A 45,009-nucleotide genomic window follows, 5' to 3' on the forward strand; every position below is an offset into this window, starting at 1 on the left:
TCGCTGGGCGCCACCTGAACGGCGGCCAGCGATGCCGCCGACGGGGTCGGCAGGGCGGCGGCCGGCGCACCGGTCGTCGACGCCTCGATCGGCCCGGCGCCCGGGTCGGTGTCGATCGCGATGATCGGCGTGCCGACCTCGACCGTGCTCCCCTCCGGGTGGAAGATCGCCTGCACCTGGCCGGCCCACTTCGCCGGGATCTCGACGGCCGCCTTCGCCGTCTCCACCTCGACGATCGGCTGGTTCAGCTCGATGACGTCGCCGACCTTGACGAGCCACGCGAGGATCTCGCCCTCGGTCAGGCCCTCGCCCAGGTCGGGCAGGTTGAACTCCTTGATCCGCGACATGCCGCTCACCACCCGAAGGTGCGGTCGACGGCGTCGAGCACCCGGTCGAGGTCGGGCAGGTACTCCTCCTCCACCCGGGAAGCCGGGTAGGGGGTGTCGAAGCCCGTGACCCGAAGCACCGGGGACTCCAGGGAGTAGAAGCACTCCTCGGTGATCCGGGCCGCGATCTCCGAGCCCAGGCCCAGGTTGCCCGGGGCCTCGTGCACGACCACGCAGCGGCCGGTGCGCCTCACCGACTCGTACGCGGCGGTCAGGTCCAGCGGGGAGAGCGAACGCAGGTCGATGACCTCCAGCTCCCGACCGTCCTCGGCGGCGGCGGTCGCCGCGTCCAGGCAGGTGCGCACCATCGGACCGTACGCCAGCACCGTGGCGTCCGCGCCGGTGCGCACGACCCGGGACGAGTGCAGCGGGTACGCCCCCGACAGCGGGGCGTCCAGCTCGACCGGGCCCTTCTCCCAGTAGCGTCGCTTCGGCTCCAGGAAGACGATCGGGTCGTCCGACGCGATGGCCTGCTGGATCATCGTGTACGCGTCCTGCGGGTTGGCGCAGGACACCACCTTCAGGCCGGCGGTGTGGGCGAAGTAGGCCTCCGGCGACTCCGAGTGGTGCTCGACCGCGCCGATGCCGCCGCCGAACGGGATCCGGATGACCATCGGGATCCGGACCTTGCCCTGCGAGCGGTAGTGCATCTTCGCCACCTGCGACACGATCTGGTCGTACGCGGGGTAGACGAAGCCGTCGAACTGGATCTCGCAGACCGGGCGGAAGCCGCGGATGGCCAGGCCGACCGCGGTGCCGATGATGCCGGACTCGGCCAGCGGCGTGTCGATCACCCGCTGGTCGCCGAAGTCCTTCTGGAGGCCGTCGGTGATCCGGAAGACGCCGCCGAGCTTGCCGACGTCCTCGCCCATGATGACGACCTTCGGGTCGTTCTCCAGGGCCTTGCGCAGACCGGTGTTGAGGGCCTTGCCGAGGGTGAGCGTCTCCGTGGCCATCAGTGGGCGCTCCCCTCGAACGACTCCATGTAATTCGTGAACCGCGCCCGCTGCTCGTCGAGCTCGGGGGACCCGTTGGGGTAGACGTGGTCGAACATCGTCACCGGCTCCGGGTTGGGCATGGCGAGCACCCGCTCGCGCAGGTGCACCGACTCGGTGCGGGCCTGCTCGTCGACGGCCGCGAAGAAGTCCGCGTCGGCGATCTGCTGGTTGGTCAGGAACGCCTTCATCCGGGCGATCGGGTCCTTCGCCTGCCAGGCCTCGACCTCGCTGGCGATCCGGTAGCGGGTCGGGTCGTCGGAGGTGGTGTGCGCGCCCATCCGGTAGGTGTAGGCCTCGATCAGGCTGGGGCCCTGGCCGAGCCGGGCGTTGTCCAGCGCGTGCCGGGTCACCGCGTACGACGCGAGCACGTCGTTGCCGTCCACCCGTACGCCGGGGAAGCCGAAGCCGCCCGCACGCTGGTAGAGCGGCACCCTCGTCTGCCGCTCCAGCGGCTCGGAGATGGCGTACTGGTTGTTCTGGCAGAAGAACACCAGCGGGGCGTTGAAGACGCTGGCCCAGACGAACGCCTCGTTCACGTCGCCCTGGCTGGTGGCGCCGTCGCCGAAGTAGGCGATCACCGCCTCGCCGTCCTCGGTGCCGGTCTTGCCGTCCATGTGGACGCCCATGGCGTACCCGGTCGCGTGCAGGGTCTGCGCCCCGATCACGATCGTGTACATGTTGAACTTGAACTCGTTCGGGTCCCAGCCGCCCTGGTCGACGCCCCGGAACAGGCCGAGCGGCATGATCGGGTCGATGCCCCGGCAGTAGAGGACGCCGTGCTCCCGGTAGGTCGGGAAGGCCATGTCCTGCGTACGCAGCGCGCGTCCGGAGCCCACCTGGGCGGCCTCCTGGCCCAGCAGGCTGGCCCACAGGCCCAGCTCGCCCTGGCGCTGCAACGCGGTGGCCTCGGCGTCGAGCTTGCGGACCAGCACGAGGTCGCGGTAGAGCCCGCGGTACTCCTCGTCGGTGAAGTCGACGCGGTACTCGGTCCCGTCCGGGCCGGTCGCGCTCTCGATCCGCTCACCCTCCGGGGTGAGCAACTGCACCAGCTGCGGGTCGCCGGTCGTGCCCTTCCTGGACCGGGGTGCGGCCCGTCGGCCACGACCGGAGACCCCGGGGTCGCCCTTTGCCATCCGTCTCTCCCTGTCTGTCTGCGTCGGCACCGGGGGGTCACCCGGCCGCGCAACTCGTGCGCCTGCCCGGCTGGTGCCGGACGGGTTCCTGGCGGCCGCGCCTAGCCCCGGTGGGGGTTGCCGCGCGGCGTGAGCCGGATTCTGGCCGAACCCGGTTCGGGAGCGCCGGCGCTCAGCCGCGCCTGCCGCGAGGGTGCGCGGAGGTCGTGGCTGCGTTGCCGTCGTGGTCCATATTCGCATCACACGTGAGCGCGCCCACAGTGCGCCTTCCCCGGGCCGTGGCGACGGCCCGCTTCGTTGCACGAAGCGCCCGGTGTCCGTTGCATCGACGCGCGGCCGATCCGGCGATGGTTCGTCACCGTTCGGCCAGATACGCGTGTCGACACGCTGTGCGGGGTTGGCTGACGCAGCGTCACTGGTCCAGGCTGATTGGCGCGGGATCGCCCGCGTCGGGCGGTTTTGCCGCTTCCGCGTCCGGGCGGTGCCCTGGAACGCTCGGGACGGCCCCCCGTACGACCCCGTCCGCCACCCGGGCCGACGAAAAGGAGTGCGTGGTGTCCGAGCCAGGTCGAGATCCCGCCACTCCGTTCCTCGGCCGGCACCGTGCCGCCGGCGGCTACCGTCGACTGGTCGGCGCGCACCGGGCCCCCGGCCAGGGCGGGCCGTCGCGGGGCTACCTGTTCACGGTGGCGCTGCTCGCCGGCACCGCGTCGATGCCGGTCCTCGCCGCGATCACCTCCGGCTCTGCCACCGTGGGCAGCACGGCTCTGCCGGACAGCAGCACCCCGTTCCTGCCGACCCCCTCGATCGGTCCCGTGGTGATCCCGGTGCCGGCGACGGGTCAGCCGCCGCTCGCCCCGTCCACCCCGTCACCCGCCGTGGCCACCCCGGGCGACTGGCGGAGCGTCGTGCCCTTCCCGCGTACGCCGATCGTCGCCGCGCCGGCCCCGCCGCCGGCCCCCGCCCCGGCGGCGCGTCCGAAGCCCCCGCCGCCGCCCCGGCCCGGCGGCCGACCTGTCCCGCCGCCCCCGGCGAGCCCGTCCCCGCGGCCTTCTCCGAGCCCGTCGCCGAAGCCCTCGTCCAGCCCGAGCCCGAGTCCGAGTCCGGCGCCCACGCCGACCGACGAGCCGACGTCGGTGGAGCCGACGAGCAGCCTCTCGCTGCCGCCGCCCGAGCCCACGGCGAACCCCGCGAACCCCGCGAACCCGTCACCGGACGACCCGACCGCCAGCGCGCCCGCCGACGCCGGTCCGAGCGCCGACGCCAATCCGAGCGTCGACCCCGGTCCGAGCGTCGACGCCGGTCGCAGCGGTGGTCCCGGCCAATTCGTCGGCACCGCTCCGGCCGGCGGTCCCGGCCGGAGCGGGCACCGGGACGGTCCCTCGCGGGTACGGTGACGGTCGACGGCAGGTGAGCCACGCCGGGGTCCCGGCCACGCCGGAGTGCCGGTGCGGACGGGGACGGCACCGGGCGGCGGCCCGGGACGGAGCAGAGGCGGGACGCTGAGCGGATCGGGCGGTTCGGGCACGGGACCCCAGCGGCGTCCGGCCGTCGTGCCACGACCCGGTCCGACCCTCCGGCTCGCCCGGTTCGTGACCGAGCTGACCGCGCCCGCCGTGCTGGTCTCGGCGCTGACGCTGGCGGTCGGCTGGCGCAGCGGCCGGGGCGGCGTACACGGCCTGGCCTGGGGACTGCTGGCCACGCTCTTCGTCAGCGGCATTCCGTTCGCGTACATCCTCGGCGGGGTGCGCCGGGGCCGGCTGACCGACCACCACGTGGGGGTCCGCGAGCAGCGCCGGGTCCCGCTGCTGATCGGGCTCTGCTCGGTCGCCGCCGGGCTGGCCCTGCTCGCGGTGCTCGGCGCACCGCGCCCGGTGCTGGCCCTGGCCACCGCCGGGCTCGTCGGGCTGGTGGTCGCCGTGACGGTGAGCCACTGGTGGAAGATGTCGATCCACTCGGCGGTGGCCGCCGGCAGCCTCGTCGTACTGGTGCTCACGTTCGGGGCCCGGTCGCTGGCGGCGGCGCCGCTGCTCGTACTGGTCGGTTGGTCCCGGGTCCGCCTGCGCGACCACACGGTGCCCCAGGTGGTCGCGGGGCTCGCCCTGGGTGCCCTGGTCGCCGCCCTGGTCTTCGCCCCCCTCCGCTGAGAGCGGGGAGAGGGGGTCAGGCGGGGTCGTCCGTGAGGCGGTGGCGGTTGGCCTCGATCCAGGCGCTGAGGGCGGCCGGGTCGTCGGGGTCGACGCCGTCGGCCATGAGCTGCGCCACGGCGGCCGTGGCGGGGCTGCGGCGTTCGCCCGTGCTGTAGAGGCGCGCGAACTCCGGCACCATCTCCTCGATGGCCGTGTCGATCTGCGCCGCCGCCTGCTCGGGCAGCCCGCGCTTGCGGGCGGCGTACGCGGCCCAGGCGCGCAGCACCCGGGGCAGCAGCGCGGCGTCGTCCATGTCCAGCACCGCGCGCCGGTGCACCCAGTCGAGCAGGAACAGCCCGGCCACGGTGGGGCTCCACCGCATCGGTTCGGCGTCCGGGAAGCTGGCCGCGTGATCCAGCAGCAGGCTGAGACAGAAGTGCAGGGAGGCCAGCTCCGCCCCGTCGATGGCGTCCAGGCCGAACCGGGCCGCCTCGGGCGAGGCCAGGAACCGGCGGACCAGGTCCGTACGCTCGGCGGCGGAGAGCGGCTCGGCGGGCGCGGGGGCCGCCCCGGCCGCCTGGGGCAGCAGCGCCAGCCGGGCGCCGAGCAGGGCGCGGTCGGTGGCGAGCGAGCCCTCCCCGGGCAGCTCGGTCAGGCCGTCGGTGATCGCCAGGTGACGGTTCACCTCGGCGCGCATCCTGACCGGCTCCTCGTCGCGGAACCAGGTCAGCTCGTCCCCGGCGCACATCTGCCGGACCTGGTCGAGGATCCGTTCGGGCGGCCCGCCGACGAAGACGTCCTTGGTGATGCCGATGTTGTGGTCGAGCAGCGTCACCACGGCGTGCGCCGAGCCGCCAGCCTCGTCGTCGTAGGCGAAGGTCGCCAGGTAGGAGGTCTGGTCGCCGTACACGTCGCCGTAGGCCCAGCAGCCGGTCAGGTGCACGCGGCCGAGCTGGGCGGCCCAGGCGGGGGTGGCGGCGCCCGGACGGACCCGGCCGGCACCCTCGGCGTCGGGCACCAGCGCGGCGAAGACGGAACGGATGGTGGTCGCCGCGGCCGAGCGGCGGCGGGAGGTGGCGGCCAGGAAACCGGCCACGAAGTCCCGGACGGCGGCGTCCCGCTCGGTCTCGGCGACCGAGTAGACGCTGCCCAGCAGGGCCGCACCGAGCATCTCCGCGTCGAGGGCGTTGTCCAGCTTGGCCACGTCGCGGGCGGCGTGCAGCACCGCGTCGTACGGGGTCTGAGGCGTTGCCATCCACCGACCCTACGCCGCCGCCCGCCCCGGGACGGTACGAGCGCCCCGAGCGTCCGGCCCGCGTCGTGGCGCCACGCCGCCGACCTGCGGTTGCCGGGGGACGGGTTTCCGGCTCAGCGGCCGGCGGCCTCCTCGAGCGCCGTACGGGCCCCGGCGTAGGAGGCGAGCACCGCCCGCACCGGGGTCAGCACGTGGTCCTCGCCGACTGCCGCCACCGCGGCCGTGAGGCGCCGCTCGGCCCGACGACGGGCCCGTCGGGCCGCCCAGCGGACGATCGGCCTGGTCAGGACGGCCACCAGCAGCCCGGCGAGCAGGCCTCCCAGCAGTAGCAGGGTGGGCAGTGGCACCTCGCCGACCATCGGGTGTTCCAGCGCAGGCAGGCCCAGCGCGCGTAGCCCGTAGCCGAGCGCCAGCCAACCCAGCCCGGCCAGCGCGGCCAGGGTCACCAGCCACTGGAGGGCGCCGACGAACCGCCACCAGAGCGGTCGCCGGTCCATGCCCAGGTCCGTGCCGGCCACCGCGCGGTCCAGCGCGTCCGGCAGGTCGCCGAGGCGGGACCGGGCGGCGGCGGTGACCGCTGCCGGCCAGGAGGCGGGCAGGTCCGCCCCGGCCCGGTCGGCCACCGACCGGATCGCCAGCCCGAGCGCCGAGCGCTGGGCGGCGGTCGGGTCGGGTACGGAGGTCGCGGCGACCAGGCTCTCCGCCGGTTCGTCGCGGCCGGCGGCCGGGCCGGGCAGGTGCAGCCGGCGCAGCGGGTCGGGCCGCAGTCGCCGCCAGCCCCGCACCAGCGGCCAGCCGGTGGTGGCGGCGCCCCGGTGCCGGTACGCCCGCTCGACCGCCTCGGCGACCGCCGGTACCCCGGCCGCGCCGGCCAGTGCCCGGTGCAGCGAGGTGACGGCGGCTTCGTCCGGCCCGCCGGTCGAGGAGGCGCCTCCGACCAGCTCGTCGAGCCCGGACACCACCGCGTCGACGTCACCCTGGAGCCGCCGCAGCGCGGCCTGCCGCTCGGCCACCGTGCGTTCCAGCGCCTCCCGCAGCCCGGCCATGCCCGCCGGTTCGACGGCGGTGGTGGCCAGCAGCGGTACGCCGTCGAGGCCGTCGGAGTCGAGCAGCCGGCGCAGGTCGGCCAGCACCCGGGGCAGCTCGGCCGGGGGCAGTCGGTCGGCCTGGTTGAGCACCACCAGGGTGACGTCGCGGTGCCGGTGGAACTCGCTCAGGTAGCTGGTGTGGATGACGCGGTCGGCGTACTTCTGCGGGTCGACCACCCAGACCACGAGGTCGACCAGGCCGAGCAGCCGGTCCACCTCCAGCCGGTGGGACCGCTGCACCGAGTCGAAGTCGGGCAGGTCGAGCAGGATCAGCCCGTGCAGGGCGGACTCGTCGTCGGCGTCCAGCACGCTCTCCCGGACGAAGCGGTGCCGGGGCAGCACGCCGACCCAGTCGAGCAGCCGGTTGCCGCCGTCGAGCGGCCCCCAGACGCAGGCGTGGGCGACGCCGGTCGTGGGGCGGCGCACCCCGACCGTCGAGAGTTCCATCCGGGCGAGCGCGTTGAACAGGCTGGACTTGCCGCTCCCGGTCGCGCCGGCGAGGGCCACCACGGTGTGGTCGCGGGAGAGCGCCAGCCGGGTGCCGGCCCGCTCGACCAGGGTGTGCGCCGGCACGAGCTGCGCGTCCGGCAGGTGGCCGTCGACGACCGTGAGGAAGCGGCGTACGGCGTCGAGGCGGGCGACGAGCGCGTCGGCGTCCACCCGCTGGTCCCCGCGGAGCGCCTCGCGCATCCGCCCGACGATGTTGGTCATGACGCTCCACCCTCGGTGCCGGGCAGGCCCGCGGCGGCCGCGCCGGCGAGGCCGCTGCGGTTGCGGGCGATCTCCACCCGGTAGGCGGCGCCGCGCAGGGCCTCCGCGGTGTCCGTGGCGGGCCGGGCCTGCGCCGTCCGGTCCAGGTAGCGTTCGGCCTCGTCGTCGAGCAGGGCCCGCACCCGGGCCAGCAGGTCGGCCCGGGCCCTGGCGGCGAGCGTACGCACGGCCTGGTCGCCGAAGATCGCCTGGAGCACGGTCTGCGCGGCGACGGTCGTGCCGGCCCCGGTGGCCACCTCCAGCCCGGTGGGAATGAACGCGGTCGAGGCGAACACCGCGATCATCACGGCCAGCCCGGTGGCGTTGACCGCGTACGCGGCCGTGCGGGCCACGAAGCGGCGGTCGCCGCCCTCGGCGCGGACCAGCTCCAGCACGCCACGCTGCCATTCCCGTACCAGCCGCTCGGCCCGTTCGGGCAGGTCGGCGGCGGGGTGGGCCAGCTCCGGCCCGAGCAGCGCCGCCCCGGCGGGATGCGCTTTCCACCCGGTGTACGCGTTCTCGGCCGCCTCGGCGGCGACTCCCCGCAGCAGGGTCACGAGCTGCGACTCGATCGCGTCCCGCAGCTCGGACGCGGGCGCGGGCCGGCCGGTGACCGCTGCCACCATTCGGTCCCGGAGCCGCCCGATGCGGGCCTCCAGGGTGCGGAAGAACTCGCCGGTGCCGACGAACTCCTGCCAGCGGGCGAGCACCTCGCCGCGGAGCAGCCGGCCGTCCTTCAGCCCCTGCTCGACGGTCCGGTGCGCCCCCCGGTACGCGGCCCGCACCCGCTCGTCCAGTGCGTCGGCGGCGCCGACCTGATCCTCGGCGGCGTCGGCGAGCCCTTCCACCGCCGGGTGCAGTGCGGCCAGCGCGCCGTCCAGGGTCTGCCGGACGACGGCGGCGCGGGCGTCGGCGTCGGCGGCCAACCGGGCGAACCAGGCGGCGAGCGGCGCGGTGACGCGCTCGGGCAGCAGGCCCTGCCCGTCGACCCAGGTCTCCGGCAGCACGAAGAGCGGGGCCGCCCCCAGTTCCTGCGCGGCGAGCATCTCGGACAGGTGGGCGGCGATCTCGTCGGCCGCCTCCGGGGGCACCCGGTCCAACACCATGGCGATGACCGCGCCCCGGGCCCGGGCGCTGCGCAGCAGTTCCCAGGGGACGGCGTCGGCATAGCGGGCGGCGGTGGTGACGAAGAGCCAGAGGTCGGCGGCGGCCAGGAGCTGGCCGGCCAGGGCCCGGTTGGCGTCGACCACCGAGTCGATGTCGGGGGCGTCGAGGAAGGCCAGCCCGGCGGGCAGGGCCGGGGCGGTGACCAGTTGCAGGGTGCGCGAATCCTCGCTGGGCTCGGTGGTGCGGGTCAGGCCGGGCAGCAGCTCGCCCTTGCGGAACCAGCCGGAGTCGGCGGGGTTGCAGACCAGCACCGGGGAGCGGGTGGTCGGGCGGAGCACCCCGGAGGCGCTCACCCGCGCCTGCACCAGGCTGTTGACCAGGGTGGACTTGCCGGCGCCGGTGGACCCGCCGACCACCACGAGCAGTGGCGCGTCGAGCCGGCGCAGCCGGGGCAGCAGGTAGTCGTCGAGCTGGTCGGTGAGGCTTCCGCCGGCCCGCCGGGCGGGCTCGGCGGAGGGCAGCGCGAGCGGGAACCGGGCCGCCCCGATCGCGGCGCGCAGGCCGGCCAGTGCGGCGGGCAGGCTGTCGTCCCCGGTGGTGGCGGGCCGGTCCTCCCCGGCGTCCGTGGGGCCGGTGCGGGCTGCGACGGTGGGCGTGCCGGCCGGGGTGGCGGGATCGCCGTGCGTCGTCACCGCTAAAGCGTGCCCGACCGACGCAACGGAAGACAACCGATCGGCGCGAACCTGGGGTTGCGTGGGGTCGACTCAACCTCGACTTGACGATTTCGCGGGGCGTGGCACTATTGAGTCAAGTTCACTCAACTTGTGGTGGGGTCCCTGCGGGCGACGCCACCGGGCAGCTCGACGGGCGTCGCCCGTCACCTGCCCACGACGTGATGAAGCGAGGAAGCGAAGATGGCACGTGCGGTCGGCATCGACCTTGGCACGACGAACTCCTGCGTCAGCGTTCTGGAGGGCGGTGAGCCCACCGTCATCGCCAACGCCGAGGGCTCGCGGACGACCCCGTCGATCGTCGCGTTCGCCCGCAACGGCGAGGTGCTCGTCGGTGAGGTCGCCAAGCGCCAGGCGGTGACCAACCCGGACCGGACGATCCGCTCGGTCAAGCGCGAGATCGGCACCAACTGGTCCGTCGACATCGACGGCAAGAAGTACACCCCGCAGGAGATCTCGGCCCGCACGCTCATGAAGCTCAAGCGGGACGCCGAGGCGTACCTGGGCGAGCAGATCACCGACGCGGTGATCACCGTCCCGGCCTACTTCAACGACGGCCAGCGCCAGTCCACCAAGGAGGCCGGCGAGATCGCCGGCTTCAACGTGCTGCGGATCGTGAACGAGCCGACCGCTGCGGCCCTGGCGTACGGGCTGGACAAGGGCTCCAAGGAGCAGACCGTCCTGGTCTTCGACCTCGGCGGCGGCACCTTCGACGTGTCGCTGCTGGAGCTGGCCGAGGGTGTCGTGGAGGTCAAGTCGACCAGCGGCGACAACCAGCTCGGTGGCGACGACTGGGACCAGCGGATCATCGACCACCTGGTGAAGACCTTCCGCGGCGAGCACGGCATCGACCTGGGTCAGGACAAGATGGCCCTGCAGCGGCTCCGCGAGGCGGCCGAGAAGGCCAAGATCGAGCTGTCCGCCGCCACCACCACCAACATCAACCTGCCGTACATCACCGCCGGCGCGGCGGGCCCGCTGCACCTCGACGTGACGCTCAGCCGGGCCGAGTTCCAGCGGATGACGCAGGACCTGCTGGACCGCTGCAAGGGCCCGTTCGAGCAGGCCGTGAAGGACGCCGGCATCAAGGTCGCCGACGTCGAGCACGTCATCCTGGTCGGCGGCTCGACCCGGATGCCGGCCGTGACCGACCTGGTCAAGCAGCTCACCGGCAAGGAGCCGAACAAGGGCGTCAACCCGGACGAGGTCGTCGCCGTCGGCGCCGCCCTGCAGGCCGGTGTGCTCAAGGGCGAGGTCAAGGACGTCCTGCTGCTCGACGTGACCCCGCTGAGCCTGGGCATCGAGACCAAGGGCGGCATCTTCACCAAGCTGATCGAGCGCAACACCACCATCCCGACCAAGCGCTCCGAGGTCTTCACCACGGCCGACGACAACCAGCCGTCGGTGCTGATCCAGGTGTTCCAGGGTGAGCGCGAGATCGCGGCGTACAACAAGAAGCTCGGCACCTTCGAGCTGACCGGCCTCCCGCCGGCGCCGCGCGGCGTGCCGCAGATCGAGGTCACCTTCGACATCGACGCCAACGGCATCGTCAACGTCCACGCCAAGGACCTCGGCACCGGCAAGGAACAGAAGATGACGATCACCGGCGGCTCCTCGCTGCCGAAGGACGACATCGAGCGCATGCGCCGCGACGCCGAGGAGCACGCCGAGGACGACAAGCGTCGCCGCGAGGAGGCCGAGACCCGCAACCTGGCCGAGGCGCTCCAGTGGCAGACCGAGAAGTTCCTGGCCGAGAGCGGTGACAAGCTGCCGTCCGAGTCCCGTGACGAGATCAACGAGGCACTCGGCGAGCTGCGCGGCGCGCTCGGCGGCCAGGACCTCGAGAAGATCAAGTCGGCCCACGAGCGGCTTGCGCAGGTCTCCCAGCAGGCCGGCTCGCTGCTCTACAGCCAGCAGGGCGAGCAGCCGGGCGAGGCGGGTCCGGGCGCGGCGGGTGCCGCGGGCGCCGGCGCGACCGGTGGCCCGCAGGCCGGCGGACCGGCCGGTGGCGCGGACGACGTGGTCGACGCGGAGATCGTGGACGACGACAAGGACAAGAAGTGACGGTTCGTCCCCGGACACGGAACCACGGCAGAGGGATGAGGTAGCCCCATGACGGAGAAGCCACGAGCTGCCGACCCGGGCGCGACCGGGTCGGCACCGGGTGGCTCCGCGCCCGCCGAGCAGGCCGGCGACGGGCCGCGGGTCGTCATCCGCAACAACCGCAAGATCAGCGAGACGGCCGAGCCGGCCGCCGCCGACGCCGGGTCGGACGCCCCGGCCGAGGGCCTGGTCGAGGAGTCCGAGGTCGTCGTAGACGAGATCGAGATCGAGGCGGCCGAGGTCGTCGGCCCGCCGGTGGTCGACGCCCCGGCGCAGCCGGTCGACGGCGGCCCGACCGGGCTAGGCGCCGAACTGGAGGCGCTGCGCAAGGACCTCGACGAGCGGACCCGGGACCTCCAGCGGGTGACGGCGGAGTACGCCAACTACCGCAAGCGGGTGGACCGGGACAAGGGGCTGGTCACCGAGCAGGCGACCGGCGCGGTGCTCGCGGCGCTGCTGCCGATCCTCGACGACCTGGACCGGGCCCGCGAACACGGCGACCTGGTCGGGCCGTTCGGCACCGTGGCCGAACAGCTCGTCACGGCGCTCGGGAAGTTCGGGCTCACCCCGTTCGGCGAGCAGGGCGATCCGTTCGACCCGACCCGGCACGAGGCGGTCGCCCACCAGACCTCGGCCGACGTGACCGAGCCCACCTGCGTACAGGTGATGCGTCGGGGCTACCAGGTCGGTGAGCGGCTGCTGCGGCCCGCGATGGTCGCGGTCGCCGACCCGGAGTAGTGCGGAACGACGACCGGGCCGTCCCGCCCGCCCACCGAGGGCGGGCGGGACGGTCGGTCCCCAGCCAGGGAAAGGGGGTGGACCGGTGAGTTCCAAGGACTGGATCGAGAAGGACTTCTACGCCGTGCTGGGCGTGGACAAGGCTGCCTCCGCCGACGACGTCAAGAAGGCGTACCGGAAGCTGGCCCGGGGTTCGCACCCGGACCACAACCCCGGCGACCCGAAGGCCGAGGAGCGTTTCAAGGCAGCCTCCGAGGCGTACGCCGTGCTCGGCGACGACGCCAAGCGGCGGGAGTACGACGAGCTGCGGTCGCTGTTCGGCTCGGGGGCGTTCCGGCGCGGAGCCCGGGGCGCCGGTCAGCCCGGCGGCGTGCCGTTCGACGTCTCCGACCTGTTCGGGGGCGCCGCCGGTGGGGGCGGTGACCGCCGCTTCGGCGGGGCCGGCTTCCAGGACCTGTTCAGTTCGATCTTCTCCGGCGGCGCCGGTGGTCCCGCCGGTCCGGCGGCGGCCCGTGGCCCGACCCGCGGGCGGGACGTCGAGGCCGAGGTGGCCCTCGACTTCGGCGACGCCGTACGCGGGGTGACGCTTCCGCTGACGCTGCGCGCGCCCGGGATCTGCGACACCTGCCACGGCAACGGGGCCAAGCCCGGCACCTCACCGCGCACCTGCCAGGTGTGCCACGGGGCCGGGGTGACCAACCGCGACCAGGGGTCGTTCAGCTTCTCCGAGCCGTGCCGCAACTGCCAGGGTGTGGGCACGGTCGTGGAGGAGAAGTGCCCCGAGTGCCAGGGCACCGGCGGGGTCACCAAGACCCGCACGCTGAACGTCCGCTTCCCGGCCGGCGTGGCGGACGGCCAGAAGATCCGGCTGGCCGGGCGGGGCGAGCCCGGCGTGCGGGGTGGCCCGGCGGGCGACCTCTTCGTGCACGTCAAGGTGCGGCCGGACGAGCTGTTCGGGCGTACCGGCGACGACCTCACGCTGACGGTGCCGATCACCTTCGCGGAGGCCGTGCTCGGCACGGACCTGCGGGTGCCCACCCTCGACGGCGCGGTGACCCTGCGGGTGCCACCGGGCACGCCGAGCGGCCGGACCATGCGGGCCCGCGGCAAGGGGGTGGTCCGCCGGGACGGTCAGGCGGGCGACCTGCTGGTGACGCTCGACGTGGTGGTGCCCGCCCGGTTGTCCGACGAGGCACGTGCGGCGTTGGAGAGCTTCGCCGCGCAGACCCCGCCGGCCGCCCGGGAACATCTCGAGGCGCGGGTACGTCGATTCAGTTGACCCGGTGTCCAGTCGGCGCGGTGGAGTGCACGCGGAGGTGAGCGGGATGTCGAACGAGTTCGTCGGCGCGAGTGACCCTGCCTACGAGGCCAAGGTGCTGATGATCTCGGTGGCGGCGCGGATGGCGGGCATGCACCCGCAGACCCTGCGCCAGTACGACCGGTTGGGTCTCGTCCAGCCGGGACGGGCCGCCGGCGGCGGGCGACGCTACAGCGTCCGCGACGTGGTGCTGCTGCGCGAGGTGCAGCGGCTCAGCCAGGACGACGGCATCAACCTGGCCGGGGTCAAGCGGATCATCGGGCTGGAACGGTTGCTGGAGCAGGCGCAGCAGCGGGTGGCCCGGCTGGAGGCGGAGCTGGACGCCGCGTACCGCCGGATCGCCGAGCTGGAGGCACTGGCCCGCTTCCCGGGCAGCGAGCTGGTCCCGACCAACCGAACCTCCACCGCGCTGGTGGTCTGGCGTCCCCGCCGCCCCGAACGCTGACGACACCGCACCGCGCCCGGCCGCCTCCCGCGGCCGGGCGCGGCCGTCTTTCCCGTTCCGCCCCGGCCGTCCCCCGCACGGGGGACAGCACTCCGAACAGCCGTGGGTCTGCACCGGGCGCGGTTGCCGGTTCGCAGGCGGGGAAGGCGCCGGATCCGCTAACCTGCGAATCAGGTCCAACCCGCTTGATCCGGACTCCAGTGGCAGGGGGAGCCATGACGGAAGCCGCGAGAGAGGTTGCCCGGCAGACGGAGGAACGGCTCCAAGAGGTGGCGAGGAACGTCCGGGAGAGGTTCGACCGGATGACCGAGGGCCGCTTGACGGACAAGGTGACGAACGGCGCGTCCGCGGACCGGACCGACCGCGGCACCGACCAGGGACGCGGCGCGGCGAGGAACCGCGAGCAGGGCGGACCGGAACACTGACCATCCGCCGACGTGCGGGCCGGGACCCACGGGGGGCCCCGGCCCGTTCGCCGTGCGTGGGCCGGGACGCTGTCCATGGCGGGGGCCCCGGCCCGTTCGCCGTGCGTGGGTCGGGACGCCGGGCGGCGTTCAGGCGATGCGGCGGTTCTCCCGGACCAGGCCGCCCTCGCACCAGTCCCGGTAGACGAAGAGCTCCGGGCGGGCCAGCAGCACCCGGCTGTTGTACGCCCAGGTGCGCATCAGGTCGTCGCCGTTGCGTTCGGCCTGCTCCACCAGCTTGCGGAAACGCCGCTTCGGGTGGGCGCGGAAGTTCGTCCGGATGCCGTCGGCGGCGTAGATGTAGAGGCAGTGCAGCGCGAACCGGCGTGCCGGGCAGGACGGGTCCATCGCCAGGTCGAAGAGCACCGCCACCAGCCGGTCGCCGGAGACCAACAGGTCCCAGTCCGGCGGCATCGACGTCAGCGGTACGGAATCCGGCTGGTAGGCCCAGGCGCGCAGCTCGGCGGGGGTCGGGTCGACGGGGTTGGCGAAGCCGTGGAACGTCGACTCCTGCACGCTCACCGGCCAACCTTCCGCTCTCGTCCGCAGGGGGCGTCGGCCACCCGCGAGCTCTGGCTGCTGGGGCGAAACGGTAACCCGCAGCGCTGTCCGGCGGTAGACCCCGTGGGGAGCAATTCGCCGTCCGTCGGCCGAGGGCGGGGCCGACCGTACGGTCGATCCCGCCCCCGGCCGACGTCGGTCATTCCGGTACGGGTGCCGGTCGGGCCCGCTGGGCCGCGCCCCGCTGCCGCAGCCAGCGCTTGAACCACGCGAAGTCGGGCAGCCGCGCCAGCATCGGCCCGGTCACCACGGTGATCAGCACGTACGCCGTCGCGAGCGCCGCCAGTTCCGGCTCGACGCTGCCGGCGGCCACCGCGAGGCCCGCGATGACGATGGAGAACTCACCCCGGGGCACGAGCGCCAGCCCCGCCCGCCACCGACCCGGCTCGGCGATGCCGACCCGACGGGCGGCCAGGTAGCCGGTGAGCGTCTTCGTCCCCATGGTGACGATGGCCAGCGCGAGCGCGGGCAGCAGCACCGGCGGGATGTCCCGAGGGTCGGTGACCAGACCGAAGAAGACGAAGAAGACCGCCGCGAAGAGGTCCCGAAGCGGCGTGAGCAGCTCCGTGGCGTGGTGCGCCACCGGCCCGGAGAGCGCGATGCCGACCAGGAACGCCCCGACCGCCGCCGACACCTGGAGCTTCGCCGCGATGCCGGCCACCAGCAGAGTCATCCCGAGTACGCCGAGCAGCAGCGCCTCCGGGTCCTTCGCCGACATCGCCGTGGAGATCAGGTTGCCGTACCGGATGGCGACCACCAGCACGAGCAGCACGGTGCCGACCGCGACGACGAGCGTGAGGCCACCCTTGAGCAGGCCGCTGCCGGCGAGCACCGCCGTCAGCAGGGGCAGGTAGAACGCCATGGCCAGATCCTCGATCACCAGGATCGAGAGGATCACGGGGGTTTCCCGGTTGCCGAGGCGGCCCAGGTCGGAGAGGACCTTGGCGATCACTCCGGAGGAGGAGATCCAGGTGATGCCGGCGAGCACCAGAGCGCCGACCCAGCCCCACCCGAGCAGCAGCGCGAACGCCGCACCGGGCAGCGCGTTGAGCAGCCCGTCGATCAGGCCGGCGGGGGCGGCGGCGCGCAGGTTGCCGACGAGCTCGTTGGCCGAGTATTCCAGGCCGAGCATCACCAGCAGCAGGATCACGCCGATCTCGGCGCCGACCCCGAAGAACTCCTCACTGGCGTTGAGCGAGACCAGGCCACCGTGCCCGAAGGCGAGCCCGGCGAGCAGGTAGAGAGGGATCGGCGAGAGTCCGATCCGACGGCTCAGCCGGCCGAGGAGGCCGAGCAGGAACAGCAGTGCGCCGACTTCGACGAGCAGGGTCGTGGTCTCGTGCATCCGCGCCTCAGCCGTCCGGGTCGCTGTCGGCGAGGATGGCTGTGACGCCGTCGAGGCCCCGGCGGGTCCCGACCACGACCACCACGTCGCCGCTCGCGAAGCGGAAGGACGGCTCCGGCGAGACCATCACCTCGCCCCCGCGCAGCACCGCCACGATCGAGGCGCCCGTGCGGGTCCGTGCCTTGGTGTCGCCGAGCCTCCGGTTGACGTACTTGGACCCGGCCGGAATGGCGATCTGTTCGGTGAGCAGCCCGGCGGCCTGCTCGCGTAGGCCGGAGAGCTGGCCGAGCATCAGGGACGCGCCGAGGATGTCGGCGAGGGCCTCCGCCTCGTCGTCGGTCAGCGGTATGTCGTGCTGACATGAGTCGGGATCGTCCGGGTCGTACAGGACGAGGTCACGGCGGCCATTGCGGTGGGAGACGACGCCGAGGCGGCGGCCGGATTCCGTCAGCAGATCGTGACGGACCCCGATGCCAGGCAGGGCGGTCTGTTCGACACGTACGCGCACGGCCGTCAGGCTACTCCCCGCCGCCACCTGCGGACCTGGCTGACGGAGGCGTTCCGCTCCGTGACCTGTCAGCGCTTCTCCGCCCCGGCATGCCGCTGCGGAGTTCGGCCGTCGCCGATGATGAGTGTGATCCAGCTCACGTCATCAGGGTTGAGCGGAATAGGCTCAACTCTGGTTGTGTCCTTCTCAGTGGACACGCCGATCCGGGGGAGCCCATGAACACGGAACGTCTCACCACCAAGAGCCGCGAGGCCATCACCGGTGCCGTCGCGCTGGCGAACCAGCGCGGGCACGCCACCGTGGAGCCCTGGCACCTGCTGCTGTCACTGCTGGACACCGAGGGTTCGACCGCCGCCGGCCTGCTGCGCGCCGTCGGGGCCGACCCCGCCGAGCTGCGCCGGGTCGCCCAGCGCTCGGTCGACAACCTGCCCGCCGCGCGGGGCTCCAGCATCGCCGAGCCGACCCTGGCCCGGGAGTTCGTCAACGCCATCGGGGCCGCCGAGCAGATCGCCCGGCCGATCGGCGACGAATACACCTCCACCGAACACCTGCTCGCCGGCCTGGCCCGCGTCGGCGGCGCGGTGTCCGGCGCGCTCAAGTCCGCCGGCGTCACCGAGGAGACGCTGGTCGCCGCCTTCCCGTCGGTGCGCGGCGGGGACCGCCGGGTCACCAGCGCCGACCCCGAGCAGACCTACCAGGCCCTGGCCAAGTACGGCGTGGACCTGACCGCCAGTGCCCGCGACGGCAAGATCGACCCGGTCATCGGCCGGGACTCGGAGATCCGCCGGGTGATCCAGGTGCTGTCCCGGCGGACCAAGAACAACCCGGTGCTCATCGGTGAGCCGGGCGTCGGCAAGACCGCCATCGTGGAGGGCCTGGCCCAGCGGATCGTCGCCGGCGACGTGCCCGAGTCGCTGCGGGACAAGAAGCTCGTCTCGCTCGACCTCGGGGCGATGGTCGCCGGCGCCTCCTACCGGGGCCAGTTCGAGGAGCGGCTGAAGTCCGTCCTGGAGGAGATCAAGAACTCCGACGGCCAGGTCATCACCTTCCTCGACGAGCTGCACACCGTCGTCGGCGCCGGCAAGGGCGAGGGCTCGATGGACGCCGGCAACATGCTCAAGCCGATGCTGGCCCGCGGTGAGCTGCGGATGGTCGGCGCGACCACGCTGGACGAGTACCGCGAGCACATCGAGAAGGACCCGGCCCTGGAGCGCCGCTTCCAGCCGGTGCTGGTCGGCGAGCCGACCATCGAGGACACCATCGGCATCCTGCGCGGCCTGAAGGAACGCTACGAGGTGCACCACGGCGTACGGATCACCGACGCCGCCCTGGTCGCCGCCGCGTCCCTGTCGGACCGCTACATCACGGACCGCTTCCTGCCGGACAAGGCGATCGACCTGGTTGACGAGTCCGCGTCCCGGCTGCGAATGGAGATCGACTCCCGGCCGGTCGAGGTGGACGAGATCGAGCGGGCGGTGCGCCGACTGGAGATCGAGGAGATGGCGCTGGCCAAGGAACCGGACGCCGCCTCCGCCGAGCGGCTGGAGCGGCTGCGCAAGGAACTGGCCGACAAGCGCGAGCAGCTCACCGCGCTGTCGGAGCGCTGGCAGCTGGAGAAGAGCCACATCAGCAAGCTCTCCACCGCGAAGGAGGAGCTGGAGCGGCTCGGCGGCGAGGCCGAGCGGGCCGAGCGCGACGGCGAGCTGGAGCGTGCCGCCGAGCTGCGCTACGGCCGGATCCCCGCCCTCAAGGTCGAGCTGAAGCAGGCTGAGGAGGAGCTGGCCCGGCTCCAGGCCGAGGGCGCGATGCTCAAGGAGGAGGTCGGCGCCGACGACATCGCCGCCGTGGTCGCCTCCTGGACCGGCATCCCCGCCGGCCGGCTGCTGGAGGGCGAGACCGCCAAGCTGCTGCGGATGGAGGATTCGCTCGGCGCCCGGGTGGTCGGTCAGGCCGAGGCGGTCGGCTCGGTCTCCGACGCGGTCCGCCGCGCCCGCGCCGGCGTCGCCGACCCCGACCGCCCGACCGGCAGCTTCCTGTTCCTCGGCCCGACCGGTGTCGGCAAGACCGAGCTGGCCAAGGCGCTCGCCGAGTTCCTCTTCGACGACGAGCGGGCGATGGTCCGCATCGACATGAGCGAGTACGGCGAGAAGCACTCCGTCGCCCGGCTCGTCGGCGCCCCGCCCGGCTACGTCGGCTACGAGGAGGGCGGCCAGCTCACCGAGGCGGTGCGCCGCCGGCCGTACTCGGTGATCCTGCTGGACGAGGTCGAGAAGGCCCACCCGGACGTCTTCGACATCCTGCTCCAGGTGCTCGACGACGGCCGGCTCACGGACGGGCAGGGCCGCACGGTGGACTTCCGCAACGCCATCCTGATCCTCACCTCCAACCTGGGCTCGTCGGTGATCGGCGACCTGACGCTGGCCGAGGAGCAGCGTCGCGAGGGCGTCCTCGCGGTGGTCCGCTCGCACTTCAAGCCGGAGTTCCTCAACCGCCTCGACGACATCGTGGTCTTCGCCGCGCTGCACGGCGACGACCTGCGGGCCATCGTCGACATCCAGCTGACGCGGATGCGGAAGCGGCTCGCCGACCGCCGCCTCGGCCTGGAGATCACCGAGCCCGCCCGGCTCTGGCTCGCCGAGCACGGCTACGACCCGATCTACGGCGCCCGCCCGCTGCGTCGCCTGGTCCAGACGGCGATCGGCGACCAACTCGCCAAGGCGCTCCTGTCGGGTCAGATCCGCGACGGCGACACGGTCAAGGTCGACCTGGCGGACAGCAAGGAGGCCCTGGCGGTATCGGCGGCCTGAGGCCCGCCCCCGTCGATCGAGAGGTTCGCGTCGCGGCAGCGCCACCGTCGACGGCGCGAAACTCTTGATCGACAGGGTGGGTCGGGCTGCGACGGGGAAGGAACAGGGGCATGTTCGGGATCGGGAAGAAGCGGGACCGGGAGATCGAGTCGGCCCTCGACGAGCTGCGGGGGGCCGACACGGTGGCGTTCGGCGGGGTGGGCATCGCCGGCACGCTGCTGCCGGTGACCGAGGCGTACCGGCGGGTGGAGGCGGCGCTCGCCGACGACCCCGAGGGCGTACGCGGGGAACTCGACCGGCTCCTCGCCGAGGCGACCCCGGCCGGCCGCGTCTACGCCGCCACGCTGCTGGAGCGCGCCGACCCGTCGACCGGGCGGGCCGCCTGGACCGCGCTGGGCGACGACCCGGCCGAGTTCGGCACCTTCACCGGCTGCGTCATGGGCCGCACCACCCTGCGCGACTACACCGCCGAGCACCTATCCCGAGGCTGACCCCCCGGCGTCCGGTATCAGCCCCGAGGCCGCATCGGCGTCCGGGAGCTTCGCCGAGGAACACGCCCGGAACAGTCCCGAAGGGTCGCAAGGGGCGGTACGCCAGGTGACCGTGCACTCACTCAGGCGACAACCTGTTTCCCCAGGTGCGCGGGGTTGTTACCGTCTCCGCCGACATACCTGGGGAGGTGGTCGGTGTGAACGGAACGATCGCGTACCTGCTGGCGGCGGTGGGCTGTCTGGCCGGCGTGGCCGGGGTGGTGGTCGCCGCGGTGGCCGTGAGCCGGGCGCGTTCCCGCCCGCAACAACGGGCCAAGGGACCGGGCGACCCGCTGCGGGACCGGGACGCCGACGCGCTGCGCGGCGACCCGCGCCGCCTGAAGCCCGGCGACATCGTCGAGATCCGGGGCACCTCGTACGCGGTGCGCGGCTCGATCCGCCTCGTCGAGGGCGGCTGGAGCTGGGTGGAGCACCTGCTCGACGACGCGGGTGGCGTGCGCCGCTGGCTTTCCGTCGAGGAGGACCCGGAGCTGGAGCTGGTGCTCTGGGGGGCCGAGCAGGGCGCCACCGTCACCCCCGGCGCCCCGACGATCGACTTCGCCGGCCGCCGCTACAACTGGAACGAGTCCGGCCAGGCGCGCTACACCGCCGTCGGCAACACCGGCCTCGACCCGACCGGCTCCATGCGGTACCACGACTACCAGGCGCCCGGCGGCGCCCGGCTCTCCTTCGAGGCGTACGGCGAGGCGGGCTGGGAGGTGGCGCTCGGCGAGCTGCTGCACCGCGGCGACGTGATGATCTACCCGCAGTCCGAGGTGGGCTGATGCTCGTCACCCTCGACGCCCCGTACGTGGACACCAGCGCCGCCGACCTCAGTCTCGCGCTCGACGACGTCGAGCGGCCCGCGCTGCACGTGCTCGACCTCGACCTGCCCGGTGGTGTCCGGCTGCGGCTGCGGCTGCTCGGCGCCTCGCACCAGGTGGTCCTGCGCGCGCCCGGCGCCGCGCTGACCGAGACGGTCGCCTGCCTGCCGGGCCGCCCACCCGAGCTGCCCGGGACGGCGCGGGACGAGGCGAGCGGCTACCACTTCACCGCGACCGTGCTGCGGCCCGCCGGAGCGGGGCTGAGCGAGCAGGTCGCCGCCCTCCGCGCCGACCTGGCCGGGGACCCGTACGCGCTGGTGGGTGTGTTCCCCGGCGACGTGGACGCGGTGACCGCGCTGGCGGTCCGCCCCGATCCGCCGGCCGGCACCCTCGCCTGGCGCACCTGGCACGCGTATCCCCAGACCAACGAACTGGTCCTGACCGAGACGGTGGTGGCGCTGCGATGACGTACCGACGCTGGTTCGTGTTGGGGGTGGCGTTCGCCGTCATCGGCGCCCTGGTCGCCGCCTTCGCCGTCTTCTACGGCAGCTTCTCGCCGCGCGGCTACGTGGAGGACAAGTACACGCGCGCGGCGAGCCGGGACATCGGCCGCAACGCCGTCGCCTACACCTCGCCCCGCTCGCCGAGCCAGGTGGCGAAGGAGGTCACCGACGCGTGGCAGCCGGCCGACCAGTACGTCGACGGCAGCGGCGTCTACCTGCGCTACGACGACGACTCGGTGGTGATCCTGCCGATCGCCGCCGGCTCGGTGATCCTGCTGGAGCGCATGAGCACCGCCTACCCCCGCTACCACTCCACGGTCGGCTCCCACTGGGGCTGGGGCCGTGGCAGCACCGTCCGGGGCGGCGGCCCCGGCAGCGGCAAGTGACGCACCGACCCCCCTCAACCTGGAGCCTCCTGTGCAGACCCTGGTCACCGATCTGCTGGTCACCCTCGCCTACGGGGCGGTCGGCGTCCTGCTGATGGGCATCGGCTACGTCCTGGTGGACCTCGCCACCCCCGGCCGGCTCAACCAGCTGATCTGGACCGAGCGCAACCGCAACGCCGCGCTGTTGCTCGCCTCCAACCTGGCTGGCGTCGGCATCATCGTGGTCGCCGCGATCGCCGCCAGCGACGACGACTTCGTGCTCGGCATCGTCGGCGCGTCCGCGTACGGGATCCTCGGTCTGGTGATCATGGCGGCGGCCTTCGTGCTGCTCGACGTGGCCACGCCGGGCAAGCTCGGCGAGATCCTGGTCGACCAGCAGCCGCACCCGGCGGTCTGGGTCTCCGCCGTCGTGCACCTCGCCACCGGCGCGATCATCGCCGCCGCCATCAGCTGATGGCGGCGACGAGGCCCACCGCGAAGCCCGCCGCCAGCGCGTGGCAGGGCGTCGCGGTCATCGGTGCGTTCGTGATGGTCTGCGGATTCTGCGCCGCCAGCCCGTGGGCCAACGACGACGGCAGCACCGTGGTGCCCCCGCCCACGGCCACCGAGCGGACCGACACCGTGCCGCTGCTCGCCCGGGCGGCGGAGAGCCAGGGCATCTGCTACGGCTGGCAGTTGGAGGAGCGCTACGCCGCGGTCGTCAACGTCGGCTCGAACCTCGGCGACGGCGTCTCCGTCGAGGACGACCCGGCATGCCCCCGCTGGGTGCGGGTCGTCGGAGACATCAGATACACCGCACAGAGCAGCGAGTCCGAGGACCACGCCTACGTCACCGTCGAAGGCTCGGCGGACTTCCGGCCGGCGGACCTGCGCGCCGTCGCGCGGAACCTGGAACGGTTCGGCCTGACCGGCGACGTGTTCCTCGACGACCCGGGCTGGGCGATCACCCGGGCTGCCGTCAGCCTGCCACTGCTCGTCGCCGAGCAGGGCCTCGCCGACCCGGCGCCGGTGGCGACCGCCGAACCGTCGACCCCGCCGACCGCACTGCCCGACGCCGGCAGCGACTTCTGGCGGGACCGCTGGGGCTACGTCCTCGCCGTGGCCGGCCTGCTCCTGGTCACCGGGCTGCTGGTCGCCGCCGGCTGCTGGCAGCGCGGCCGTCAGCGCCGCAGGGAGGCCGAACGGCGGGGGGCCGCGCGGACCAAGGACCTCCGGACCGACCGGCAGGCCGCCGGGCGTACGCCGGAGGGCCGGTGACTGTCGACGCGCCGGCACCCGCGCGGTGGCGGCTGTCCCGGGCGGCGGTGCTCTTCGCGGTCTTCGTCTGCGCCGCCTGCGGCCTGGTCTACGAACTGGCCCTGGTCGCCCTGGGCAGCTACCTGATCGGCGACACGGTCGGGCAGACCTCGATCGTGCTCGGCGTGATGGTGTTCGCGATGGGCGTCGGCGCGCTCGCCGCCAAGCCGTTGCAGCCCCGGTCCGCCGTCGCGTTCGCCGCGATCGAGCTGGCCCTGGCCCTGCTCGGCGGCCTCTGCGTGCTCGGGCTCTACGCGGCCTTCGCGTGGCTGGACCTCTACGGCCCGGCGCTGGTCGCCACCGCCTTCGTGCTCGGCCTGCTGATCGGCGCGGAGATCCCGCTGCTGATGGTGCTGCTGCAACGCATCCGGGAGCAGTCGGCCGGCAGCGCGGTGGCGGACCTGTTCGCCGCCGACTACGTCGGCGCGCTGCTGGGCGGGTTGGCCTTCCCGTTCCTGCTGCTGCCGGTCTTCGGCCTGCTCAAGGGGGCGCTGGTGGTCGGCGCGGTGAACGCCGTCGCCGGGCTCGCGCTGATCTGCACGGTCTTCCGGCGCGAGCTGGGCCGCCGGGCGCGCGTCGCGCTCGGCGCCGGCAGCGTCGTGGTCTTCCTCAGCCTCGGGTACGCGTGGGTGACCGCGCACGACTTCGAGCTGACCGCCCGCCAGCAGCTCTACCGGGATCCGGTGGTGCACGCCGAGCGCAGCCGGTACCAGGAGATCGTGCTCACCCGTTCGGTCGCCGAGACCGGCCGCGCGGGCACCGACCTGCGGCTCTTCCTCAACGGCGACCTCCAGTTCAGCTCGGTCGACGAGTACCGCTACCACGAGGCGCTGGTGCATCCGGTGCTCAACGGCCCGCGCGGCGAGGTGCTGGTGCTCGGCGCCGGGGACGGCCTCGCCGTACGCGAGCTGCTGCGCTACCCGGACGTCCGGCGGATCACCGTGGTGGACCTGGACCCGGCGGTGGTGGCGCTGGCCCGCAGCGAGCCGCAGCTGCGCCGGCTCAACGGCGGCGCGCTCGACGACCCCCGGGTCCGGGTGGTGCACGACGACGCGTTCGCCTGGCTGCGTAACGCCGCCGACCGGTTCGACGCGGTGGTGGCCGACCTGCCCGACCCGGACGAGACGGCCACCGCCAAGCTCTACACGGTCGAGTTCTACGTCCTGGTGCGGGCGGTGCTCGCCGAGGGCGGCCGGCTGGTGGTCCAGTCCGGCTCGCCGTACTTCGCGCCCCGGTCGTACTGGTCGATCGAGGCGTCGCTGCGCGAGGCGGGCTTCGCGACCACGCCGTACCACGTCGACGTGCCGTCCTTCGGCGACTGGGGCTTCCTGTTGGCGGCTCCCGGCCCGACCGCGCCCGCCCTGGCCCTGCCGTCGGACGTGCCCGGGCTGCGCTTCCTCGACGCGGCGACCCTGACCGCCGCCGGCAACTTTCCGGCCGACCGCCGCCGGTTGGCCGTGCCGGCCTCCACCCTGCTCCAGCCTCGGGTGCTGGAGTACGCCCGCGCGGAGTGGCGCGGCTACTGAGGCACCCGCAGCCCACGATCGTCGCCGTCCCGGCGGGTCAATGTCCGTCTGACGTGCCGGAGTGGCCCGACCTGGATACGGTGTGACCGCGATCTAGGGAAGGAGAATCATGGTCGATTCCCACAACACGCCGGCCCGCACCCGGCCGGGTGCGGTGACCGTATCCACGTATCTGCTGTGGCTGTTCGCGCTCATGCAGCTGATCGGTCTCATCATCACGCTCGCCACCGTCGGCACCATCTCGGAGGTGCTCGACGAGGCGTACCGGGGCACCGACGCCAACGGCACGCAGAACCTGGCGGACATCACCAAGATGGTCACCATCGGTGGTGGCATCTTCCTACTGCTGCTGGCGGTCGTGCTGGCCGTGCTCGGGGTGTTCAACAACCGGGGCAGCAACGGGTCGCGGATCACCACCTGGGTGCTCGGCGGCATCCTGGTCTGCTGCACGGGCGGCGGGCTGGTCAGCGGCCTGGGTGGCGGCTTCGGCACCGGTCAGACGACCGGCGACGGGCCGAGCCCGGAGGAGATCCAGCGGCGCCTCGACGAGGCGCTGCCGGGCTGGTTCGGCCCGGTCACCACGCTGCTCAGCGTGATCGGGCTGCTCGCGCTGCTCGGCGCGCTGATCCTGCTGGCACTGCCGAAGGCCAACGAGTTCTTCCGCAAGCCGAAGCAGGTCTGGGAGCCCCCGACCCCGGGCGCGGCCTACCCGCAGACCGGCCAGCCGGGCTACCCGCAGACCGGCCAGCCCGGTTACCCGCCGACGCCCGGCTACCCGCCGACGCCGGGGCAGCCGCAGGCCCCCGATCAGCCGGGCTACCCGCCGGCTCCGGGCAGCCAGCCGGGGTCGAACCCGGGTGGCGAGCCGCCCGGTCCCGACCGTCCCGGCCCGAACCCGCCGGCGAGTTGACCGGTCCGTAACAGCGACGCCGACGGTCCCTCCGAGTAGGTTGCAACCCGACGCCTACCGGAGGGACCCGTCGTGTCGTACCCCGATCGGGCACCGGCCCGCCGCCCGGCCGTGGTCACGGCTGCCGTGACGGTGCTGGCGGTGATGGCGGTCGCCGCCCTCGCGTACGCCGTCGCCGGTGTGGCGGCGCGCGGCGGCACCGTCGACCGGTTCCGGGCCGCCGCCGCGGACACCTCGGCGGGCCCGGGCCAGATCGACCGGATGGTCACCCTGATCGGCGTCTCCACCGTGCTGACGGCGGCGGTGAGCCTGCTCGCGGGGCTGCTCCTCGCCGGTCTCGCCCTCGGCCTGCGGGCCGGCCGGGACGGCGCCCGCACCGCGACCTGGGTGGTGGCGGGGCTGGGGCTGGTCGCCGGGTGCTGCGGGCTGACGCTGCTGGTCGGCCAGCGCGCCACCCCGCTCGCCTCGGGCGAGGACGACCGGGCGACGGCGGAACTCTTCGGCCTCCTCGCCGACGCCTACCCGTCCTGGTGGATCCCGCTGGGCGCGGGGCTTTCCGTCGGCCAGGTGCTCGGTTACCTTGTGGTAGCCGTGCTGCTGGCACTGCCGGCGGCCAGCGCCTGGTTCCGCCGGCGGCCCGCGCCGTCCGTTTCGTACCACCCGTCGGCGTCGCCACCCGTTCAGTTCCCGCACCAGCCGCCCGGGGCGCCGCCCGCGCCCCCACATCCGCCGAGGTGAGGACCGCCCGTGACGCTCGACCAGCCGACCAGCGAGCGGCGGGCCCTGATCACCGGAGCGACCGCCGGCATCGGTGCCGCCTTCGCCCGACGGCTGGCCGCCGACGGCTGGCACCTGGTGCTGGTGGCCCGGGACGCGGCCCGGCTGGCCGCGACGGCCGACGAGCTGACCGGACGGCACGGCCGGGAGGTCGACACGATCGCGGCCGACCTGTCCACAGACGATGGTTGCGCGACGGTGGAGCGGCGGCTGGCCGAGGGCCCGCCGATCGGGTTGCTGGTGAACAACGCCGGAATCAGCCTGAACACCCCGTTCCTGCGGTCGTCCGCCGACGACGAGGCGCGGCTGCTGCGGCTCAACGTGCACGCTGTGATGCGGCTGACCCTCGCGGGCCTGCGTCCGATGACCGAGCGGCGCTCCGGGGCAGTGATAAATGTCTCTTCGGTGGCGGGTTTCGGCGCGGTCATGCCGGGGTCGACATACTCCGCCAGCAAGGCGTGGGTCACCAACTTCAGCGAGTCCGTCGGCCAGTCCGCCCGGCCCTACGGCGTGCGCGTGATGGCGCTCTGCCCCGGCTACACGCGAACCGAGTTCCACGAGCGTGCCGGCATCAACATGTCCAAGACGCCGGAGTGGATGTGGCTGCGGGCCGACGATGTCGTCGACGAAGCCCTGCGTGACCTGCGGAAAGGCAAGCTGGTCAGCGTTCCGGCGTGGAAGTACAAGCTCGCCGTGGCGGGGCTGCGGCACGCGCCCAGGCGGCTGCTGGAGGTGGTGTCGCGGGACACCCGGGGCCGGATCGGTCGCGCCGACGGCTGAGCCGCGGCTCGGCGTCGGCTCGTTGCGTCGGCCCTTGTCGATCGCCCGCTATGTCCGGCTGAACGGTCGCTCAGCGTAGCCGGCCCTGGTCGCCCCGCAGGTCGTTCCCAGGGCTGATCCGGGTGGACCCCACACACGAGGTACAGACTTGAGCAGTACCCTCTTCGGCATGGGGGACCACGACGACCTGCGTAAATTCATCACTGACCTGGCGGTGGTCCACGGCCGGGTGGTGCTCTCCTCGGGGCGCGAGGCCGACTGGTACGTCGATCTACGTCGCGTCACGCTCCATCACCAGGCCGCTCCGTTGGTGGGCCGCGTGATGCGTGACCTGACGGCCGACTGGGAATACGAAGCGGTGGGCGGGCTGACCCTGGGCGCCGACCCGGTGGCGCTGTCGATGGTGCACGCCGCGTCGGAGACCGGTCGACCGGTGGACGCCTTCGTGGTTCGCAAGGCGGGTAAGACGCACGGGCTCCAGCGTCGGATCGAGGGGCCGGACGTGGCCGGCCGGCGGGTGTTGGCGGTTGAGGACACCTCCACCACCGGGGGAAGTGTGTTGACGGCGGTCGAGGCCCTTCGCGAGGTCGGGGCCGAGATCGTGGGTGTGGCGGTTATTGTTGATCGAGGCGCCGGCGACGCGGTGCGAGCCGCCGGATTGCCGTATCGGGCGGCCTATACGTTGGCTGACCTCGGCCTTGTGGCGTAAAAGTCTGCCGATTTGGATCCGCCGATATGCAGGCGGATCGATGCTGCTGGTGGAAGGATGGAATTCGTGGGAACTGCGTTGGCTGAAATGACTATGCCTCAGATCTCGCCGCTTGCCGGCGAGCCGATCGAACGTGCCGATGCCGAGCGTCTCGCGGGGGTCCTCAAGGCCCTCGCCGACCCCGCTCGACTTCGGCTGCTCAGCCTGATCCAGTCGGCGCCCGAGGGCGAGGCGTGCGTGTGCGACCTGACCGCACCCCTCGGCCTCTCGCAGCCGACGGTCAGTCACCACCTGCGTATCCTCACCGAGGCCGGCTTGCTGGAGCGGGAGAAGCGCGGTGTCTGGGCCTACTACCGGCTGGTGCCGACGGCGATCGCCACGATCGCCGATCTGCTCACGCCGCCGCGCAAGCGCGCCACCAAGAAGGCGCGCTGACTCTTCCGATCCGGTCCGCTCGGTGACCGCCCCTGAGGCGGCCACCGAGCGGATGGGTCGCGGCCGGCTCAGCGGACGTGCGGGCTCTCCTCGTACGTCTCCTCGGTGAGATCCCTCGCCGCGCGCCGCAGTCGGCGACGCTCGGCGATGATCATTGCGCTGACCAGCGCCACGCCGAGCAGGAAGAGCGCGACGATCGACACGAGGTTTTCGCCCGGAGCGTGCATCGACCGGTCCTCCGACTGCCACGGCCACAGGGCACGGAGGCTGCCGAGGATGATGCCGGCCATCACCGCCAACGTCATCCGACGGTGCTTCTCCAGCAACCACTGAAGCAGCTTCACGAACAGCGCCAGGCCGACGACCATCCCGGCCCCGAAGACGGCCAGGTAGCCGAAGTCACGGTCGTTCACCGCATTGATCGTCGGCTCGTAGAGGCCGACGGTCAGCAGCAGGAACGATCCGGAGACGCCGGGCAACACCAGGGCGCAGACCGCGACCGCCGCCGCCACCAGGACGACCAGCGGGTTCGGGGTGACCGTCGCCTGCGGCAGACCGGTCAGCACGAAGGCGGCCACGGCGCTGACCACCAGGGCGGCGACCTCCTTGCCCCGCCACGGCTTGCCCACCATCGAGATCGGCACCAGCACCGAGGCGAGCACGAGACCGAGGAACAGCCCACGGGTCTGCTCCGGGTGGTCGTGCAGCAGCGGCTCCAGCAGCTTCGCCGCGATCAGCAGACCGGGCACCATGCCCAGCAGGAGCGGGATCACCACCTCCCAGTGCACCTGCCGGAACTGGTGCGAGGTCCGCGTCCACCCCCTTCCGCGGGGGACGTCCGAGGCCGCGAAGCGGACCGCGTTCACCAGGTGGCCGGCGGATGCGATGACCCGCTCGTACACCCCGGTGACCAGCGCGATCGTGCCGCCGCTGACCCCCGGGACGGCTTCAGCCACACCGATGGCCGCCCCACGGAAGACGTGGCCAATGCGTTCGCCCCATGCCATTGCGAGAATCCGTTCGTCATCACTCGAAGCGCTGCCTGTGTGGCGCTCGCCACGGCCACACAGGCTACCGGTGCCGGGCCCGGGTGCGGCGCACCACGTCGCGCGCCCGGTCGGCGGCGCCGACAGACCGTCAGAGCCGGGGGTCGACCGGCTCTGACTCGCAGGCCAGGATCGCGAAGACCAGCTCGTGCCGGCGCCACAGCGGAGCACCGGCCGCCAGCGCGTCCAGCGCCGCCAGCCCCAGCCCGTGCTCGCGCAGCGCCAGCCCTCGCTTGCGCCCCAACGACCGGCGGCGTAGCGCGGCAAGCTGCTCCGGCTCGTCGTAGCCCGGACCGTAGATGATCCGCAGATACTCCCGACCCCGGCACTTGACACCCGGCTGGAGCAGCGAACCCCGCACACTGCGAGCGGCCGGCCCGGCGTACGGCTTCACCACCATGCCCTCGCCGCCGGCCGCCGTCAGCGCCAGCCACCACTCGGTGGCCGCCGCCTCGGCGGCCGGATCGGCCAGGTCGACCACCTGGCGACGGGTCGGCGTGAAGAACTCCGGATCGGCGGCGCAGAGCCGGTCGGCCAGCGCGAGATGCCAGCCGTGGTCCCGGTCGGCGTAGCTGGCCCCCGCTCCGGCCAGCACCGCGAACGGAGCCAGGGTCACCCCGCGCAGCCCGTCGGTCGGCCCCACGTACGCCCGGTAGGCGTCCGAGTAGGCCAGGATCTCGTCGCGGCGACGGGCCGTCCGGTCGCGTAGCCCGGCCACGGGCAGGCCCCGCCCGGCCGCCGCCTCCAGCGCGGCCAGCGCCGCCGGGAGCGCGGCCCGGCCGGCGGCGCCGACCCCGGCGTACTGCTCGCGGATCAGGCCGCCCGCCTTCGCCGACCAGGGCAGCAGCTCGCAGTCGAGCAGCAGCCAGTCGGTGCCCAGCTCGTCGAAGAGCCCCGCCGCGCCGACCGCCGCGCGCACCCGGTCGAGCAGTTCCGCGTCGAGCGGCGCACCGAAGAACGGGCGGCCGGTGCGGGTGTGCACCACCCCGCCGCCCGGCCCGAACGGCCCGCCGTCGGCCTCCCGGCAGACGAGCACAACCGCCCGCGAACCCATGTGCTTCTCCTCGCAGACCACCCGGTCCACGCCCGCCGCGCGGTAGTCGGCGAACGCCTGCGCCGGGTGCTCCAGGAAGCCGCCCGCCGTGGCCGTCGAGCAGGGCGCCATCGTCGGCGGAAGCCACGCCAGCCAGCGCGGATCGACCGCGAAGCGGCTCATCACCTCCAGCGCGGCGGCGGCGTTCTCCGCCGGCACGGTCAGCGACCCGTACGCGTGCTCGATGTGCCGCCGACCGGTCACGTCGGTCAGCTCCAGCACCTCGTCCGGCCGGGCCGGGGCGGCGGCCAGCGGGCGGACCGGGGCGTACCACTCCCGCTCCGCCGGCACCGAGACCAGCTCCTTCTCCGGGTAGCGCAGCGCGGTCAGCCGGCCGCCGAAGACGCAGCCGGTGTCGACGCAGATCGTGTTGTTCACCCACTCCGGCACGGCGGCCGGCGTGTGCCCGTAGACCACCATCGCCGAGCCCCGGTACTCCCGCGCCCACGGGTAGCGCACCGGCAGCCCGTACTCGTCGGTCTCCCCGGTGGTCTCGCCGTAGAGCGCGAACGAGCGCACCCGGCCCGACGCGCGGCCCTGGTAGGCCTCCTTCAGCCCGGCGTGCGCGACCACCAGCCGGCCGCCGTCGAGCACGAAGTGGCTGACCAGGCCGTCGATGAAGCCCGCCACCTCGGCCACGAAGGCGTCCGGTTCCGCCGCCAGCTGCGCCATCGTCTCGGCCAGCCCGTGGGTGAGCCGCACCTCGCGGCCGCGCAGCCGGCGCAGCAGCTTCTGCTCGTGGTTGCCGGGCACGCAGATCGCGTGCCCGGCGGCGACCATGCCCATCACCAGGCGGAGCACGCCGGGGGAGTCCGGGCCGCGGTCCACCAGGTCGCCGACGAAGACGGCGGTACGCCCCGACGGGTGCGTCGCGTCCACCGGCCGGCCCCGCTCGTCGCGGCGCAGCTCCCAGCCGAGCCGGACGAGCAGCGCCTCCAGCTCGACGCGGCAGCCGTGCACGTCGCCGACGATGTCGAACGGCCCGGTCAGCTCGCGCCGGTCGTTGAACAGCTTCTCGTAGCGGATCTCGGCGGCGTCGATCTCCTCGACGCCGCGCAGCACGTGCACCTTCCGGAAGCCCTCGCGGGCCAACAGCTTGTACGAGCGGCGCAGGTCGCGCTGCATCCGGGCGAGCACCTGCCGGCCGAAGGTACGGTCGGCGCGGCCCTCGGTGCGTTCCCAGGCCAGGGCCTCCGGCACGTCCAGCACGACGGCCACCGGCAGCACGTCGTGCTCGCGGGCCACCCGCACCAGCGCGGCCCGGGCGTGCGGCTGGAGGTTGGTCGCGTCGACGACCGTGAGCCGGCCCCGGCGCAGCCGCGTGGCGGCGACGTGGTGCAGCGCGTCGAAGGCGTCGGCGGAGGCGGACTGGTCGTTCTCGTCGTCGGCCACCATCGCCCGGAACGTGTCCGAGGAGAGCACCTGGCTGGGCGCGAAGTGCCGGCGGGCGAAGGTGGACTTGCCGGAGCCGGAGACGCCGACGAGTGCGACCAGGGCCAGCTCGGGGATGTCGAGGGTGGTCACGGGTTCTCCTTCCGGGTCAGCACGACGAGCTGGGTGGGGGAGCCGACCTCGGGATCGTCGTCGCCGACGCCGCCGATCGCGGCGGTGTAGCCGTACGTGGTGCACACCCGGTCGACCCAGGCGGCGAACTCCGCGCGGGTCCACTCGAAGCGGTGGTCGGCGTGCCGGAACCGCCCGGCGGGCAGCCCCTCGTAGCGGACGTTGTACTCGACGTTCGGCGTGGTCACCACGACGGTGGCCGGACGGGCGTGACCGAGTACGGCGTCCTCCAGCGCCGGCAGCCGGGGCGGGTCGACGTGCTCGATCACCTCCATCAGCACCGCCGCGTCGTACCCGCGCAGCCGGTCGTCCCGGTAGGTCAGCGCCGACTGCAACAGCCGGATCCGGTCCCGCTGCCGCTCCGGCAGCCGGTCCAGCCCCAGCCGCCGGGCCGCGAGCATCAGCGCGTGCGTGGACACGTCGGTACCGACGATCTCGGTGAACCGGCGGTCGCCGACCAGCGCGGCGAGCAGGGCGCCGCCGCCGCAGCCGAGATCCAGCACCCGGCTCGCCCCCGCCCCGGCCAGCGCGCCGAGCACCGCCTCCCGCCGTCGCGCCGCCAGTGACGCCCGGCGGGCGGCGGCCTGCCCGCCCCCGTCCCCGACGCTCGCCTTGTCCCCGTTCGCCTCGTTCCCGGTCGCCTCATTCCCGTTCGCCTCGTCCACCGTCGGCTCGGCGGCGGGCTCGTCGGTCGGCCGCCGCTCGGCGAGCCGGGCCAGGGCCAGGCCGGCCAGCGCCCGCCGGTGCGCCAGGTAGCGGCGGGTGATCACGTCCCGCTCCGGGTGCGCGGCCAGCCAGCCCTCGCCGGCCCGGAGCAGCTTGTCGACCTCGTCCGGGGCGACCCAGTAGTGCTTGGCGTCGTCCAGCACCGGCAGCAGGACGTAGAGGTGGTTGAGCGCATCGGCGACGCGCATCGTGCCGGTCAGCGTCAGGTCGACGTACCGGCTGTCGCCCCACTCCGGGTGCCCCTCGTCGAGCGGGATCGGGGCGGCGGTCACCGCCCAGCCGAGCGGACCGAACATCCGGACCGCCACGTCCTCGCCGCCCCGGCAGCGCAGCACCGGCACCCGCACCTGAAGCGGGATCGGCGTACGGGCCAGCTCGGGGCGCTCGCGGGACTCGCCGCGCAGGGCCGACCGGTACACCTTGGACAGCGCGGAGGAGAGCAGGCTGGACGCGGCGTACGGCCGGTCGTTGACGTACCGCCCGAGGGTGAAGCTGTCCGGGGTCGGGGCCTGCTGCCGGCCGCGGCCCCTGCCCCGCGCGCCGGCCAGCCGCAGCGGGTCGACGTCGAGCAGCAGGGCGGCGGTGCAACGCTGCTCGCCGGCCTCCGGGTAGAACACGTGCGCGGTGCCGACCGGCACGTCGAAGGAGTGGGCGCGGTCGGGGTGCTTGACCAGCAGGTGCCCGAGGTCGGTCGCCGGCCGGTGCGTGGTGGTCAGGGTGAGCAGCACGCGCCCATGGTGTCAGCCGCTTCGATCTTGCGTCGTCCCGTTTTCCGGTGTCCTCGTCGGGTGGGGTTTCCGGGGGAGCCCCGCCCGCTCCGGGCGGTCAGGCTTGATCCCTGCGCGGGCGGGGCTCCCCCGGAAACCCGTCGTGCCTCCGGCTCGTCCGGTGGCCTCGGTCGGGTGGGTGGGGGTCGGCATGGGTGGCTGGGTGGGGCGTGTGCTGTGGGGCTGGTGGGGCCGTGTTGTGGGGGTGGGTGGCTGGTGGGCTGTGCCGTTCGGCCGGGTGGGTCAGTGGGCCTGGAAAAGGCGGTGCCCCGCCGGCCTTGTTGGGCGGCGGGGCACCGGTGGTGCGGGTGGATCAGACGACGAAGCGGGTCCTGCGGCGCTTGGTCACCACGTAGCCACCGACGCCGGCGACGAGCAGCAGCCCGCCGATGCCGGCGATCAGGCCGGTGGACCCACCGGTGATCGGCAGGGTGCCGCCGTCGCCGTCACCGCCTCCGTTGCCGCCTCCGTCGCCGCCTTGGCCGCCGATCGCGTTCACCAGCAGCTTGGCCGTGTCGTTGGCGGGCTTCAGGTCGTCGGAGAAGCCGCCGTCGCACTGGCACGGGATGTTGATGTCGACGGTGCCGGTCGCGTCGGCTACGACCTTGTCGATCCGGAGCTTGAACTCGAAGGTCTCCGCGTCGCCGGCCTTCACGAACGGCGGGGCATAGCAGAAGTAGGTGCGGCCACCTGCCTCGCCCGGATCGCCGTGGTCGTCGCCCTGCACGGGCATGCAATCGTCCGGCGCGCCGACCACGGTGGTGCCCTCCGGTACCGCGACCTCCAGGTAGGTTACGGAGGATCCGCCACGCGAGTAGTCGAGGGTGGCGGGGCCGTTGTTGCGGAACCCGACAGTCGCGGTGACCTGCTCGCCCGCCTTACCCTTCACCGAGTCGCCGATGGCACCGAGGTCGGTGCCGTTCTTGCCGGTGGCGGTGACCTCCATGCCCGACCAGTTGTTCTCCGGGTTGACGTCGACCTGGGACGAGCGGGCCCGGACGTTCGGGGCCGAGAGGCTCAGGGGCTCGCCGTCGCCCGGCTCACCGACCGAGTGACCGTTGGCGGCGAGATACTTGCTGAAGTCCTCGAACTCGGCGACGGTCATCCAGTTGTAGTAGCCGTAGTCCTTGCCCGGGGCGTAGGTGTCCTCGCCCAGCCGGTAGGCCAAGGACCCCGAGTGCGTCGCCCCCGGGGCCACGGTGTCCGAGAACCGGCAGGTACGCAGGCGACCGTCCTCGTAGGTGCAGTTGCTGTGCCGCTTGTCGGCGCGGATGGCGTAGTCGTGGTCGAAGACGGCGACGGCACCCTCGGCGGGGGTCCGGCCGGCGTTGCCGAGCACGATCGGAGCGGCGAAGCTGCCGCCCGGCGCCGCCGAGACCTCCACCTCCGGACCGCCTGCGAGGTCGACACCCGTACCGATGCGGACCTGTGACGTGTGGCTCGCTGACCTCAAACCGTCGGCGCTCACCGTCACCTTCACCTTGCCGGCGTCACCGTCCTTCGCCTTCGCGGTGGGTGCGACGTTGACGTTGAAGGAGCCGGAGCCCCAGTCGTACAGGTCGTACTCGAACGGACTGGTGCAGACCAGGACGCCCGCCTCCGGTGCGGTGCACTCGGAATCGAATTCCGACTCGATCTTCACCTTGCCCGCGAAGTCGCGGTAGTCGAACCGGACCGTCAGACCGAACACGGTGACCGGCTCGGAGGCGAACAGGATGGGCGATTCGAACTTGCCGTCGGAACCGGCCGCGACGGTCAGGTCGTTGAAGTAGACGCCGAGCTCGACGTCGCCGTCCTCGGCGACGGCGGGAGTGGCGGAGGCGGCGACGAGCGCGCCTGCGACGCCCAGCCCGGCCAGCCAGCGCCGAGTGGAGTGCTTGAGCATGTGGGGGGTTCCTCCCGTGGGAATGCCAGGAGTGGCCAGCGGATCTTAAGGACTCCTTAAGATCCGCCGCTGCCCGCTCCGCCTCCAGCGGGTGAACATCGACCAAACGGCTGACCAGGATCGCCGTAACGTCCCGGCCGCCCGGAAGCCCCGGCGTTCCTCACGCCATCGCGGGAGGACCGGTTGGCGTAGTGGGCGGCGCGGCAACCGGACCCGGGGCAACCGCATCCGCTGACGTGCGGGCCGGACGTCACCGGACCGTCCCGGTGACGTCCGGCCCGCGTACGGCTCAGCGGTAGTCGTCCTCGTCCACGGCGACCACCCGGGCCTGCTCCATCGCGTCCCAGTCGCCGACCTCCAGGCCCCGGTGCGGCTCGGTGTCGGCGTCGCCGGGGGCGACCACGGCGGCCTGCTCGACCGCGTCGGCCGGCTCCGCCTCCATGTCGCGCTCCTCGGGGCTGAGGTGGTCGCTGGGTGCGAAGTCCTCTTCGGGCTGACCCATATCAGTCCCTCCCGGGATCTCGGCGGACAGTTCCCCACACACCGTACGGGTTGCGTCTGCCCGCCGCTCGGAAGCCGAGTCGACCGAATCGCCCCACCGGCCGGTGCCCCCGGTGCCAGGATGGGGCCGTGGTCGACAGGGGCGGTACGGAGGCGGTCAGGGACTGGACGGCCACCGGGTCGGTTGTGCCGGTCCGGGTCTTCTACGGGATACTGCCGACGGTGGACAGCGCGGTCCGGCGCACTCCAGGGACAACAGCGGCCGGTGACGGCCGAGAGCGGTAAGTAAGGAGCGTTCGACATGCCCATCGCTTCCCCCGAGACCTACGCGGAGATGCTGGACCGTGCCAAGGCTGGCCGGTACGCGTACCCCGCGATCAACGTGACGTCCTCGCAGACCCTGAACGCGGCGCTCAAGGGCTTCGCCGACGCGGAGAGCGACGGCATCATCCAGGTCTCGACCGGTGGTGCGGAATACCTCTCCGGCCCCTCCGTGAAGGACATGGTCACCGGCGCGGTGGCGTTCGCCGCGTACGCGCACGAGGTGGCCAAGAAGTACCCGGTCAACATCGCCCTGCACACCGACCACTGCCCGCAGGAGAAGCTGGACAAGTTCGTCCGGCCGCTCATGCAGATCTCCAAGGAGCGGGTGGCCGCCGGCCAGGAGCCGCTGTTCCAGTCGCACATGTGGGACGGCTCGGCCGTGCCGGTGGCGGAGAACCTGGAGATCGCCGCCGAGCTGCTCGACCGGGCCGCCGAGGCCAAGATCGTCCTTGAGATCGAGGTCGGCGTGGTCGGCGGCGAGGAGGACGGCGTCGAGAACGCCATCAACGACAAGCTCTACACCACCGTCGAGGACGGCCTGGCCATGGTCGAGGCGCTCGGTCTCGGCGAGAAGGGCCGCTACATGGCGGCGCTGACCTTCGGCAACGTGCACGGCGTCTACAAGCCGGGCAACGTCAAGCTGCGCCCGGAGATCCTCAACCAGATCCAGGAGGCGGTCGGCGCCAAGTACGGCAAGGACAAGCCGCTCAGCCTGGTCTTCCACGGCGGCTCCGGCTCGCTGCTGTCCGAGATCCGCGAGGCGCTGGACTACGGCGTGGTGAAGATGAACATCGACACCGACACCCAGTACACCTTCACCCGGCCCGTCGCGGACCACATGTTCCGCAACTACGACGGCGTGCTCAAGGTGGACGGCGAGGTCGGCAACAAGAAGATGTACGACCCGCGGGTCTGGGGCAAGGCCGCCGAGGCCGGCATGGCCGCCCGGGTCGCGGAGGCCTGCGAGCACCTGCGCTCGACCGGTACCACGCTGGCGAAGTGACGCGCTGACGCGTACCGCCGACGGCCGGCTCCCCGCCCCGGGGGCCGGCCGTCTTCGTGGTTAGGAAGGGCCCCTTGCACATCACGATGCGATAGGAAGGGGCCCTTCCTTACCCGGCGGTGAGCACCCGGACGGCCTCGTGCACGTCGTCGGTGAGGTGCACGGAGGACGACAGGTCGCCGAACGGCGAGGCACCCAGCAGCGGCCGCAGCAGCGACTCCACCGGAAGCTCCTCCGTCCAGTACGCGCGGTCCAGGAAGACGTACGCGCCGCTGGCCCCGTCGGTGCAGTAGTAGGTCTTGGTGGCGGCCTGGAACACCTCCTGCACCGTGCCCGCCCGCCCGGGGGCGAAGACGATCCCGCCACGGGCCAGCCGCAGGATGGTGTCCTCGCGGATGGCGTTGGAGAAGTACTTGGCGATCCGGCCGGCGAACAGGTTGGCCGGTTCGTGCCCGTACAGCCAGGTCGGAATGGCCAGCCCGCCGGCGCGGGCCCAGTCGATGTCGCCGCCGGCCAGCTCCGCCGAGTCGGCGCGGGACACGCTGCCGGGGTCGTCGGCCCCGGGCCGGGGCAACGCCACGGGGCGGCCGTAGAGCTCCCGGACCCGCAGCGCCGCCGCCGTGTAGCGGTCGTGGTCGGTGAAGTCGGGCGCCGTGGCGAGCAGGTCGATCGCGGCGTCCAGTTCCTCGGCCGACCGCAGCGCGAGGTGGGCGCCGAGGTTGGCGGCCTCCATCACCCCGGGGCCGCCGCCGGTCACCACCAGCCGGTCGGCCCGGGCCAGTTCCCAGCCCAGCACGGCAGCCGTCCGGTACGCCGTACTGCCGCGCGGCACCGCGTGCCCGCCCATGATGCCCACCACCGACTGCGGCCCGTGGGCGGCCAGCCAGGCGCGGGTGGCGTCGGCCAGCGCGTTGTCCACGCCGTGGTCGTGCAGCCGCTGGCCGAGCGCCTCCCGGACGTCCGGCAGCGCCCCGCCGTGCGCGCGGAAGTGCTCGTAGACCCGGGTGTCGTACATCCCGGCGAACCCGCCCTCGGCGAAGCCGGCGACCAGTTCCTCCGGCGTGTAGAGGTGGGACGGCTGGGTCGGGTAGGGCAGCCCGGAGAACGGCGGAACCACGTTCGCGCCGCGCCGGACCAGGTCGGCGCCGACCTCGCGGGAGGCGAAGCGGCAACCGACGAAGAGGGTGCCGGCCACCTCGGTGGCGGTGAGGTCGGGAACGGGGTCGAGGTCGAGCCGTAGCCCCTGCACGGTCAGCCCGACCAGGCTGCCGGTGGTCAGCCGCCGGTCGAACTCGGCGCGGGTCTCGATCTCGTCCGTGCAGGTGTGCGGCTCGATGACGTCCGCGGGAGGTGGGGTCGGCACCCTGGCCATCCTGCCCCGCCGGGTCAACCGGCCAAACCTGTCGAGCCGGGGCCGGAGTGACGGGAGCCCGGCGACCGTGGCCGCCGGGCTCCCGCAGTACCCGGTCCTGGGGAGGCTCCGGACCAATAGTTGTAGTCGAGAGCATCGGCCGGGGGCATGGGCCGCAGGCGTGACCAACTCCTCAGCCGTTCAGCCAGGCGGCTCGCCCAACCCCCTCGCGCGTCCCGGTGCGAAGCGGGTTGAATGGGGCGATGCAGAACCTGTTGCCAGAACCACCCGCCACCCTCCTCCCCGCCCACGACGAGGCCGACGCCGCTCTGGCCGCCGCCGAGCGGGCGGGCAGCGACGAGGCCCACGCCGAGGTGGCGGCGCGCTTCCCGACGTACAGCGGCGGCTGGGGTGCGCTGGCCGCGCGGGCGCTCGCCGCCGGCCAGGTCATCCCGGCGTACGCCTACGCGCGCACCGGCTACCACCGGGGCCTGGACCAGCTGCGCCGCAGCGGCTGGAAGGGCTTCGGTCCGGTGCCGTGGTCGCACGAGCCGAACCAGGGCTTCCTGCGCTGCCTCTACGTGCTGTCCCGGGCCGCCGACGAGATCGGCGAGTCGGACGAGGCGGCCCGCTGCGCCCAGTTCCTGCGCGACTGCGACCCGGCCGCGGCAGACGCGCTGGCGAGCAACTGACGGCGGGGCCGACGGCCGGCGCGCTCCCGCCCGGCCGTCGGCTCGTCCGGGCCCCGCGATCCCGGCCCGCTGTGCACCGGGTGACGCCGCCGGGGTGCCTGGGCGGCGTGACCCGGTGCACAGCGGCGTCCTACAACCCCTCCGCGACGGCGGCGGCGATCTTGAGCCAGGCGTCCCGGGTGGCTGCGGAGAGCCCGCCGTACCGGATCGGCTCGCCGGTGTCGATGAGCCGCTCGTACGGCGCGAGCAGCACCGCCCGGGTGCGTGCCGCGAAGTGCTCCTGGATCGCCGGCAGGTCGATCTCCTTGCGTGACGGCGGCATGGAGACCACGGTGACCGCCTGTCGGACCAGCCGCTGCCGGCCGCTCTGCTCCAGGTGGTCCAGCATCCGGGCGGCGGTCTCCGCCGAGTCGTTGCGCGCCGACATGGTGACCACCAGTTGGTCGGTGGCGTCCATCGCGGCCTGCCAGTTCTGGGCCCGGACGTTGTTGCCCGTGTCGACGAAGATCAGCTTGTAGAACCGGCTGACCACTTCGCGGATCTCGGCGAACGCGGCGGCGGTGAGCATCTCGCCGCCGGTGGCCGACTCGTCCGAGGCGAGGACGTCGAACATCCCCTCGCCCTGCGAGCGGACGTACTGCGACAGGTCGCCGACCCGCCCGTGCGCGCCCTGGAACTGGCCCAGGTCCCGCAGCATGTCCCGCACCGTACGGGAGTGGAAGTCCTGCTGGGCACGCATTCCGAGGGTGCCCTGGGTCTCGTTGTTGTCCCAGGCCAGCACGTAGCCGCCGCGCTTCTGGCCGAACGTCATCGCCAGCAGCAGGATGGCGACCGTCTTGCCGGCGCCGCCCTTCGGGTTTACCACGGTCACCTGGCGCAGCCCGCCGAAGTTGCGGCGGACCGTGTCGATGTCGCGCCGCAGTTCCTGCTCGTGCCGCCCGGGCGGCAGCCGCAGCCCCACCCGGTTGGCCACCGCCCGTACGCCCATCGTGGCGACCGGATCGGCGGGCCGGACCTGCCGGCGGCGGGCGAAGTCCTCGGCCGTCGGCGGGTCGGTGATCGACGGATGCCAGTTCGGGTCGGGCTGCGCCAGCGGCACCGGGGTGACTCCTTCCGCTGGCTGGTACGCCTGCTGCGGGGCGGTGCCTGCCGGGGCGGCCTGCTGCCAGGACGGCGGATACCAGCCGGGCGGGTACGGACCGGGCGGCGAGGCGCCGAGCGGCGGCGGAAACGGAACGGTCTGCGGCTGCGGGTAGTGCCCGGCCTGCGGCGGCGGGTAGTGCCCGGCCTGCGGCGGCGGAAACGGAACGGTCTGCGGCGGCGGGTACTGGCCGGCCTGCGGCGGCGGGTGGGGGCCGGGTGGTGCGGCTCGCCGGGGCGCGGCCGGGTCGGCCCCGAAGCCCTGCTGGGGCGCCGTCGGGTCTGACCCGAGGTCCGTGGCGGGACCGGCCGGCCTGTCCTGCCCGGCCGGGTCCTGTCGGCTCTGGCCCCGGGGTGCACCGGCCTGGGCCGGGTCCTGTGGGCTCTGGTCCCGGGGTGCACCGGCCTGGGCCGGGTCCTGGGGCTGAGGCTGGGGTGAACCCTGCGCGACCAGCCCCTGCGGCGGCGGGGCCTGCTCGGCCGGGCCCCGCTGGGTCGGGTACTGCTGGAGGGCCTGCCGGGGCTCGGCGGCCCGGGACGTGGGCGAGGGGCCGGCGGCGCCCGACCCCGGCCCGGGCTCGACGGCTCCAGCGGCGGCAGGTCGCTGCGGCGGCTGCGCCCACGGCGACTCTGCCGGCATCCGCGCCCCGCCGCCGGCGGTCGGACGGCCGTTCGTGGTTCCGCCGCTGGCACTTCCGTTCCGGGGGCCGCTGGCAGCGCCGTTCGTGGTTCCGCCGCTGGCACTTCCGTTCCCGGGGCCGCCGGCACTTCCGTTCGTCGGGCCGCCGTTCGCCGGCGCGCTGCCGGCACTCCCGTCCCCGGGGCCGCCGGTGTCGTTTCCTCCTGTCGCCGTCGCCGTCGCCCCTGCCGTCGCCGTCGCCCCTGCCGTCGCTGTCGCCGGGCCGTCGGCCGTCGCGGCGTCGGCGGTCGGCTGGAGATGGTCGGCCCCGGCCGACCCGCCGAGCCCGGCCGGCGAGGCGTCGGGCGACGGCCGATCACCGGGAGAGGCGTCGGTCACGACGGCCGGCGAGGCTCCGTCCCGCCGCCCGACGGACCCCTGCGCCGGCACGCCCTGACCCATGGCGGCGCGGGCGGTGGCCACCGCCCGCGTGGACGCGACCGGCGTGGGTGCCGCCGGCTGGTCGAGGCTGAAGGGCATGTCGAGATCGACCCGGCCGGTGCCGGTCTGCGTGGTCGGTGGAGCCTGCGCGGCGGGTGTCGGCGGAGCCCAGGCTGAGGCGTCCGGCCCCCACCCCGAGGGCTCGACCGATGGCGTCCCCGGGGTCGCGGCCGGTGGGGGCGCCGGGGTCGCGGCCGGTGGGGGCGCCGGGGTCGCGGCCGGTGGGGGCGCCGGGGTCGCGGCCGGTGGGGGCGCCGGGGTCGCGGCCGGTGGGGGCGCCGGGGTCGCGGCCGGTGCGGGCGCCGGGGTCGCGGCCGGTGGGGGCGCCGGGGTCGCGGCCGGTGGGGGCGCCGGGGTCGCGGCCGGTGGGGGCGCCGGGGTCGCGGCCGGTGGGGGCGCCGAGGTCGCGGCCGGTGCGGGCGACCAGCCGGTGCTCGGGCCCTGCGGCGCAGTCCCGGCGCCGGGGATCGGCACCCCACCGGTCAGGGACGGGTAGTCGGCCGGCGAGGGCGGTTGACCCGGCCGGCCCTCGGGCGGCGCGGGGGACGGGGGCGAGGCGGCCGACGCCCAGGGCGGTGTGTCGGCGTCGATCTGGTCCGGCGGCCAGAGTGGTTCGATGTCCCGCTCCGGCATCGGCTGCTGGCCGGGCGCGTGGACCCGGTCGACATTCTCGTCCACCACGGTTCCTCCCCATTCCTCCTGCCGAGGATAGGCCGAGTGGCCGCGCCTGGTCGGCCGTCGCGGGCGGGTCGCGTCGGTCGCGTCGGGGACGGGCGAGGTCAGCCCGCCCAGACCGCCCAGGCGCCCGGTTCGGTCCACCAGGACCGCTTGCGGCTCAGCTCGCCCTCGGCTCCGTCGTCGAGGAACGGGACCTTCCCCTCGCGGGGCAGCACGGCCACGGCCCGCCCCCGGGCGCGTCGTACCTCCAGCCGCACCCGCTTCCTGCCCAACGCCGAGCGGGTCACCACGGGCACGGCCACCGCGACCTCGACCAGCCCGTCCGTCGGGTCGGGGTCGGCGAGCAGGGCCACGTCGTCGAGGCGGGCGTACCCGCCGGCGTTGCCGATCGCACAGGCCAGCAGCGGGTCGTCGCCGTTCGAGAGCACGGCGTCGTCCACCTCGACCCGACCGCGCCAGTGCAGGGGCCGGCCGCTGTCGTCGGCGGCGCCGAGGAGCGCGCCGTCCAGGGTCACCGAGCCGCCGTCGTTGCGCAGCAGGTCGAGCCGGCGTGGCGTGCCGTCGAGCACGGCGGCGGCCACCGCCGCCGGATCCCGGGGCAGCCCGAGCTGCGCCGCCAGGTCACGGTGCGTCGTGCTCCGTGCCGGATCCAGCGGGAGTACGCCGATCGGCGGCAGGTCCGGCACCGTACGGTTGCCGGGCAGGTCGTCGGGGCGGCGGCTGGGCGGTGGGGCGTACCGCCGGACGAGCCGGCGCACTACGGCGCGCAACTGGGCGTCGCTGGCCGAGGCGACCACGAGCCGGGTCTTGGAGTCCGGGTCCGGCCAGGTGAGGCCGTCGGGGCGGGACGGGCCGTCGAACCGGGCCAGCACCTCGTCGATCTCGGCGTCCGAGCGGGCGGTGACCGTCTCGACGCGGGCGCCCCGGGCGGTGAGCGCGTCCGCGCAGGCCAGCACCGGCACCCGTGGGGTGTCGCAGCGCCCGTCGGCCGTGGCGTCGGCACCGGGGACGCAGGCGTCGGTGGTCGTGCCGCCGCAGCCGCCACTGCCGCAGGCCCCGCCCGACGCGTCGCGCTCCGAGCCGAGGGTGAGCAGCACCACGTCGTACACGAGAAAGGCCTCCTGCCTCCCGACGCGACCCCTGCCGGCCGCGCCGCCACTACTTGTTAGCCTGACACCCCGGGCTCGCCGACCGGTCGCCACCTGGCACCCGAGCCTTCTGGAGGCGAGAAGATGCCAGCGATCGTGCTGCTCGGTGCCCAGTGGGGCGACGAGGGCAAGGGCAAGGTTACCGACCTGCTGGGTGAGCGGGTCGACTACGTCGTGCGCTACTCCGGCGGCAACAACGCCGGCCACACCGTGATCACGCCGGACGGCCAGAAGTACGCGCTGCACCTGATGCCGTCGGGCGCGCTCTCCCCGAGCGCGATGATCGTGATCGGCAACGGCGTCGTGGTCGACCCGAAGGTGCTGCTGGCCGAGATCGACGGGCTCGCCGAGCGCGGGGTCGACGTCAGCCGGCTGCGGATCTCCGGCGACGCGCACCTGATCATGCCGCACCACCGGGCCCTCGACCGGGTGGTCGAGCGCTACCTCGGCAGCTCCCGGATCGGCACCACCGGCCGGGGCATCGGCCCCGCGTACGGGGACAAGGTCGCCCGGATGGGTATCCGGCTGCAGGACCTGCTCGACCCGGGGATCCTGCGCAAGAAGCTCGAACTGGCGCTGCGGGAGAAGAACCAGCTCCTGTTCAAGATCTACAACCGTAAGGCGATCGACGTCGAGGAGACCGTCGAGGAATACCTGCGGTACGCGGAGCGGCTCAAGCCGTACATCGCCGAGACCCGGGTCATGCTCTGGGACGCGCTGGACCGCGGTGAGACGGTCCTGCTGGAGGGTGCCCAGGCCACCATGCTCGACATGGACCACGGCACGTACCCGTTCGTGACCTCGTCGAACCCGACGGCCGGCGGGGCCTGCGTGGGCGCCGGCATCCCGCCGACCGCGATCAGCAAGGTGATCGCGGTCAGCAAGGCGTACACGACGCGCGTCGGGTCCGGGCCGTTCCCGACCGAGCTCTTCGACGACAACGGGCAGCACCTGCGCAAGATCGGCCACGAGTACGGCACCACCACCGGCCGGGAGCGCCGCTGCGGCTGGTTCGACGCCGTCGTCGCCCGGTACGCCTGCCGCCTCAACGGCGTCACGGACCTGGTGGTCACCAAGCTGGACGTGCTCACCGGCCTGCCGAAGGTGCCGATCTGCGTCGGTTACGAGATCAACGGCGAGCGTTTCGACGACATGCCGATGACGCAGACCGACTTCCACCACGCGACTCCGATCTACGAGGAGCTCGACGGCTGGTGGGAGGACATCACCAAGGCGCGGACCGAGGACGAGCTCCCCGAGAACGCGCGCCGCTACGTCGCCCGCATCGAGGAACTCTGCGGCACCCGCGTCAGCGTCGTCGGCGTGGGCCCGGGCCGCGAGGAGAACGTCCTCCGCCACCCCCTCCTCCCTTAACCCCCGCCCCCCCGACCCCCCCCCCCCCCACCCCGCCCCCCCCCCCCCCCCCGCCA

At 73.6% G+C, this 45,009-nt stretch carries 41 protein-coding genes (1 of these 41 cut by a window edge); 24 read left to right on the forward strand and 17 right to left on the reverse strand.

Annotation, left to right across the window (positions count from 1 at the left end; translation table 11 throughout):
* The 3 genes in view from KBX06_RS13685 to pdhA are tightly spaced (at most 5 nt apart) and all read right to left on the reverse strand, a layout consistent with a single transcriptional unit that may run on beyond the window.
* Nucleotides 1–347, reverse strand: the 5' end (the start) of a protein-coding gene (locus KBX06_RS13685) for a dihydrolipoamide acetyltransferase family protein (protein ID WP_210834933.1). 1,111 nt of this gene lie to the left of the window's left edge; only the first 347 of its 1,458 coding nucleotides appear in the window; its start codon is at nt 345–347; the stop codon falls past the left edge of the window.
* 5 nt (nt 348–352) lie between these two features.
* Nucleotides 353–1,342, reverse strand: a complete 990-nt coding sequence (locus KBX06_RS13690; RefSeq protein ID WP_210834878.1) for an alpha-ketoacid dehydrogenase subunit beta — start codon at nt 1,340–1,342, stop codon at nt 353–355.
* Nucleotides 1,342–2,517 (reverse strand): pyruvate dehydrogenase (acetyl-transferring) E1 component subunit alpha, encoded by a 1,176-nt coding sequence (pdhA, locus tag KBX06_RS13695; RefSeq protein ID WP_210834879.1) that lies wholly within the window; start codon nt 2,515–2,517, stop codon nt 1,342–1,344. The genes KBX06_RS13690 and pdhA overlap by 1 nt, the downstream gene beginning before the upstream one ends.
* A 554-nt stretch (nt 2,518–3,071) precedes the next feature.
* On the opposite strand from pdhA, the gene KBX06_RS27785 reads away from it, so the two are divergent.
* Together KBX06_RS27785 and KBX06_RS13705 are read left to right on the forward strand one after the other, a co-directional pair.
* Entirely contained in the window at nt 3,072–3,914 is an 843-nt protein-coding gene (locus KBX06_RS27785; protein WP_247685807.1) for a hypothetical protein, read from the forward strand.
* A gap of 156 nt (nt 3,915–4,070) precedes the next feature.
* Nucleotides 4,071–4,664 (forward strand): phosphatase PAP2 family protein, encoded by a 594-nt coding sequence (locus tag KBX06_RS13705; RefSeq protein ID WP_210834880.1) that lies wholly within the window; start codon nt 4,071–4,073, stop codon nt 4,662–4,664.
* A gap of 16 nt (nt 4,665–4,680) precedes the next feature.
* On the opposite strand, the gene KBX06_RS13710 is transcribed toward KBX06_RS13705, so the two are convergent.
* The 3 genes from KBX06_RS13710 to KBX06_RS13720 all read right to left on the reverse strand — a co-directional run bounded on the left by KBX06_RS13710 (nt 4,681) and on the right by KBX06_RS13720 (nt 9,538).
* Nucleotides 4,681–5,901 (reverse strand): hypothetical protein, encoded by a 1,221-nt coding sequence (locus KBX06_RS13710; protein WP_210834881.1) that lies wholly within the window; start codon nt 5,899–5,901, stop codon nt 4,681–4,683.
* 113 nt (nt 5,902–6,014) lie between these two features.
* A complete protein-coding gene (locus KBX06_RS13715; RefSeq protein WP_210834882.1) occupies nt 6,015–7,700 on the reverse strand; it encodes a GTPase in 1,686 nt (561 codons plus the stop codon).
* Nucleotides 7,697–9,538, reverse strand: coding sequence for an ABC transporter (locus KBX06_RS13720; RefSeq protein WP_210834883.1), 1,842 nt, complete (start codon nt 9,536–9,538; stop codon nt 7,697–7,699). Before KBX06_RS13720 ends, KBX06_RS13715 begins: the two co-directional genes overlap by 4 nt.
* 222 nt (nt 9,539–9,760) lie before the next feature.
* Between KBX06_RS13720 and dnaK the strand changes: the two genes are divergently transcribed.
* The 5 genes from dnaK (at nt 9,761) to KBX06_RS13745 (ending at nt 14,606) form a co-directional block, all read left to right on the forward strand.
* On the forward strand, nt 9,761–11,641 hold the full coding sequence (gene dnaK / locus KBX06_RS13725) for a molecular chaperone DnaK (RefSeq protein ID WP_210834884.1): 1,881 nt from the start codon (nt 9,761–9,763) through the stop codon (nt 11,639–11,641).
* 48 nt (nt 11,642–11,689) lie between these two features.
* Complete coding sequence (gene grpE / locus KBX06_RS13730; RefSeq protein ID WP_210834885.1) at nt 11,690–12,418, forward strand: nucleotide exchange factor GrpE; 729 nt, start codon at nt 11,690–11,692, stop codon at nt 12,416–12,418.
* A gap of 85 nt (nt 12,419–12,503) precedes the next feature.
* Complete coding sequence (dnaJ, locus tag KBX06_RS13735) at nt 12,504–13,697, forward strand: molecular chaperone DnaJ (protein WP_210834886.1); 1,194 nt, start codon at nt 12,504–12,506, stop codon at nt 13,695–13,697.
* A 46-nt stretch (nt 13,698–13,743) separates the two neighbouring features.
* Nucleotides 13,744–14,181: a heat shock protein transcriptional repressor HspR gene (locus KBX06_RS13740; RefSeq protein ID WP_210834887.1), complete on the forward strand. Its 438-nt coding sequence runs from the start codon at nt 13,744–13,746 to the stop codon at nt 14,179–14,181.
* Nucleotides 14,182–14,396: 215 nt separating this feature from the next.
* Entirely contained in the window at nt 14,397–14,606 is a 210-nt protein-coding gene (locus tag KBX06_RS13745) for a hypothetical protein (protein WP_210834888.1), read from the forward strand.
* Between the two features lie 129 nt (nt 14,607–14,735).
* On the opposite strand, the gene KBX06_RS13750 is transcribed toward KBX06_RS13745, so the two are convergent.
* The 3 genes from KBX06_RS13750 to KBX06_RS13760 all read right to left on the reverse strand — a co-directional run bounded on the left by KBX06_RS13750 (nt 14,736) and on the right by KBX06_RS13760 (nt 17,059).
* Complete coding sequence (locus KBX06_RS13750; protein WP_210834889.1) at nt 14,736–15,167, reverse strand: hypothetical protein; 432 nt, start codon at nt 15,165–15,167, stop codon at nt 14,736–14,738.
* 178 nt (nt 15,168–15,345) lie between these two features.
* The gene (locus KBX06_RS13755) at nt 15,346–16,551 is read right to left on the reverse strand and encodes a cation:proton antiporter (RefSeq protein WP_210834890.1); all 1,206 of its coding nucleotides are present in this window, start codon (nt 16,549–16,551) and stop codon (nt 15,346–15,348) included.
* A 7-nt stretch (nt 16,552–16,558) separates the two neighbouring features.
* A complete protein-coding gene (locus KBX06_RS13760; protein WP_210834891.1) occupies nt 16,559–17,059 on the reverse strand; it encodes a cation:proton antiporter regulatory subunit in 501 nt (166 codons plus the stop codon).
* A 215-nt stretch (nt 17,060–17,274) separates the two neighbouring features.
* Here KBX06_RS13760 and clpB point away from each other — a divergent pair, with 215 nt between their 5' ends.
* The 13 genes from clpB to KBX06_RS13825 all read left to right on the forward strand — a co-directional run bounded on the left by clpB (nt 17,275) and on the right by KBX06_RS13825 (nt 28,542).
* The gene (clpB, locus tag KBX06_RS13765) at nt 17,275–19,866 is read left to right on the forward strand and encodes an ATP-dependent chaperone ClpB (RefSeq protein ID WP_210834892.1); all 2,592 of its coding nucleotides are present in this window, start codon (nt 17,275–17,277) and stop codon (nt 19,864–19,866) included.
* Between the two features lie 110 nt (nt 19,867–19,976).
* Complete coding sequence (locus tag KBX06_RS13770; RefSeq protein WP_210834893.1) at nt 19,977–20,357, forward strand: hypothetical protein; 381 nt, start codon at nt 19,977–19,979, stop codon at nt 20,355–20,357.
* Nucleotides 20,358–20,554: 197 nt separating this feature from the next.
* Nucleotides 20,555–21,181, forward strand: a complete 627-nt coding sequence (locus KBX06_RS13775) for a DUF4178 domain-containing protein (protein ID WP_210834894.1) — start codon at nt 20,555–20,557, stop codon at nt 21,179–21,181.
* Complete coding sequence (locus KBX06_RS13780; RefSeq protein WP_210834895.1) at nt 21,181–21,687, forward strand: DUF2617 family protein; 507 nt, start codon at nt 21,181–21,183, stop codon at nt 21,685–21,687. The genes KBX06_RS13775 and KBX06_RS13780 overlap by 1 nt, the downstream gene beginning before the upstream one ends.
* A complete protein-coding gene (locus KBX06_RS13785) occupies nt 21,684–22,109 on the forward strand; it encodes a DUF4247 domain-containing protein (protein ID WP_210834896.1) in 426 nt (141 codons plus the stop codon). The genes KBX06_RS13780 and KBX06_RS13785 overlap by 4 nt, the downstream gene beginning before the upstream one ends.
* A gap of 31 nt (nt 22,110–22,140) precedes the next feature.
* Entirely contained in the window at nt 22,141–22,563 is a 423-nt protein-coding gene (locus tag KBX06_RS13790; protein ID WP_089002664.1) for a DUF350 domain-containing protein, read from the forward strand.
* Nucleotides 22,563–23,366 (forward strand): hypothetical protein, encoded by an 804-nt coding sequence (locus KBX06_RS13795; protein WP_210834897.1) that lies wholly within the window; start codon nt 22,563–22,565, stop codon nt 23,364–23,366. The genes KBX06_RS13790 and KBX06_RS13795 overlap by 1 nt, the downstream gene beginning before the upstream one ends.
* A complete protein-coding gene (locus KBX06_RS13800; protein ID WP_210834898.1) occupies nt 23,363–24,931 on the forward strand; it encodes a polyamine aminopropyltransferase in 1,569 nt (522 codons plus the stop codon). The genes KBX06_RS13795 and KBX06_RS13800 overlap by 4 nt, the downstream gene beginning before the upstream one ends.
* Nucleotides 24,932–25,040: 109 nt before the next feature.
* Nucleotides 25,041–25,841, forward strand: coding sequence for a hypothetical protein (locus KBX06_RS13805; protein WP_210834899.1), 801 nt, complete (start codon nt 25,041–25,043; stop codon nt 25,839–25,841).
* 72 nt (nt 25,842–25,913) lie between these two features.
* Complete coding sequence (locus KBX06_RS13810; protein ID WP_210834900.1) at nt 25,914–26,579, forward strand: hypothetical protein; 666 nt, start codon at nt 25,914–25,916, stop codon at nt 26,577–26,579.
* A 9-nt stretch (nt 26,580–26,588) separates the two neighbouring features.
* A complete protein-coding gene (locus KBX06_RS13815) occupies nt 26,589–27,398 on the forward strand; it encodes an SDR family oxidoreductase (RefSeq protein ID WP_210834901.1) in 810 nt (269 codons plus the stop codon).
* 169 nt (nt 27,399–27,567) lie between these two features.
* Entirely contained in the window at nt 27,568–28,107 is a 540-nt protein-coding gene (gene pyrE, locus KBX06_RS13820) for an orotate phosphoribosyltransferase (RefSeq protein WP_210834935.1), read from the forward strand.
* Between the two features lie 57 nt (nt 28,108–28,164).
* Nucleotides 28,165–28,542, forward strand: coding sequence for a helix-turn-helix transcriptional regulator (locus KBX06_RS13825; RefSeq protein ID WP_089002658.1), 378 nt, complete (start codon nt 28,165–28,167; stop codon nt 28,540–28,542).
* Nucleotides 28,543–28,610: 68 nt separating this feature from the next.
* Here KBX06_RS13825 and KBX06_RS13830 read toward each other — a convergent pair whose 3' ends face one another.
* The 5 genes from KBX06_RS13830 to KBX06_RS13850 all read right to left on the reverse strand — a co-directional run bounded on the left by KBX06_RS13830 (nt 28,611) and on the right by KBX06_RS13850 (nt 36,124).
* Nucleotides 28,611–29,498 carry a DUF368 domain-containing protein gene (locus tag KBX06_RS13830; protein WP_307854617.1) on the reverse strand — a complete coding sequence of 296 codons (888 nt, stop codon included), beginning with the start codon at nt 29,496–29,498 and terminating at the stop codon, nt 28,611–28,613.
* A gap of 181 nt (nt 29,499–29,679) precedes the next feature.
* Nucleotides 29,680–32,205 carry a polynucleotide kinase-phosphatase gene (locus KBX06_RS13835; RefSeq protein ID WP_210834903.1) on the reverse strand — a complete coding sequence of 842 codons (2,526 nt, stop codon included), beginning with the start codon at nt 32,203–32,205 and terminating at the stop codon, nt 29,680–29,682.
* On the reverse strand, nt 32,202–33,698 hold the full coding sequence (locus KBX06_RS13840) for a 3' terminal RNA ribose 2'-O-methyltransferase Hen1 (RefSeq protein WP_210834904.1): 1,497 nt from the start codon (nt 33,696–33,698) through the stop codon (nt 32,202–32,204). The genes KBX06_RS13835 and KBX06_RS13840 overlap by 4 nt, the downstream gene beginning before the upstream one ends.
* A 352-nt stretch (nt 33,699–34,050) precedes the next feature.
* Nucleotides 34,051–35,622, reverse strand: a complete 1,572-nt coding sequence (locus KBX06_RS13845; RefSeq protein WP_210834905.1) for an LPXTG cell wall anchor domain-containing protein — start codon at nt 35,620–35,622, stop codon at nt 34,051–34,053.
* 289 nt (nt 35,623–35,911) lie between these two features.
* Nucleotides 35,912–36,124 (reverse strand): hypothetical protein, encoded by a 213-nt coding sequence (locus KBX06_RS13850; RefSeq protein WP_210834906.1) that lies wholly within the window; start codon nt 36,122–36,124, stop codon nt 35,912–35,914.
* Between the two features lie 300 nt (nt 36,125–36,424).
* Here KBX06_RS13850 and fbaA point away from each other — a divergent pair, with 300 nt between their 5' ends.
* Nucleotides 36,425–37,450, forward strand: coding sequence for a class II fructose-bisphosphate aldolase (gene fbaA, locus KBX06_RS13855; RefSeq protein ID WP_210834907.1), 1,026 nt, complete (start codon nt 36,425–36,427; stop codon nt 37,448–37,450).
* Between the two features lie 109 nt (nt 37,451–37,559).
* Here the strand turns inward: fbaA and KBX06_RS13860 are convergent, their stop codons facing one another.
* Nucleotides 37,560–38,813, reverse strand: coding sequence for a hypothetical protein (locus KBX06_RS13860; protein WP_374225629.1), 1,254 nt, complete (start codon nt 38,811–38,813; stop codon nt 37,560–37,562).
* A 251-nt stretch (nt 38,814–39,064) separates the two neighbouring features.
* On the opposite strand from KBX06_RS13860, the gene KBX06_RS13865 reads away from it, so the two are divergent.
* Nucleotides 39,065–39,493, forward strand: coding sequence for a DUF3151 domain-containing protein (locus tag KBX06_RS13865; RefSeq protein WP_210834909.1), 429 nt, complete (start codon nt 39,065–39,067; stop codon nt 39,491–39,493).
* Nucleotides 39,494–39,623: 130 nt separating this feature from the next.
* Here the strand turns inward: KBX06_RS13865 and KBX06_RS28695 are convergent, their stop codons facing one another.
* Nucleotides 39,624–41,273 (reverse strand): chromosome partitioning protein, encoded by a 1,650-nt coding sequence (locus tag KBX06_RS28695; RefSeq protein WP_374225630.1) that lies wholly within the window; start codon nt 41,271–41,273, stop codon nt 39,624–39,626.
* Between the two features lie 517 nt (nt 41,274–41,790).
* Between KBX06_RS28695 and KBX06_RS28700 the strand changes: the two genes are divergently transcribed.
* A complete protein-coding gene (locus KBX06_RS28700) occupies nt 41,791–42,249 on the forward strand; it encodes a hypothetical protein (RefSeq protein WP_374225631.1) in 459 nt (152 codons plus the stop codon).
* 283 nt (nt 42,250–42,532) lie between these two features.
* On the opposite strand, the gene KBX06_RS13875 is transcribed toward KBX06_RS28700, so the two are convergent.
* Nucleotides 42,533–43,540 carry a hypothetical protein gene (locus tag KBX06_RS13875; RefSeq protein ID WP_210834911.1) on the reverse strand — a complete coding sequence of 336 codons (1,008 nt, stop codon included), beginning with the start codon at nt 43,538–43,540 and terminating at the stop codon, nt 42,533–42,535.
* 123 nt (nt 43,541–43,663) lie between these two features.
* Here KBX06_RS13875 and KBX06_RS13880 point away from each other — a divergent pair, with 123 nt between their 5' ends.
* Nucleotides 43,664–44,953: an adenylosuccinate synthase gene (locus KBX06_RS13880; protein WP_210834912.1), complete on the forward strand. Its 1,290-nt coding sequence runs from the start codon at nt 43,664–43,666 to the stop codon at nt 44,951–44,953.
* The last annotated feature ends 56 nt before the right edge of the window (nt 44,954–45,009 follow it).

The sequence above is a fragment of the Micromonospora sp. C31 genome (genome assembly GCF_018070575.1).
Taxonomy (GTDB): domain Bacteria; phylum Actinomycetota; class Actinomycetes; order Mycobacteriales; family Micromonosporaceae; genus Micromonospora.

Excerpts from the sequence above, each read along its gene's own strand:
- KBX06_RS13690 (WP_210834878.1), bottom strand. The coding sequence starts at position 1,342 with ATGGCCACGGAGACGCTCACCCTCGGCAAGGCCCTCAACACCGGTCTG.
- pdhA (WP_210834879.1), bottom strand. The coding sequence starts at position 2,517 with ATGGCAAAGGGCGACCCCGGGGTCTCCGGTCGTGGCCGACGGGCCGCA.
- KBX06_RS13710 (WP_210834881.1), bottom strand. The coding sequence starts at position 5,901 with ATGGCAACGCCTCAGACCCCGTACGACGCGGTGCTGCACGCCGCCCGC.
- KBX06_RS13715 (WP_210834882.1), bottom strand. The coding sequence starts at position 7,700 with ATGACCAACATCGTCGGGCGGATGCGCGAGGCGCTCCGCGGGGACCAG.
- dnaK (WP_210834884.1), top strand. The coding sequence starts at position 9,761 with ATGGCACGTGCGGTCGGCATCGACCTTGGCACGACGAACTCCTGCGTC.
- grpE (WP_210834885.1), top strand. The coding sequence starts at position 11,690 with ATGACGGAGAAGCCACGAGCTGCCGACCCGGGCGCGACCGGGTCGGCA.
- KBX06_RS13740 (WP_210834887.1), top strand. The coding sequence starts at position 13,744 with ATGTCGAACGAGTTCGTCGGCGCGAGTGACCCTGCCTACGAGGCCAAG.
- KBX06_RS13745 (WP_210834888.1), top strand. The coding sequence starts at position 14,397 with ATGACGGAAGCCGCGAGAGAGGTTGCCCGGCAGACGGAGGAACGGCTC.
- KBX06_RS13755 (WP_210834890.1), bottom strand. The coding sequence starts at position 16,551 with ATGCACGAGACCACGACCCTGCTCGTCGAAGTCGGCGCACTGCTGTTC.
- clpB (WP_210834892.1), top strand. The coding sequence starts at position 17,275 with ATGAACACGGAACGTCTCACCACCAAGAGCCGCGAGGCCATCACCGGT.
- KBX06_RS13770 (WP_210834893.1), top strand. The coding sequence starts at position 19,977 with ATGTTCGGGATCGGGAAGAAGCGGGACCGGGAGATCGAGTCGGCCCTC.
- KBX06_RS13780 (WP_210834895.1), top strand. The coding sequence starts at position 21,181 with ATGCTCGTCACCCTCGACGCCCCGTACGTGGACACCAGCGCCGCCGAC.
- KBX06_RS13785 (WP_210834896.1), top strand. The coding sequence starts at position 21,684 with ATGACGTACCGACGCTGGTTCGTGTTGGGGGTGGCGTTCGCCGTCATC.
- KBX06_RS13795 (WP_210834897.1), top strand. The coding sequence starts at position 22,563 with ATGGCGGCGACGAGGCCCACCGCGAAGCCCGCCGCCAGCGCGTGGCAG.
- KBX06_RS13805 (WP_210834899.1), top strand. The coding sequence starts at position 25,041 with ATGGTCGATTCCCACAACACGCCGGCCCGCACCCGGCCGGGTGCGGTG.
- pyrE (WP_210834935.1), top strand. The coding sequence starts at position 27,568 with ATGGGGGACCACGACGACCTGCGTAAATTCATCACTGACCTGGCGGTG.
- KBX06_RS13825 (WP_089002658.1), top strand. The coding sequence starts at position 28,165 with ATGGAATTCGTGGGAACTGCGTTGGCTGAAATGACTATGCCTCAGATC.
- KBX06_RS13845 (WP_210834905.1), bottom strand. The coding sequence starts at position 35,622 with ATGCTCAAGCACTCCACTCGGCGCTGGCTGGCCGGGCTGGGCGTCGCA.
- KBX06_RS13850 (WP_210834906.1), bottom strand. The coding sequence starts at position 36,124 with ATGGGTCAGCCCGAAGAGGACTTCGCACCCAGCGACCACCTCAGCCCC.
- fbaA (WP_210834907.1), top strand. The coding sequence starts at position 36,425 with ATGCCCATCGCTTCCCCCGAGACCTACGCGGAGATGCTGGACCGTGCC.
- KBX06_RS13865 (WP_210834909.1), top strand. The coding sequence starts at position 39,065 with ATGCAGAACCTGTTGCCAGAACCACCCGCCACCCTCCTCCCCGCCCAC.
- KBX06_RS28695 (WP_374225630.1), bottom strand. The coding sequence starts at position 41,273 with ATGCCGGCAGAGTCGCCGTGGGCGCAGCCGCCGCAGCGACCTGCCGCC.
- KBX06_RS28700 (WP_374225631.1), top strand. The coding sequence starts at position 41,791 with ATGTCGAGATCGACCCGGCCGGTGCCGGTCTGCGTGGTCGGTGGAGCC.
- KBX06_RS13880 (WP_210834912.1), top strand. The coding sequence starts at position 43,664 with ATGCCAGCGATCGTGCTGCTCGGTGCCCAGTGGGGCGACGAGGGCAAG.